The following is a 56907-nucleotide window of genomic DNA, read 5'->3' as shown; positions in this document are numbered from 1 at the left end:
TACATGGAAGCTCTGATGCATTGAGTCTGGACAGTTTTGTCGGCTGGATAAGGCGTTTACGCGGCATCTGGCAAGAACACATGGCTCGTTGTAAACAATCCCATCTTTGTACCTGGAATAATCGTTTATATCCCCTGGCATTACCTCTCTTTGTTTACATTCCAACATCATTTTATAAACATTCCGCTTGTATTTTTCTTTGCCGTAATGATAATCGCTATCACTGCGATTTACTTTTCTTTGCATAGATTGACTCAGAAAAACGTTTAAGGGTGGGTGGCATGTTTGTTCCATTTCTCATTATGTTGCGCGAAGGACTTGAAGCCGCGCTGATTGTCAGTTTGATCGCCAGCTATCTTAAGCGTACCCAGCGAGGCCGATGGATTGGTGTGATGTGGATTGGCGTGTTGCTTGCCGCTGCGTTGTGCCTGGGCTTGGGTATCTTCATTAACGAAACCACCGGCGAATTTCCGCAAAAAGAACAGGAACTGTTTGAAGGTATCGTGGCGGTGATCGCCGTGGTGATCCTTACCTGGATGGTTTTCTGGATGCGCAAAGTGTCGCGCAACGTCAAAGTACAACTGGAGCAGGCAGTCGATAGCGCATTGCAGCGTGGAAATCATCATGGCTGGGCGCTGGTGATGATGGTCTTTTTTGCCGTTGCAAGGGAGGGGCTGGAGTCGGTCTTTTTCCTGCTGGCGGCGTTTCAACAAGATGTCGGGATCTGGCCGCCGCTGGGTGCAATGCTCGGTCTTGCTACAGCCGTGGTGCTCGGCTTCCTGCTCTACTGGGGCGGTATTCGCCTCAATCTTGGTGCATTTTTTAAATGGACCAGCCTGTTTATTCTCTTCGTCGCCGCAGGGCTGGCGGCTGGTGCCATTCGCGCATTTCATGAAGCCGGATTGTGGAACCACTTTCAGGAAATCGCCTTCGATATGAGTGCGGTGCTCTCAACTCACTCGCTGTTTGGCACGCTGATGGAAGGGATTTTTGGCTATCAGGAAGCGCCAAGTGTCAGCGAAGTCGCCGTCTGGTTTATTTATCTCATCCCGGCGCTGGTGGCATTTGCTCTGCCACCACGCGCAGGGGCGACAGCGTCTCGCTCTGCGTAGCAAATACGACGCAAACTCTTGCTTAGTTACAACATACTTTAAAGGGATAGTCTCGTCATGACCATTAACTTCCGCCGTAACGCATTGCAGTTGAGCGTGGCTGCGCTGTTTTCTTCTGCTTTTATGGCTAACGCCGCTGATGTGCCGCAGGTCAAAGTGACCGTGACGGATAAGCAGTGCGAACCGATGACCATTACGGTTAACGCCGGGAAAACACAGTTCATTATTCAGAACCACAGCCAGAAGGCGCTGGAGTGGGAGATCCTCAAAGGCGTGATGGTGGTGGAAGAGCGGGAAAATATCGCCCCTGGTTTTAGCCAGAAAATGACGGCGAATTTACAGCCTGGCGAATACGATATGACCTGCGGTCTGCTGACTAACCCGAAAGGGAAGTTGATCGTCAAAGGTGAGGCAACGGCGGATGCGGCGCAAAGTGATGCGCTGTTAAGTCTTGGTGGTGCAATTACTGCATATAAAGCGTATGTCATGGCGGAAACCACGCAGCTGGTGACCGACACCAAAGCCTTTACCGACGCTATTAAAGCAGGCGATATCGAAAAAGCAAAAGCACTGTATGCGCCGACGCGCCAGCACTATGAGCGCATTGAACCGATTGCTGAACTGTTCTCCGATCTGGATGGTAGCATTGACGCCCGTGAAGATGATTACGAGCAAAAAGCCGCCGATCCAAAATTCACCGGTTTCCACCGTCTGGAAAAAGCATTGTTTGGCGATAACACCACTAAAGGGATGGATAAGTATGCCGACCAGCTTTATACCGATGTGGTCGATTTGCAAAAACGCATCAGTGAACTGGCTTTCCCACCTTCAAAAGTGGTCGGCGGTGCAGCCGGACTGATTGAGGAAGTGGCAGCCAGCAAAATCAGCGGTGAAGAAGATCGCTACAGCCACACCGATCTGTGGGATTTCCAGGCTAACGTTGAAGGCTCGCAGAAAATTGTCGATCTGCTGCGTCCACAACTGCAAAAGGCCAACCCGGAACTGCTGGCAAAAGTCGATGCCAATTTCAAAAAGGTCGATACCATTCTGGCGAAATACCGTACTAAAGACGGTTTTGAAACCTACGACAAATTGACCGATGCTGACCGTAATGCGCTGAAAGGGCCGATTACTGCGCTGGCGGAAGATCTGGCGCAACTTCGCGGTGTGCTGGGGCTGGATTAAACGTTATGCAGTATGAAGATGAAAACGGCGTGAATGAACCGTCACGCCGACGTTTACTGAAAGGGATTGGTGCGCTGGCGCTGGCGGGAAGTTGTCCGGTCGCTCATGCACAAAAAACGCAAAGTGCACCGGGCACGCTTTCACCGGATGCACGCAATGAGAAACAGCCGTTTTATGGTGAGCATCAGGCAGGGATCCTGACGCCACAACAGGCCGCAATGATGCTGGTGGCGTTTGATGTGCTTGCCAGCGATAAAGCCGATCTTGAAAGGTTGTTTCGCTTGTTGACTCAGCGTTTTGCTTTTCTGACTCAGGGCGGAGCGGCACCAGAAACGCCAAATCCGCGCCTGCCTCCACTCGATTCCGGCATTCTTGGCGGCTACATTGCGTCCGATAATCTCACCATAACGTTATCGGTGGGCCACTCATTGTTTGATGAGCGGTTTGGCCTTACACCGCAGATGCCGAAAAAGTTGCAGAAAATGACGCGTTTCCCCAACGACTCGCTGGATGCGGCGTTATGTCATGGTGATGTGTTGCTACAAATTTGCGCCAACACCCAGGACACGGTGATCCATGCGCTGCGCGATATCATCAAACACACGCCGGATTTGCTCAGCGTGCGCTGGAAGCGGGAAGGGTTTATTTCCGATCATGCAGCGCGTAGTAAAGGCAAAGAGACGCCGATTAATTTGCTGGGTTTCAAAGACGGCACTGCCAATCCCGATAGCCAGAATGATAAGTTGATGCAACAAGTGGTGTGGGTGACGGCAGATCAGCAGGAGCCTGCGTGGACAATCGGCGGCAGCTACCAGGCGGTGCGGTTGATTCAGTTTCGGGTGGAGTTTTGGGACAGAACGCCACTGAAAGAACAGCAGACGATTTTTGGTCGCGACAAACAAACCGGTGCGCCGCTGGGAATGCAGCATGAGCATGATGTTCCCGATTACGCCAGCGATCCGGAGGGGAAGGTGATTGCGCTGGACAGCCATATCCGGCTGGCGAATCCCCGCACGCCAGAGAGTGAGTCCAGCCTGATGCTGCGTCGTGGCTACAGTTATTCGTTGGGCGTCACCAACTCCGGACAACTGGATATGGGGCTACTGTTTGTCTGCTATCAACACGATCTGGAAAAAGGCTTCCTGACAGTACAAAAAAGGCTCAATGGCGAAGCGCTGGAGGAATACGTTAAACCTATCGGCGGCGGTTATTTTTTTTCGCTGCCGGGAGTGAAGGACGCGAACGATTATCTCGGAAGCGCGTTATTGCGGGTTTAATGTGTTTAGGCGGATAAGGCGTTCGTGCGCAGATGCCTGATGCGACGCTTGCGCGTCTTATCATGCCTACAATCGGTGCGGGTTTGGTAGGCTGGATCAGGCGTTCACGCCGCATCCGGCGTTCGTGCGCTGATGCCTGATGCGAATCCTGCTGAAAGCACACAGCTTTTTTCATCACTGTCATCACTCTGTCATCTTTCCAGTAGAAACTAATGTCACTGAAATGGTGTTTTGTAGTTAAATATAAGTGAATATATTGTTGCAATGAATGCGAGATCTGTTGTACTTATTAAGTAGCAGCGGAAGTTCCCGGCAGTGATAGTCAGTCACTATGGAGATCGCGGATGGTAACGTCCTGTTCTGGACAATGTTTTGTTAAGCAAGGCTCCACCACTCGCGGAGATTTCTCCTCCGGTAGCAACTTCGTCACTCTGTATTTTTCTCACTTCCTCTCTTTACTCGTGTTACCGACGCCGCAAACGGTGTGCGTAGCCGTTTTTCGGCATTTTATCCAAAAGCAAACTATGGCTTACAAGGAAGCCAACCCTCTGATGTTCGTGCGCATAATCGCGCTGCCAACGGCGCGTGTGATGAATACAAACAACTCAAGGTGCTCTCCATGGGAAGACAAAAAGCAGTGATCAAAGCTCGTCGCGAGGCAAAACGTGTGCTGAGACGGGATTCGCGCAGCCATAAGCAGCGTGAAGAAGAATCGGTCACCTCGCTTGTGCAGATGAGCGGCGTAGAAGCCATTGGTATGGCCCGCGACAGTCGCGATACCTCGCCCATCCTCGCGCGAAATGAAGCGCAATTGCACTATCTGAAGGCTATTGAGAGTAAGCAGCTGATATTCGCCACGGGCGAAGCCGGGTGCGGAAAAACCTGGATCAGCGCAGCAAAAGCGGCAGAGGCCCTGATACATAAGGATGTCGACAGGATTATCGTCACCCGTCCAGTTCTGCAAGCCGATGAAGATCTTGGCTTCTTACCTGGTGATATCGCAGAAAAGTTTGCTCCCTATTTTCGTCCGGTCTACGACGTGCTGGTCCGGCGCTTAGGGGCTTCCTTTATGCAGTACTGCCTGCGACCGGAAATAGGGAAGGTGGAAATTGCGCCGTTCGCCTATATGCGTGGACGTACCTTTGAAAATGCAGTCGTCATTCTTGACGAGGCGCAGAATGTGACTGCCGCGCAAATGAAAATGTTTTTAACCCGCCTCGGGGAGAACGTGACGGTTATCGTCAACGGTGATATCACGCAATGCGATTTGCCTCGCGGCGTGCGCTCCGGATTAAGTGACGCGCTGGAACGTTTCGAAGAAGATGAAATGGTCGGGATCGTCCGATTCGGTAAAGAGGATTGCGTACGTTCGGCACTTTGCCAACGTACGCTACATGCATACAGTTAAGTGTATTATCGGCGCAGAGCCCGGGCGAACCGGGCTTTGTTTTGGGTGTTTACGCCCGGACTAGCGCTTTTTCTGAAACCACCATTTTTATTTGCCCCTGGCTGGTGAAGTGTACGCTCATCCTGTGGCTTTTTTGTAGTTGCTGATAGAGCTCATCAGGTATTGCTAAGCTCTCAGCATATTCTTGCGGCGTATATTGGTAGGCTGCATGATGCTGCTGTTTTTGAAAACGTAGCTTATTGTACAGCGCCCAGACAATTAACACGACGGCATTCGCCACTGCCAGCAAAAAATAGAACTGAAGTCGGCTTCTGGCCTCGCTTTGCCAGTAATAACCCGTCAGCAGATCCATTGCGAATAAGAATATGAACAAAGCAAATAATGTCCATAAGATGGTTGTGGCAACATAATCAACCAGTAAACGTACTGGCGATTGTCGGGTCGTAATAATTAAATTGTTCATATTAACCTCTCAGAATCCCGCGATCGGGACTTACCCAACGGGCGCGTTGCTTTTTAGGCATCAACATGACTCGTGTAAATGATACCAATGTCGTTGCCAGACTCAGCATCCAGAAAATAACCGGGAACCAAATAATCCAGAAAAGCGATGAAGTCAGATTATGCTCATAGCGATTCTCGATCATCAGGCTGACAATAAATTGCAGTAAACATAACGTACACAATAATATTCCGGCAGTATGTGTCGCAGCGATATGTGTCAATTCAATATTTAACGGTACACCGGCAAGTTGGACTGCGTAAATAATGAAACCGACCAGGCAAGTGAAGGCCCATATTGTCGTCAGGCAGTATTCAAAAAACAGCGGCCACATTCGAAAGTTTTCTTTGCGCCACAACCTTGTCATATTTTTGAGGAATACTTCTGCACCGCCCTGAGCCCAGCGCAGGCGCTGTTTCCACAGCCCTTTTAACGTTTCAGGCATTAATATCCAGCACAGCGCCCGTGGCTCGTAAAAAATCGCCCACTGATTCAACTGCAGCTTCCAGCTAATATCAATATCTTCGGTGATCATATCGTCACTCCAGTAACCCACTTCTGCCAGGGCGCTGCGACGAAATGCGGCAATAACACCGGAAACGGTAAATACGTTTCCATAGATACGCTGGGTTCGCTTGATCAAACCAATAATTGAGGAATACTCGCCAACCTGAATTTTACCCACCAGGGTAGAACGTGTTCGAATACGAGGATTACCGGTTACGGCACCCACACGCGGGTTGTACAACATCGGTTCCACAATATATGCCGCCGCATCGCGGTCTAATAACGCATCGCCATCAATGCACACCAGATATTCACTTTTCGCCGCGGCAGCTCCGGTTTTAAGCGCAATGGCTTTCCCCTGGTTTTGCGCCAGATGAATGACCCGCAGGTGGGGAATTTGTGCAGCCATGCGATCCAGGATGGCACGGGTTTTGTCTGTTGAACCGTCATTTACGGCAATAACTTCAATGTTCTCATAACGCTGTGCTAAAGCGGCGTGTATGGTTTCCTCAACGTTTTTCTCCTCATTAAAACAGGGAATGATAATGGAGATAGACGGATTATCTTTCAACTGGGGAGCTGGTGCGTTTTCTCCCCACGGCCAGTGGCGTTCACGATAGACCCAGAAATAGACGCCGCCAACAATCCACATGATGGACATAAAAAACGGCCAGAAGAAAACGAACCTCATCATCAGTTCACCAGAGTGAAAGTACGCTACGCATAGGGGTATGCATAACACCAGACATAATATAAAAAACGATACGATGCGATTAATCATTTTTCGGATACCAGGCTGTTGAAAACTCAGGACGAATAACGTCTATTTCAGGTTGGTTATGCAGAAAATTGTCGGGATAATAACCATAGTTTTTCACTCCATTCAGTTGTAATAGGCTCATCCAGTGAGCGAGTTGTTGCGAAGAAATAGCCTGATGCTGACCATTTTTCTGCCAGTTTTGTGCCTGTAATTCTAAAATAGATTTGTCTTTAGCCTGAGGGATGTTTTTAATTTGATTGGTCAATTGTATTAACCATTGGTCAGCCGATTTTTCTGCGACACCTTCCATATAAGGCATAGCCATAATAGCGGTCCAGTCATAGCTTTTTAGGAAATCAGCATAATTCTGTGCAAACCAGGCTTCACTTTCAGGTTGTATTACCGGAAGTGCAAAAATATTTCGTGCAGTTTTAACATGTGGACCGCGAATGGCTTTTACGCGCGCACTAAGTTCTAAAGTGAAGTCAGTTAACGCACGACTTTTAAAGCGGGTCCACTGTTTAAATTGCTCCGGGTTTTGTCGAATTTCGCTCAGACTCCCGCTAAAGCCTGCTTGCTGATAAGCCGTGATAGCCGGTGCACTGGCATCTTCATAATCTGAAAGCAAAGCATCATCGTGGAACAATATGCCATCAAAAGCAGCATGTCCGGCAAGATCTTCATATAACATGCCAACTTGTGCTCTGACTCTGTCATCGAAAGGAGAGAGACGGCGATATTGTTCAGGATGAATTTGTGCTTTTTTCTCCCCAGTCGGTAAGTATTTTACTCGCGTTAATGTGGGATCTAAATCCCAGCTTAATACCGGCATCCACGCATAGATGTTTACACCTGAGCGGGTACGTAATTGCCAGGCAACCCGACTAAAAATATCTGCTTTCATTGGTAGCAAACGATTTGGAAACCAGACCTCTTTGACCAGCCCATCACCATCGGGATCAGCAAATGCCTGCAAATACACGGTTGATATTTGCATATCTTTCACCCGCTGAATTAGCACATCAATATTGCGATCCATTTGCTGGCGGTTTTCGTCATAAACGTAATCAAGATCGATATGCATTATCCGTTGTGGTGATTTTTCCTGTACGGTAATAATTTGCTGGGCAAACTCTTTTAATGAGGGATTATTGGCGATTAATACTCGCGGAATGGAATCCAATTGTGACGCATTTGCCAAACCTGATTCAAGGGTGAAGAACATGTCATAACCGAGTTTTTTTAATTCCTCTATCGCTATGCCATTCGCTTCGCCATAAGGCCAAACAAAAACGTGTGGATTTACCTTAGCCTTTGTACGCAGGTATTCCGTCATTTTTACAGCATCCAGACGAATTCTTTCCCGGTATTCTGCTGCGGTTTCATACCGTGCGTGGTCAGTAAAATATGCACGATTTACATATACAGGCAATAAGCTGCCGGTGGCATTAGCCTGAATACCGTAGTGAGAATTCCATGTATGAGAAGCGACCTCAACGAGCCGGGAACGCGCAACTTCTCGCACTTGTTGCCACGTGGCAAAATATTCTCGATCGACCATCTCATCGCCAAATTTTACTTGTTCATCCGCTGGCGTATCGACCCAACTGCCGACGGGGGCCCATACAGCAGGCCACTGGAAGGCCTGAAGAATTGGGAAGACGCGGGTATAAAAACTCTGGTAGCCGTCATCAAAAGTTAGCACTACTGCTTTTTCCGGTAGCGGCTTTCCTCCTTGATGTGCTTCACGAATTTGAGCAATACTGACCGGTTGATAACCGTTCTCGCGCAGCCAGGCAAATTGTTCACGCAGTGCTGATGTCCGCACTGACATAAAACGCTGGTCGGCAGCTTCGTCTTCAACGTTATGCCATGAAATCGCCACAAAACCATTATGCGGCCACGGTTGCTCGGCGAGTAAAGATTCGCGATCCTGTGGCGGTATAAATGATGTTCTTGACTGGCTAATGCACGCAGTGAGCATAATTATACTCACCAGCATCAGGAGATATTTATTTCCATTACGTAACATATTTATCCTTAAAATCTGAATGTCATATCGAATTCAACGTATAAGTTGTGTTCTCTGTCACCGTCATAAGGTCGTTTTTCCCAGCGTAGCGTTGCGCCAGCATCAATCACGTCATTCCAGCTAATGCGTTGCCCGTAGCCGAGTTGGGTGACGACATCCGTGCCATAATGTTTTTGCCAGGAGGCACCAACACCTGCGCTGAAGATTTGCTCCCAGCTATTTTCATAGCTACGCCATAACAAATGACTTGCCTCAAATGCCGGAACAATATCGAACGTTTTTATAGGGTTGTAGTATGGAGTGTCGTGTTCTGTATTTTGTTCGTAATACAGATTGGGTAGGAAATCGACAATCAAATATGGTGAAGACCAGATGCGTTCCTGACCCTCAAGTGAGACTTCATGACGCTGATTACTGTCAGAAAAATCAGTGAAAGCCCAGGAGACACCGTACTTACGCCGCTCATTTTGATACCAGCGAACATAAGCCTGTGCACTGTTGCCTGTAACACCATTTTTCATTGCCCGTAATGGAACGCGGTGAGAGAGGCGTTCCAGTTGCGAACCAATACGCCAGTTATCATTAAAATCATACCAGCCAGACAGGCGCGCGCCGGGTTTATGCTCATGATTGAAAAAGCGTTCGGTGTACTCCGCCTCAAGCCAGATATTACGTGACCGCCACTCAACACCCGCAAGCCAGTCGCGAATAATCCCTTTTCCTTCGCTAAATTGTCCATCGGCATAACCGAATCCAGCAAAACCGCGCCAGTTATCATTCAGCGGTGGTGAATAAACGATGGTGGTTAAGTCGACATCATGTTTGCCACTATCCGGACCTTCGGCATCAATTCCTGTTGAGCCAGCGATACGAAGCTCTGCAAGATTATGTACATCAACCGCACGTTTTAAACGTACAACGCCGGGATCTTGCGGTTCACGTTCGACAACATCGTGCGTTAAGACCGCTGCCTGCTGCCATTCTTGTAACGTTAATGCTGTCCAGGCTTGTTCAACCTCCAGATTAATATTACGTGGCTCGATCACTTCTGCTTTTTTTAATTCATTTTCTGCCGCACGAGGCCAACCGCGGGCTTGTAACACACTCGCGTAATCAATGCGCAGTCCCTGATTTCCTGGTGCGTTATAAGCAAGCTCTCTGGCTGTCATTTCAGCCTGAGGAAGATCATTACTATATTTTGCTACGGTTGAGAGAAACGAATGCCCCTGTAACCAGGTATCATTCGGGATGCTCGTAGGCGTGCCCATTAACCGAAGGAAAGGCGGCGAAGTATTAATGGTATGTTGGGTGACAGTTAGCGCGCCGGGATAATTTTCACTCTCCAGGTGGCTGTAAAAGAGATCCGCAAGTTCTTCATCGGATAAATCCGGGGCAATGGTCTCCTTGTGATAAAAGAGCTCTGTCATTATTGACTGTGCTTTTTTTGGCTGATGTTCTTTGAGATAAGCCGACGCAACCCAATATTGCGCCCAGGGCGGAATAATTTGCCCCGTCTTTTTTAAACGCTGATAGTGAGAAATAACGTCTTTATAACGATCGCGAGTTAATAACGCGCCAAGATGATCAACCTGAATACGCTGGTACTGGGCAGTGCGGTCAGGGTTATCATGCCACAGAATTTCTAATGCAGCGTATTGGGCGAGGGCCCGATCGGCAATGGCATAACGTTCACTTTCACTGCGCGTAGGCATAAATGACAGTCTGACCAGTTCGGCATGAATATCAGCGCGAATATCTGGCGTTAAATTGGCATCGTCAATCGCGGCAGCAAGTTGATTATTCCGTAATGCCTGCACGTATTCTGTGGGATATTGTTGCGTTAAGGCATTTTCAGGTAATGACCCTGTCATCGCCCGTAATTCATCCTCATGCCGCCCCGCCAGTTTATAGATATAGGCTTCTGCGAGTAAATTAGCTTTGTCCGGTGCTCCAGAGTTAAGCTGCTTAAGTTTAACCAGCGCAGAATCATAGTGACCCGCATCTGCCAGGGTTAAAATTTGTCCCCGTTGATAATCCTTATTTTGCGACTCCAGAGAGAGTGCCTTTTGCCACAGTGTAAGCGAGTTTTGCCATTGTTGCAGGTTACGATAAGCGACGGCGACAGCTGCATAACCACGCGCTGGTAATTGCTGATGACGGTAGCGGTTGTAAACGGTAATAACCTGTTTATCTTGCCCGGCCCATAAGGCAATCTGTAACCAGTCAGCAATTTGGTTATTACTGAGTGCTGATTTTTGTGCAAACCATAACAAAGCTGGCTGAGTATTTCCCTTGCGAGCTTCGATAATCAATGCATCATAGGCATTATTAGCAGCACTCTTCGCCGCGGGACTCGCTGCTAAAAATGCGGCAGTAAGAATTTTCAAAGCCCATTTGGTTTTCGGGCACCTTTTTCTGCTACTTGAATACATCCTGTATTACTCCATGTATTGCTAAAATCTCTCTCTGTATCTAATTACAGGTAACTGAAACGAAAGATATTTTTTTTGCACATCATAATCCGTTATTAAACGCGGAAGAGAGACGTGAATTGTTGATGATGAGAAGAAGAAATGATGAGTAGAGTATCCATATAAAATCCTTTTCTCGCCCGAAAATCCATTCCAATGATGAGGAACTTCAGGAATACGGCATAAATCCCAATGCCTTTTTCAAAATAAATTAGGATTAAAATAATTAAATCAGTAAATTCCGATGCATGATATCGGATTTTTCGAAAGTCCTGATGAAATGCAGCGTTACTGTACTCACGGATTCAATTGTTATTCCTAATATATCTATGAATTAATGTTTTATAAGGATTTCCTTATAACCATTTATATGTATTTGCAAGCCTGTCTTGTCGCGAAGAATGTATAAAGCACTAAGGTAATAATAATTGCAGTCTGCAACTATCATCATCGGTATTGTTTGTGGGCGGAATTTCATATTGACAACAGTACAGTTCTTATATCTATTAATAATAGAAAGGGATCTACAACCTACAGATTGGTGTAGCTTTATGGAAAAAGACTATTTGAGAATTAGTAGTACTGTATTAGTGAGCTTATTGTTTGGGCTTGCTTTGGTTTTGGTGAATAGTTGGTTTAATCAGCCAGGCGTTGAGGAAGTTGTTCCACGATCAACCTATCTGATGGTAATGATTGCTTTATTTTTTATCGATACTGTTGCATTTATTTTTATGCAGTTGTATTTCATTTATGACCGTAGGCAATTTTCAAACTGTATACTTAGTTTGGCTTTTCTGAGTTGTTTGATTTACTTTGTTAAAACCGTCATTATCATTCAGCAAATTATTGAGGGGCGTTTGACAAGCAGTGTTGTTCAAAATGACATTGCAATCTATTATTTGTTTCGTCAGATGAGTTTGTGCATATTAATATTTCTGGCATTGGTGAATAAAGTTAGTGAAAACACAAAACAGCGCAATTTATTTTCCAAAAAAATGACTTTGTGCATAAGTTTGTTTTTTGTTGTTGGGGGGCCGATAGTTGCTCACATACTTTCTAGTCATTATGAGAGCTACAATTTACACATTGCCGAGTTAACCAATGAAAATGATCAGGTGGTTTGGAAAACATCATATGTTACCATAATGATTTTCATGTGGTTAACCTTGCTTTCAGTTAATCTATACTTTAATGGTTTACGCTGTGATATCTGGAATGGAGTGACGGTGATTGCTTTTTGTGCCGTACTGTACAATGTCTCTCTTTTATTTATGAGCAGGTATAGCGTGTCCATTTGGTATATTAGTCGCACTATTGAAGTAGTCAGTAAGTTAACCGTTATGGTAATATTTATGTGCCATATATTCAGTGCGCTACGAGTAACAAAGGACATTGCACATCGCGATTCCTTAACCAATATATTTAACAGAAATTATTTTTTTAATGAACTGACAGTTCAATCAGCATCGGCCAAAAAAACGCCTTATTGCGTCATGATTATGGATATCGACCACTTCAAAAAAGTCAACGACACCTGGGGGCATCCGGTTGGCGATCAGGTGATAAAAACAGTGGTGAGTATCATTGGGAAAAGCATACGGCCAGATGACCTTTTTGCGCGCGTCGGCGGCGAAGAGTTTGGCGTCTTGCTGACGGACATCGATACTGAACGTGCGAAAGCTTTAGCGGAAAGGATTCGGGAAAATGTTGAGCGTTTAACTGGTGATAATCCTGAATACGCCATACCACAAAAAGTGACGATTAGTATTGGCGCTGTTGTAACGCAGAAAAATGAGTTAAACCCTAAGGAGATCTATCAACTGGCTGATAACGCACTTTACGAGGCGAAAGAGACCGGGCGTAATAAGGTGGTAGTAAAAGAGGCAGAAATTCTTATCAACCGCAAGGATGATGAATGAGTCTGTCGCTAGTTGTCGACCTCCGCCTGGGGCTTCTCATCCCCCCGGTCTATGCAATATACGAAAAAAAAGCTCGTACTTTCGTACGAGCTCTTCTTTAAATATGGCGGTGAGGGGGGGATTCGAACCCCCGATACGTTGCCGTATACACACTTTCCAGGCGTGCTCCTTCAGCCACTCGGACACCTCACCAAATTGTTGTTCCTGTCTTGCTGGAACGGGCGCTAATTTAGGGAAATCATGACCTGAGGTCAACAAACTTTTTTAAAAAATCGCGCGTTTATTCAAACTTCAATCAATATGCAGTTTTAATAAGCGAAATCTGCTTTTTTTGCCACCGACCACGGATTTGTTATGCTGGTGGCTTTTGTAGATCATAACGATAAGTGCGAATAAATTTCGCGCAACGCTTTTCGGGAGTCAGTATGGATATCATCTTTTATCACCCAACGTTCGATACCCAATGGTGGATTGAGGCACTGCGCAAAGCTATTCCTCAGGCAAGAGTCAGAGCATGGAAAAGCGGAGATAATGACTCTGCTGATTATGCTTTAGTCTGGCATCCTCCAGTTGAAATGCTGGCAGGGCGCGATCTTAAAGCGGTGTTCGCACTCGGGGCCGGTGTTGATTCTATTTTGAGCAAGCTACAGGCACACCCTGAAATGCTGAAGCCTTCTGTTCCACTTTTTCGCCTGGAAGATACCGGTATGGGCGAGCAAATGCAGGAATATGCTGTCAGTCAGGTGCTGCATTGGTTTCGACGTTTTGACGATTATCGCATCCAGCAAAATAGTTCGCATTGGCAACCGCTTCCTGAATATCATCGGGAAGATTTTACCATCGGCATTTTGGGCGCAGGCGTACTGGGCAGTAAAGTTGCACAGAGTCTGCAAACCTGGCGCTTCCCGCTGCGTTGCTGGAGTCGAACCCGTAAATCGTGGCCTGGCGTGCAAAGTTTTGCCGGACGGGAAGAACTTTCTGCATTTCTGAGCCAATGCCGGGTATTGATTAATCTGTTACCGAATACCCCTGAAACCGTCGGCATTATTAATCAACAATTACTCGAAAAATTACCGGATGGCGCGTATCTCCTCAACCTGGCGCGTGGTGTTCATGTCGTGGAAGATGACCTGCTCGCGGCGCTGGATAGCGGGAAAGTTAAAGGCGCAATGTTGGATGTTTTTAATCGCGAACCCTTACCGCCGGAAAGTCCGCTCTGGCTACATCCTCGCGTGGCGATAACACCACATGTCGCCGCGATTACCCGTCCCGCTGAAGCTGTGGAGTACATTTCTCGCACCATTGCCCAGCTCGAAAAAGGGGAGAGGGTCTGCGGGCAAGTCGACCGCGCACGCGGCTACTAATAAAGCATCAGGTTTCCTGCTATCCTTGGCGGGAATTGAATACAGGAGAGAGTTATGTATCCCGTCGACCTTCATATGCATACCGTTGCCAGCACGCATGCATATAGCACATTGAGTGATTACATTGCCCAGGCCAAACAAAAGGGCATTAAACTTTTTGCGATCACCGATCATGGCCCGGATATGGAAGATGCGCCGCATCACTGGCACTTCATTAACATGCGTATCTGGCCGCGAGTGGTTGATGGGGTTGGGATCCTGCGCGGCATCGAAGCTAACATTAAAAATGTTGACGGTGAAATCGACTGCAGTGGCAAAATGTTTGATTCGCTGGATCTGATTATTGCCGGTTTTCATGAGCCGGTGTTTGCGCCGCATGACAAAGCGACTAATACGCAAGCGATGATCGCCACTATCGCCAGCGGCAATGTGCATATAATAAGCCATCCCGGAAATCCGAAATATGAAATAGATGTTAAAGCCGTTGCTGAAGCAGCTGCGAAACATCAGGTGGCGCTGGAAATCAATAATTCCTCATTTTTACACTCACGTAAGGGCAGTGAAGACAACTGTCGGGCGGTAGCCGCAGCGGTACGTGACGCTGGAGGTTGGGTGGCATTAGGCTCGGATTCTCACACCGCGTTTACCATGGGTGAATTTGAAGAGTGTCTTAAAATCCTCGACGCGGTAGATTTTCCGCCAGAGCGCATTTTGAATGTTTCTCCGCGGCGCTTACTGAACTTCCTTGAATCTCGCGGTATGGCACCGATTGCGGAATTTGCAGACCTTTAATTACTAGTAATGGAAATATATTAATGAACGAGTTTTCTATCCTCTGTCGTGTGCTGGGTTCGCTCTATTACCGCCAACCGCAAGATCCTTTACTGGTGCCGCTGTTTACCCTGATTCGTGAGGGGAAACTGGCTGCGAACTGGCCACTGGAGCAGGATGAGTTACTGACGCGTTTACAGAAAAGCTGTGATATGGCGCAAGTCTCTGCCGATTACAATGCGTTGTTTATCGGCGATGAATGTGCTGTGCCGCCATATCGTAGCGCATGGGTTGAGGGCGCGACGGAAGCGGAAGTGCGCGCTTTTCTTTCCGAACGGGGGATGCCATTAGCGGATACGCCAGCCGATCACATCGGCACATTGCTGCTCGCGGCTTCCTGGCTGGAAGATCAGTCAACGGAAGATGAGAGCGAAGCACTGGAAACACTGTTCAGTGAGTATCTGTTACCCTGGTGTGGTGCGTTCCTTGGCAAAGTGGAGGCCCATGCAACTACGCCTTTCTGGCGCACCATGGCACCGCTAACCCGCGATGCTATTAGTGCAATGTGGGACGAGCTGGAAGAAGATTCTGAAGAGTAAATGTGATCTGCATCACTCATAACTGCAACAGATAATTTGTTGTTGCATAAAATGTGTGCTCGATCTCATTCATGGCCGCGTTTTCTGCTATCATGCGCGGCATGAACATACTTCTCTCTATTGCAATCACAACAGGCATTCTCTCCGGTATCTGGGGATGGGTGGCTGTTTCCCTGGGCTTACTAAGCTGGGCGGGCTTCCTGGGCTGTACGGCCTACTTTGCCTGCCCGCAAGGTGGGCTGAAAGGGCTGGCGATCTCCGCTGCAACCCTGCTTAGTGGCGTGGTGTGGGCGATGGTCATTATTTACGGTAGTGCACTGGCACCACATCTGGAAATTCTCGGTTATGTCATAACCGGTATTGTCGCGTTTCTGATGTGTATTCAGGCCAAACAGCTGCTGTTTTCATTTGTTCCGGGAACGTTTATAGGCGCATGCGCGACGTTTGCCGGGCAGGGTGACTGGAAACTGGTGTTACCTTCGCTGGCGCTCGGGTTGATATTTGGTTACGCAATGAAAAACAGCGGCCTTTGGCTGGCGGTGCGTAGTACGAAGACCGCTCACCGTGAGCAGGAAATCAAAAATAAAGCGTGAGGGGCACTCACGCTTTCGCTTAAACAGTAAAATGCCGGATGATAATTCCGGCATTTTTATCTATCAGGATTCCGGTGGAACCGACATATGGCGGTATTTCACCAGAATGTCATTCTGCCGTTCTGCTTTGTTCTGCAAATCCCAAAGACCGCGGTCGATACCATCATTAATCAGGAAAATGACGCCTGTTTCGATAGCCGACATCAGGCACAGCATAACGGGTTCGTTCGAGGTGTAACCTACTTCCCCTTCCAGCAAGCGCTGGTAGTCAATAAAGCGGAAGACCCCCGCCTGAACTTCATAGGAAAGTATCGTCTTACTGGTGTTCACCGAGGAGAGGATCTCACCGGTACTCACATTGACGACGCGCAGGTTCACGGCAATCTGATCGAGCTGGTATTGCGTGTCGGCACCGATCCCAAAATATCTTGCCCCAACACCGCCCGATTTAACGTTGCTTTCATAACCGATAATCGAACCTTCAACCATGATATTTGCCGCCGTTAAAGACTGCAGCGGGATTCGGTTATTAATGGCAACCGTACCGTTTTCTTGTGCCGCACGAATAATCTTGCGCTCGTTAAGCAGGTTTTGTAAGCCCTGGCGCTCCAGCGGTATAAACCAGCGAGAATCTTTCAATGCCGTGACCAGCATTGCCGTGGCGCTTTGCGGAACAGCAGTGGAGAAGTTACTTGCCGGGTAGGGTTTAAATTGCCCGGTTTCGTCCTGAATGTTGTATACCGAAACAAAGATCTTACCCGTCGGCGCTGGCAGATGGGTCAAATCTTTGTAGCTCTGAGCACGAGGCATTAATGTCGGTCTGGCGGCTTCTTTAGGCGGGGCGGTTAAGCATCCGCTCAGTAACATGACGGCAACCAAAAGAAATAAGCGCTGCATGATTATTTTCCTTATGAAGCTGGGGCTTAAAAATCGGTTGAGTTATTTTGTAAACCCGAAACCTGGATGGTCGAGGTTTGTCCGGTTTTACGATCTGTCACGTTCAACTGCAATTGACCATCGCGGTTAGCAATATCAACAATATAATCGTTGGTCACCATGCGGCCCGGTTTACCGGTATTAATATTCGACAGTAGCCCACCTAAAATTTGTGACTGGATGGCCTGAGTAAAGTTATCTAACGCTGAGGGTGTTTCAATACCATAGTCATCGTTATAGCTCGGATCTTTATACGAGTTTTGTGCCTGGGCGCTATTTAATAAAAAAGCGCCATTATTTGGGTTACCACCAAAGTTTGGATTACGGAACTGAAAAGTCATGGTTCCAGCCCAACTTAATGGCGAAATAAGCATGAGTAGAACTACTGCATGTTTGACACGCATTGCAGCCTCCGAACAATTTTTTATTTAGAATTCATCATGCGCCAAATCGCCCGTACTTAATAACGCCTGATTTATCTGGCGACGATTTAGTGCTTCTTCAGTTTGAATCAGTGCAAAGACGACAGTTTTTTCGAAGTCTCTTTTCAACGGGAATAAAAAAGTCTGGAAAATAACGTCCTGATTGACCGTTATAGTGATCCAGCTTCCCCATCGTGCACTGGGCCTTTCATTAATCGTTAAGTTACCCGTATAGTCACTTTCCCATTTATCACTAAAGGCTCGGTAAAAATCATGGCCAATAGATGAAACAGTATGGTCAGTTAACAATCCCGGGACTTCTACCTCAACGGCGTGAAGATTCCCTGCGGCGAACAGAAATTCTGCCGCCACAATCCAGCGTAAATAACGTTTCATGGCTTTATCGCCTGAGGTTATCGTTTGCCCAGGAAACCGCTTGTGTCCGGTTTTTTACGGCTATCTTCTTGAAAAGATTATAAAGATGCGTTTTAACCGTATTTTCGCTGATGAACAACGAACGAGCGATCTCGTTATTAGACGCGCCGATACGCAGCTTATTCAGGATCTCTTTTTCCCGATGAGTAAGGAGGGCTGATTCCGTGCTGTTATAACGATAGTTACCTGAATGCGTAATCAGGTAACTGGCAAGCTTTTGCGTAAAGTAGCATTCGCCGCGCAGGACGCCTTGCAACCCATTGACAACACGTTCTTGATCCTCCATGGCATAAAAAACGCCGTTGATATGAGGCCAGTTTTCAATGTCGCGGTACGGGTAATCTTCAGGCGTATTTAGCAACAATATTTTGATATTGTTGTTTTTCCTGCTCAAAGTATCCTGCCAATAATGGATAAGCTTTTTATCCGCTTCCATCATATCCAGAAGAATAATAGAGCCTGAAGATATATCGTCCAGAGAACGTTGAATATTATGTAATTTTCCTGTAATTGCCAGCGATTGTTTAAGGTGCTGCAAGAGAGCTGTCGCCTGCAAAGAAGGTTTGGTGATCAACAATAATGTATGACCATGAATACTATGGACTTCATTAAACATGATGAAACCCCGCTTTTTTTATTGATCGCACACCTGACAGCTGCCTCTAAAATAGAAGCACCAGAAGTACTGACAGATGTTGCACTGCTGTGTGTAGTAATAAATCAGCCCTAAATGGGTAAAATATAAAACTAATGGATTACATCTGATTTCAATCTAGCCATTACAAATCTTAAATCAAGTGTTAAACATGTAACTAAATGTAACTCGTTATATTAAAATGTTAAACTTAAGGTTTTATTAAGTTTAGAAATGATAGAAAAGTTGTACATTTGGTTTTTATTGCACAATTTTAAAAAATCATACAAATGGTGCTAACTTACTAATAATGCATATAAAAAATATTTCGGTGTAGTCCTTTCGTCATGTAAAACGTTCTTGTTTTTTCTTCACACCTCCGTGGACAATTTTTTACTGCAAAAAGACGAGGTTTGTCACGGCTTGTGCGCAAGACATATCGCAGCAATCAGCGACGGGCAAGAAGAATGGCTGTCTGGTGATTTTTGATTGCGGAAAACGGAGATTTAAAAGAAAACAAAATATTTTTTTGCGTAGATAACAGCGTATTTACGTGGGTTTTAATACTTTGGTATGAACAAAAAAAGAAAAATACAACGCGCGGGTGAGTTATTAAAAATATTTCCGCAGACATACTTTCCATCGTAACGCAGCGTTAACAAAATACAGGTTGCGTTAACAACCAAGTTGAAATGATTTAATTTCTTAAGTGTACGACCAGGTCCAGGGTGACAACATGAAAAACAAATTGTTATTTATGATGTTAACAATACTGGGTGCGCCTGGGATTGCAGCCGCAGCAGGTTATGATTTAGCTAATTCAGAATATAACTTCGCGGTAAATGAATTGAGTAAGTCTTCATTTAATCAGGCAGCCATAATTGGTCAAGCTGGGACTAATAATAGTGCTCAGTTACGGCAGGGAGGCTCAAAACTTTTGGCGGTTGTTGCGCAAGAAGGTAGTAGCAATCGGGCAAAGATTGACCAGACAGGAGATTATAACCTTGCATATATTGATCAGGCGGGCAGTGCCAACGATGCCAGTATTTCGCAAGGTGCTTATGGTAATACTGCGATGATTATCCAGAAAGGTTCTGGTAATAAAGCAAATATTACACAGTATGGTACTCAAAAAACGGCAATTGTAGTGCAGAGACAGTCGCAAATGGCAATTCGCGTGACACAACGTTAATTACTATTCGACTTTTAAATCAATCCGATGGGGGTTTTACATGAAACTTTTAAAAGTAGCAGCAATTGCAGCAATCGTATTCTCCGGTAGCGCTCTGGCAGGTGTTGTTCCTCAGTACGGCGGCGGCGGTAACCACGGTGGTGGCGGTAATAATAGCGGCCCAAATTCAGAGCTGAACATTTACCAGTACGGTGGTGGTAACTCTGCACTTGCTCTGCAAGCTGACGCCCGTAACTCTGATCTGACCATTACCCAGCACGGCGGCGGTAACGGCGCAGATGTTGGCCAAGGTTCTGATGACAGCTCAATCGATCTGACTCAGCGTGGTTTCGGCAACAGCGCTACTCTTGATCAGTGGAATGGTAAAGATTCTACTATGACTGTTAAACAGTTCGGTGGCGGTAACGGTGCTGCTGTTGACCAGACTGCATCTAACTCCAGCGTTAACGTCACTCAGGTTGGCTTTGGTAACAACGCGACCGCTCATCAGTACTAATACACATCTGTATTAAAGAAACAGGGCGCAAGCCCTGTTTTTTTTCGGGAGAAGAATATGAATGCGTTATTACTCCTTGCGGCACTTTCCAGTCAGATAACCTTTAATACGACCCAGCAAGGGGATATGTACACCATTATTCCTGAAGTCACTCTTACTCAATCTTGTCTGTGCAGAGTACAAATATTGTCCCTGCGCGAAGGCAGTTCAGGGCAAAGTCAGACGAAGCAAGAAAAGACCCTCTCATTGCCTGCTAATCAACCCATTGCTTTGACGAAGTTGAGTTTAAATATTTCCCCGGACGATCGGGTGAAAATAGTTGTTACTGTTTCTGATGGACAGTCACTTCATTTATCACAACAATGGCCGCCCTCTTCAGAAAAGTCTTAATTTGTTGAAATATCGAGCATAAGATGAATCTGGAGAGAATGGTCTGCTGCGGATCAGCCAACCTGAAAGTATGGATAACACAACCCTCAAGGATGACTAATCATTGAGGAAATAGAATAAATGTTCAGACCTTTTTTAAACTCTCTTATGCTCGGCAGTTTGTTTTTTCCTTTTATTGCCATCGCAGGAAGCAGCGCGCAAGGGGGCGTGATCCATTTTTATGGCCAAATTGTGGAACCAGCATGTGACGTCAGCACCCAGTCATCACCCGTAGAAATGAACTGCCCACAGAATGGCTCTGTTCCGGGCAGAACCTATTCCAGCAAAGCGTTAATGAGCGGCAATGTCAAAAACGCGCAAATAGCCTCAGTAAAAGTGCAGTATCTTGATAAACAGAAAAAGCTGGCTGTAATGAACATCGAATATAACTAAGTTTCTGAACAACTCACCTTGCTGAGCAGAAAAATGCGATTTAACCAAAAAGCCTGCTGTACACTTAAGAAACAAGAAGGTGTAAGGAGGCGTTATGAAAACGCGTATTCATGTTGTGCAGGGTGATATTACCAAACTGGCCGTTGATGTGATTGTGAATGCGGCTAATCCGTCATTAATGGGAGGCGGCGGCGTCGATGGGGCCATTCATCGCGCAGCGGGTCCGGCTCTGCTGGATGCCTGTTTAAAAGTCAGGCAACAGCAGGGCGATTGCCCTACGGGGCATGCCGTTATTACGCTTGCAGGCGATCTTCCCGCTAAAGCCGTAGTGCACACCGTCGGGCCAGTCTGGCGTGGTGGTGAACAAAACGAAGACCAGCTTTTGCAGGATGCCTATCTCAATAGTCTGCGACTGGTGGCGGCAAACAGCTATACGTCAGTGGCATTTCCTGCAATCAGTACTGGGGTTTATGGTTACCCTCGTGCGGCAGCGGCTGAAATCGCAGTAAAAACCGTTTCAGAATTTATTACCCGTCACGCTTTACCCGAACAGGTATATTTTGTCTGTTATGATGAAGAAAACACCCACCTCTACGAAAGACTCCTTACCCAACAAGGAGATGAATGATTTGCCCCGGCTGGCGAGCGCGGTGCTGCCACTGTGTTCGCAACATCCCGGTCAGTGTGGCCTTTTCCCTCTGGAGAAAAGTCTGGATGCGTTTGCCGCCCGGTATCGTCTGGCCGAAATGGCAGAGCATACGCTGGATGTTCAGTATTACATCTGGCAGGACGATATGTCGGGTCGGTTACTCTTTTCCGCCCTGTTAGCCGCAGCAAAGCGTGGCGTTCGCGTCCGTTTGTTGCTGGACGACAACAATACACCCGGACTTGACGACATTTTACGCTTGCTTGACAGTCATCCCCGCATTGAAGTCCGGCTTTTTAATCCTTTCTCGTTTCGCTTGCTACGTCCGCTTGGTTATATCACCGACTTTTCCCGTCTCAATCGCCGTATGCACAATAAAAGTTTCACTGTTGATGGCGTGGTGACGCTGGTAGGGGGGCGAAATATTGGTGATGCCTATTTTGGTGCAGGGGAAGAGCCACTTTTTTCGGATTTAGATGTCATGGCAATAGGACCAGTTGTAGAGGACGTTGCCGATGATTTCGCCCGCTACTGGTATTGCAAATCGGTTTCACCCCTACAGCAGGTGCTGGATGTCCCGGAAGGTGAAATGGCGGATCGCATCGAGTTACCAGCATCCTGGCACAACGATGCCATGACGCATCGTTATTTACGCAAAATGGAATCCAGCCCGTTTATAAATCATCTGGTTGATGGAACGTTGCCGCTTATCTGGGCGAAAACACGTTTATTAAGTGATGATCCGGCGAAAGGGGAGGGCAAGGCAAAACGGCATTCACTGTTACCGCAGCGCCTGTTCGATATCATGGGCTCACCCAGTGAACGCATCGATATTATCTCTTCCTATTTTGTACCGACACGCGCAGGTGTGGCGCAACTCTTACGGATGGTGAGAAAAGGGGTAAAGATTGCGATCCTAACCAATTCTCTTGCCGCTAACGATGTTGCTGTCGTCCATGCCGGATACGCGCGCTGGCGCAAAAAATTGCTCCGCTACGGCGTGGAATTATATGAACTCAAGCCGACGCGTGAACAAAGTAGTACGTTACACGATCGCGGCATAACCGGTAATTCCGGTGCCAGCCTGCATGCTAAAACCTTTAGCATCGATGGTAAAACGGTGTTTATCGGCTCTTTCAATTTCGATCCGCGTTCGACATTGCTCAATACTGAAATGGGGTTCGTGATAGAGAGCGAAACGCTGGCACAGTTAATTGATAAACGCTTTATTCAGAGCCAGTATGATGCGGCCTGGCAGCTCCGTCTGGACAGGTGGGGACGGATCAACTGGGTTGATCGTCATGCAAAGAAAGAAATTGTTCTCAAAAAAGAACCCGCCACCAGTTTCTGGAAGCGGGTTATGGTCAGACTGGCGTCGATATTGCCTGTGGAATGGTTATTATAAACGCGGCTTAACGGGCTGGTGCTTTATCGTTCTCACGCTTAACAACCGGTTTACCAGAGAACAAAAACTTCAGTAACGGGATGCGTAAATGAATTTCATACAGAATTATCGCAATCCCTACTACGAATATCAGGCCACAGAGAAAACCAAGCCAGTTGGATGTGATGTGCGGTGTAATGTACGCGCCGAAAAACAGCGTTAACGGGTGGTGAACCAGATAGATAAACAGCGATGCATTAACAAAGTAAGTCACCCGCGCTGACTGGAAGTTAAGCAAACGGTGGCCGAAGGAGAAGACCACATTCACCATCCACAGACCGAGGACCATGGTGATCACCGACTCGGTTTCGTACATCCAGGCATCGCCACTGCCATAGCGCTGGTTGAGTAAATAAGCGACAAATGCCAATGCTGCTGCGAAGGTACAGCCACGAGACGGCGTGGTAAACAAGGCTTTAAGATGAGGGAAAATGAAAGCCAGTGCGCCGAGGATAAAGAACGGCAAATAAAATAGCGTTTGCATGACAATAAAATTGAACATGCCGTTACTCAGAATGGGCGGATACACAATAAAAATTGTTCTTCTTATTACCGCATAACCGATGCCGAGGCACAAAAAAATCACCGATAGTTTTACCATCGAGAATTTTTTATTCGTTTTATCAGAATTTTCTAAATTATTTCTGATACGTTTGAATATCCAGACGCACAGCGTCGTCATGACCACTAACACCAGTAAAAACCACAGGTGTGATATTAATTCCCAGGCCAACGTATTATATTTGTCATACAATGACAGTCCAGGCCAACTTTCCGCTTTCCCTTTGACGTATTGCAGCATAATAAATTGCGGCAATGTCAGTAGGGGGATGGCTGTTAACATCGGGATACCTACACGTTCGACACGTACTTTCCACCATTTTTTCAAGGGATAGCGTAAAAAAAGCATGTAGGAAAAGTACCCGGATATAACGAAAAATACCTGCATGCGGAACGAGTGGATGAAGTCATTAAAAAGGGTCAGCCATAATGACGGTTCGGCGCTATTCACATGCCATGTATGGCTCGAATAGATTAAAGAAATATGAAAAGGGATCCCTAACAACATCAGCCAGGCGCGGATGGAGTCGAGGAAATATTCACGTTGCGCGGGTACTGGATTCATATATGGTTAACTAATCTCGGATTTTTCGTCTTATCCCTGTCGGGTTATGCCTTTAGGCTTGTTGCCATAGCGACACCGACCTGACCGCGCCAGGCGCAGGCTTCAAGGTTTTTATGCATAGCATCATCGCTACCACTAACCAGAATGGAAGCGTCTGTAAGACGGTTGATAAATAAATTTGCTGGCAAACCCTACACGAAGTCGATGCTTCTGTCTTTAGGAGAAGCACGGAAAGTGAAAACGGTTGCAATCAGGTGCTTAATCCATGAGCCAGCGTGCTGAACGATACCGGGATTCTGTTGTCGGAATGGCTGGTTATCCATTAAAATAGATCGGATCGATATAAGCACACAAAGGGGGAAGTGCTTACTAATTATGAAACATAAACTACAAATGATGAAAATGCGTTGGTTGAGTGCTGCAGTAATGTTAACCCTGTATACATCTTCAAGCTGGGCTTTCAGTATTGATGATGTCGCAAAGCAAGCTCAATCCTTAGCCGGGAAAGGCTATGATGCGCCCAAAAGCAACTTGCCCTCCGTTTTCCGCGACATGAAATACGCGGACTATCAGCAGATCCAGTTTAATCATGACAAAGCGTACTGGAACAATCTGAAGACCCCATTCAAACTCGAGTTCTACCATCAGGGTATGTACTTCGATACCCCGGTCAAAATAAATGAAGTGACTGCCACCGCAGTCAAACGAATCAAATACAGCCCGGATTATTTCACTTTCGGCGATGTTCAGCATGACAAAGACACGGTAAAAGACCTTGGTTTTGCCGGTTTTAAAGTGCTTTACCCGATCAACAGCAAAGATAAAAACGATGAAATCGTCAGCATGCTCGGGGCCAGCTATTTCCGCGTGATTGGTGCAGGTCAGGTTTATGGCCTTTCTGCACGCGGCCTGGCAATTGATACCGCCTTGCCATCGGGTGAAGAATTTCCACGCTTCAAAGAGTTCTGGATCGAGCGTCCAAAACCGACTGATAAACGTTTAACCATTTATGCATTGCTTGACTCGCCGCGCGCGACAGGTGCTTACAAATTCGTAGTTATGCCAGGGCGTGACACGGTTGTGGATGTGCAGTCGAAAATCTATCTGCGCGATAAAGTCGGCAAACTGGGGGTTGCACCGTTAACCAGTATGTTCCTGTTTGGGCCGAACCAACCGTCGCCTGCAAATAACTATCGTCCGGAGTTGCACGACTCTAACGGTCTCTCTATCCATGCTGGTAATGGCGAATGGATCTGGCGTCCGTTGAATAACCCGAAACATTTAGCGGTCAGCAGCTTCTCCATGGAAAACCCGCAAGGCTTCGGTCTGTTGCAGCGCGGTCGTGATTTCTCCCGCTTTGAAGATCTCGATGATCGTTACGATCTTCGTCCAAGCGCATGGGTGACTCCGAAAGGGGAGTGGGGCAAAGGCAGCGTTGAGCTGGTGGAAATTCCAACCAACGATGAAACCAACGATAACATCGTCGCTTACTGGACGCCGGATCAGCTGCCGGAGCCGGGTAAAGAGATGAACTTTAAATACACCATCACCTTCAGCCGTGATGAAGACAAACTGCATGCGCCAGATAACGCATGGGTGCAACAAACGCGTCGTTCAACGGGGGATGTGAAGCAGTCGAACCTGATTCGCCAGCCTGACGGTACTATCGCCTTTGTGGTCGATTTTACCGGCGCAGAGATGAAAAAACTGCCAGAGGATACCCCGGTCACAGCGCAAACCAGCATTGGTGATAATGGTGAGATAGTTGAAAGCACGGTGCGCTATAACCCGGTTACCAAAGGCTGGCGTCTGGTGATGCGTGTGAAAGTGAAAGATGCCAAGAAAACCACTGAAATGCGTGCTGCGCTGGTGAATGCCGATCAGACGTTGAGTGAAACCTGGAGCTACCAGTTACCTGCCAATGAATAAGACAACTGAGTACATTGACGCAATGCCCATCGCCGCAAGCGAGAAAGCGGCATTGCCGAAGACTGATATCCGCGCCGTTCATCAGGCGCTGGATGCCGACCACCGTACCTGGGCGCGGGAGGATGACTCCCCGCAAGGCTCGGTAAAGGCGCGTCTGGAACAAGCCTGGCCAGATTCACTTGCTGATGGACAGTTAATTAAAGACGACGAAGGGCGCGATCAGCTTAAGGCGATGCCAGAAGCAAAACGCTCCTCGATGTTTCCCGACCCGTGGCGTACCAACCCGGTAGGCCGTTTCTGGGATCGCCTGCGTGGACGCGATGTAACGCCGCGCTATCTGGCTCGTTTGACCAAAGAAGAGCAGGAGAGCGAGCAAAAGTGGCGTACCGTCGGTACCATCCGCCGTTACATTCTGTTGATCCTGACGCTCGCGCAAACTGTCGTCGCGACCTGGTATATGAAGACCATTCTTCCTTATCAGGGTTGGGCGCTGATTAATCCTATGGATATGGTTGGTCAGGATTTGTGGGTTTCCTTTATGCAGCTTCTGCCTTATATGCTGCAAACCGGTATCCTGATCCTCTTTGCGGTACTGTTCTGTTGGGTGTCCGCCGGATTCTGGACGGCGTTGATGGGGTTCCTGCAACTGCTTATTGGTCGCGATAAATACAGTATATCTGCGTCAACAGTTGGCGATGAACCATTAAACCCGGAGCATCGCACGGCGTTGATCATGCCTATCTGTAACGAAGACGTGAACCGTGTTTTTGCTGGCTTGCGTGCAACGTGGGAATCAGTAAAAGCCACCGGGAATGCCAAACACTTTGATGTCTACATTCTGAGTGACAGTTATAACCCGGATATCTGCGTCGCAGAGCAAAAAGCCTGGATGGAGCTTATCGCTGAAGTCGGTGGCGAAGGTCAGATTTTCTATCGCCGCCGCCGTCGCCGCGTGAAGCGTAAAAGCGGTAATATCGATGACTTCTGCCGTCGCTGGGGCAGCCAGTACAGCTACATGGTGGTGCTGGATGCTGACTCGGTAATGACCGGTGATTGTTTATGCGGCCTGGTGCGTTTGATGGAAGCCAACCCGAACGCCGGGATCATTCAGTCGTCGCCGAAAGCGTCCGGTATGGATACGCTGTATGCACGCTGTCAGCAGTTCGCGACTCGCGTGTATGGGCCACTGTTTACAGCCGGTTTGCACTTCTGGCAACTTGGCGAGTCGCACTACTGGGGACATAACGCGATTATCCGCGTGAAACCGTTTATCGAGCACTGCGCACTGGCTCCGCTGCCGGGCGAAGGTTCCTTTGCCGGTTCAATCCTGTCACATGACTTCGTGGAAGCTGCGTTGATGCGCCGTGCAGGTTGGGGAGTCTGGATTGCTTACGATCTCCCGGGTTCTTATGAAGAATTACCGCCTAACTTGCTTGATGAGCTAAAACGTGACCGCCGCTGGTGCCACGGTAACCTGATGAACTTCCGTCTGTTCCTGGTGAAGGGTATGCACCCGGTTCACCGTGCGGTATTTCTGACGGGCGTGATGTCTTATCTCTCCGCTCCGCTGTGGTTTATGTTCCTCGCGCTCTCTACTGCATTGCAGGTAGTGCATGCGTTGACCGAACCGCAATACTTCCTGCAACCACGGCAGTTGTTCCCGGTGTGGCCGCAGTGGCGTCCTGAGCTGGCGATTGCACTTTTTGCTTCGACCATGGTGCTGTTGTTCCTGCCAAAGCTATTGAGCATTTTGCTTATTTGGTGCAAAGGAACGAAAGAATATGGCGGCTTCTGGCGCGTTACATTATCGTTGCTGCTGGAAGTGCTGTTTTCCGTGCTGCTGGCTCCGGTACGCATGCTGTTCCATACGGTCTTCGTCGTCAGCGCGTTCCTTGGCTGGGAAGTGGTGTGGAATTCACCGCAGCGTGATGATGACTCCACTTCCTGGGGTGAAGCGTTCAAACGCCACGGCTCACAGCTGCTGTTAGGGTTAGTGTGGGCTGTTGGGATGGCGTGGTTGGATCTGCGTTTCCTGTTCTGGCTGGCACCGATTGTCTTCTCGTTGATCCTGTCACCGTTTGTTTCGGTGATTTCCAGCCGTGCCACCGTTGGTCTGCGCACCAAAAGCTGGAAACTGTTCCTGATCCCGGAAGAGTATTCACCGCCGCAGGTGCTGGTTGATACCGATCGGTTCCTTGAGATGAATCGCCAACGCTCCCTTGACGATGGCTTTATGCACGCAGTGTTTAACCCGTCATTTAACGCTCTGGCAACCGCAATGGCGACCGCGCGTCACCGCGCCAGTAAGGTGCTGGAAATCGCCCGTGACCGCCACGTTGAACAGGCGCTGAACGAGACGCCAGAGAAGCTGAATCGCGATCGTCGCCTGGTGCTGCTAAGCGATCCGGTGACGATGGCCCGTCTGCATTTCCGCGTCTGGAATTCCCCTGAGAGATATTCTTCATGGGTGAGTTATTACGAAGGGATAAAGCTCAATCCACTGGCATTGCGTAAACCGGATGCGGCTTCGCAATAAAAACGTAGTTGCCTGATGCGCTACGCTTATCAGGCCTACATCGCTCCTGCAATGTGTTGATTTTGCAAGATTTTGTAGGTCGGATAAGGCGTTCACGCCACATCTGGCAAAAACAACGAGCCAATAAAAATACCGGCGTTATGCCGGTATTTTTTTACGGAAGAGGTATCAAATGCGTTTAATTGTGGTGAGCATCATGGTGACCTTGCTGAGTGGCTGTGGCAGCATCATTAGCCGCACTATACCGGGGCAGGGGCATGGCAACCAATATTATCCCGGTGTGCAATGGGATGTGCGTGACTCCGCCTGGCGTTATGTCACAATCCTTGATCTGCCATTCTCCCTGGTTTTTGATACTTTACTGCTGCCGATCGACATTCATCATGGCCCGTATGAGTAATTAACGTTCATCCCACTCATCAGCTGCTGCGCGTCCTTCCTCGGTATCCAGCGGTGGCTCAAGCTGAAATTCCCCCTCGCCCCATTCATGTAATGTATTCTCTTCCTGCCACTCCTGGCGGATCTCTATCTCATCATAGTCGCCATCAAAGACACTTTGCGCGGCTTCACCGCTAAGCATAGGTAAACATTCACCTTCTTCCCCTTCGTCGGCAAAAAACTCAACTTGCCACATGATGTCGCCGTCCTGCAAAACGTATTTTTGGGCATTGAACTGTTGCACATTCGCATCTTCGGCGTCGATGCCGGGGTTGTCTGCAAGAAATTCTTCGCGTGCAGCGTCAATGGCTTCTTCAAGCGTTGCGTACATGGTCATCACGATTCTCCCTTTGAGTTGATGAGGTTTCAGGGAAAAGGATAGCTGATTCTCCGCTTTTACAAGTATGAAAGGCGAAAAATCAGTTCGATACCTGGGGTATTCGACGACGACGTAGACTGTTCCATGAATAGACTGCGTTGAATAACACTACGCCAGCGGTGACGAGAAATACCGCTCTGAAACCGTAGTTCGCTGAAATCGCGGCTCCCATCAATGGTCCGGTAACGTTTCCAATATCACGAAACGACTGGTTATAGCTGAAGATACGCCCGGCGATTTGGTTGCTCGAGTTGTAAACCAACAGTGTCTGTACGGCGGGGAGTAGTGCACCATCGGCGGCACCGAGCAAAAAACGTAAAATCCCAAGTTGTAATGGCGTCTGAACGTAAGACATTGGGATCAACAGCAGTACAGAAAAGATCAGCGCCGTAATCAGGATCTTTTCGGGTCCGATTCGATCGCCAAGTTTGCCGAGTCGTGGTGCACTTAGCAGAGCCGCCACGCCTGGCACCGAGGCGATCATGCCACTGATAAAGGCGACGTTACTGACGTTACCCGCCAGTTCGCGGACATACAGCGTCAGAATGGGGGCAATTGAGCCCGTTGCCACCTGGATGATTAACGTAGTGACAAACAGGCTGAGTACCAGTTTCGGGTTTTTAAGTGATGTCACCACTTCACGCATGTGCAGCATCTCTTTTTTGCTGACCGGCTGGAATTTTTCTCTGATGCAAAACAGGGTGACGAAAAAGCAGAGTATGAGCACACTGGCGGTAATAAAGAATACCGGACGTAAGCCGTAGCTATCGGCGAGCAGGCCGCCAGCCATTGGGCCGAGCAACGCACCACTAACGCCGCCTGTGGAGAGCGTACCCAGCGCCCAGCCGCTTTTATTACGCGGTACTTGTGTGGCGATAAGAGCATTAGCGTTGGGGACAAATCCGCCAAGTAACCCAAGAAGCGCCCGTAGGATCAAAAACTGCCAGATATTTTGTGCCAGCCCCATCAACACCATCACGATGCCCATGCCGAGGGCAGAGCGTAATAGCATGAGTTTGCGGCCTTTACGGTCGGCGAGTCCACCCCAAAACGGTGAGGCGATGGCAGAAAATAAAAATGTAATGCTGAAGACAATACCGGACCACATATTCAAGGCGGAGTGGCCCGTAACGCCAAGCTGCTCAACGTAGAGGGGTAAGAAGGGCATTACCAGGCTGAAGGCGGCACCCGTAAGAAAACAGCCTAGCCAGGCGACGATCAGGTTTCGTTTCCAGTTTATAGGGGTGTCATTTTCACAGGGTGACATAGCAATCCGCTGTTGGTGCGCCAGGCGCGGTGAACATAAGAAGAAAAGATAAGCACACTAATTATGCGCCCGACTTCCAGGGGGCGCAATCCAGAGAGCTTTTATCGCTAAATCAGGGGGATTTGCTGTGGTAATGCCGGATACCCTTCTGAAGCATCCGGCATGGGAGATTTAATAGCGTGAAGGAACGCCTTCCGGGCGTGTTTTAAAGCGACGGTGTAACCACATATACTGCTCTGGTGCCATCATGATGCATTTTTCGACCACTTTGTTCATCCACGCGGCGGTGGTTTCGGCATCATCCAGCGGCGGAGAACACTCTGGCGGCAGCATAATCAACTGATACCCTTTGCCATCTGGCTTACGGCGTGGAACGAAGGGCACCAGACATGCGCCGGACATCCGTGCCAGCATCCAGGTTCCGGTCGTGGTCGCAGCCTGCTCAACGGCAAACAACGGGACGAAAACGCTTGAGCGCGGGCCGTAATCATGATCCGGTGCGTACCAGACCACTTCGCCTTTTTTCAGGGCTTTAATCATGCCTTTTAAATCTTTGCGGTCGAGCATCGATTTATTTGAGCGCAAACGGCCCCAGGTTTGTAGCCAGTCAATCAGTGGATTATCGTTCGGGCGGTAAACGCCAATCCCCGGTTCCTGCATACCAAACTGCCGCGCACCCAGCTCCAGTGTCAGAAAATGGATGCCAACTAACAGGATGCCGCGTTTTTGCGCCTGCACGTCACGAATGTGTTCCATGCCGATCACTTCCGTCCAGCGGGCGATTCTGCGGTCCGGCCAGAACCACGCCATGCCAGTTTCCATCAGTCCCATGCCAACGGATTCGAAATTCTTCACCACCATTTTACGGCGTTCTTGTTCGCTCATTTCCGGGAAGCACAGTTCCAGGTTGCGATGCACAATTTTTGCGCGTCGTTTCATAAAACGTAACGCAAGTTTTCCTAATCCACAACCGAGGCGGTAGATAACCGGGTAGGGCAATTGCACGACTAACCAAAGTACGCCAATACCCAACCAGGTTAACCAATAACGCGGATGAAGCAGTGCGGTGGAGAACTTGGGTAGATTCGTCATATCAATCCTGTTTTTCAACCTATACGGGCAATTGTATGTATTGTCGCATTTTTTCGCCCGCAACCAAAATTTGTGGCTGAAGACTGGGCGAAATTGCCGCGCTTGTAAATAACAAATAATTTTTAATGCGCAAATGTAGCGTAAAATGTGTGGATGATAATTATCGATAATTGCTATATCATGCCGCGGATTTTTACTTTCCCATCTCGCAGGAACCGTACACCATGCCAGTGTTACACAACCGCATTTCCAACGACGCGTTAAAAGCCAAAATGTTGGCTGAGAGCGAACCGCGAACCACCATTTCGTTTTACAAGTATTTCCACATCGCCGATCCTAAGGCGACCCGTGACGCTTTATATCAGCTGTTTACCGCGCTGGATGTTTTTGGGCGAGTGTATCTGGCGCATGAGGGCATTAACGCGCAAATCAGCGTACCTGCGAGCAATGTTGAAACATTTCGCGCGCAGCTTTATGCCTTCGACCCGGCTTTAGAGGGCTTACGCCTGAATATCGCGTTGGATGATGACGGGAAATCCTTCTGGGTACTGCGCATGAAGGTCCGCGATCGTATCGTTGCCGACGGTATTGACGATCCTCACTTTGATGCCAGCAATGTGGGTGAGTATCTGCAAGCGGCGGAAGTGAACGCCATGCTTGACGATCCCGATGCATTGTTTATCGACATGCGTAACCACTATGAGTATGAAGTGGGGCACTTTGAAAACGCGCTGGAAATTCCGGCAGATACCTTCCGTGAGCAGCTGCCAAAAGCAGTCGAGATGATGCAGGCACATAAAGATAAAAAAATCGTTATGTACTGCACCGGCGGCATTCGTTGTGAAAAGGCCAGTGCCTGGATGAAACATAACGGATTCAATAAAGTCTGGCATATCGAGGGCGGAATTATTGAATACGCCCGCAAGGCGCGCGAGCAGGGTTTACCGGTACGTTTTATTGGCAAAAATTTTGTTTTTGACGAGCGGATGGGCGAACGTATATCGGATGAGATTATCGCGCATTGCCACCAGTGCGGTGCGCCGTGCGACAGCCATACCAACTGTAAAAATGATGGCTGCCACCTGCTTTTTATTCAGTGTCCAGTATGTGCGGAAAAATACAAAGGTTGTTGTAGTGAGATTTGCTGCGAAGAAAGCGCGTTACCGCCTGAAGAACAGCGACGCCGTCGGGCAGGACGTGAAAATGGCAATAAGATCTTTAATAAGTCTCGTGGACGTCTGAATACAACACTGGGCATTCCTGATCCAACAGAATAAATATCATTGCCGGATGCGTGCCATCCGGCAACATTTCACGCTTACTTCTGCTGTACGCCTTCCACTGAAATAATCAGATCCACTTCCTGAGAAGCTGGACCTAAATCTGTTTTGATATTGAAGTCCTTGAGCTTAATTTTGCCTTCGGCCTCGAAGCCTGCACGTTTACCACCCCACGGGTCGTCGCCTTGACCAATTAATTTCGCTTCCAGCGTGACGGGTTTGGTTACGCCATTCAGCGTCAGATCGCCGGTAATATCCAGGTCGTCACCGTCTTTCTTCACGCTGGTGGAGGTGAATGTTGCCAGTGGATATTTTGCAGTATTGAGGAAATCTGCACTGCGAAGATGTTTATCGCGTTCGGCGTGATTAGTATCGACGCTGGTGGTGTTAATTGTCACATTCACTTTATCGGCAGCCGGATTTTTTTCATCAAAGGTAAAAGTACCGTCGAAATCTTTAAAGGTGCCATATAACCAGCTATAGCCAAGATGCTGGATGCGGAAGTTAACAAAGGCGTGCTGACCTTCTTTGTCAATTTTGTAATCGGCGGCAACCGCTGAACCGGCAGAGAACATCAGGGAAGCGAAGGTTAAACCAAGCAGGCTTTTTTTCATTTTTTATACTCCATAGTCAGATGACGACTTTCCCAGCATGCGCTTCAGAGTGTCGTCTTTATCGATGAAATGATGCTTCAGGGCCATAAATCCATGCATAACGGATAGTACTACGACGCTCCACGCGAGCCAAAAATGCAGGGCACCGGCGAAGTCAGCCTGTGCGCCAGCGTCGGCGAGGGTCGCGGGGACGTCAAACCAGCCAAAAACGCTGATCGGTTTACCATCGGCAGTTGAGATCAGATAGCCGCTGATGCCGATGGCGAACAGCAATAAGTACAATGCGAGATGTCCAGCCTTTGCGCCAAGACGAGTCATGGGCGAATAACTCTGCAGCGGACCCGGCGGTGGAGATATGACGCGCCACAGAACGCGAATAACCAGCCCCATCATTAACAAAATACCGATGCTTTTATGCAGTTCGGGTGCTTTGTGATACCAGCCATCGTAATAACTGAGCGTGACCATCCACAGACCTAAAGCAAACATGCCGTAGACAATAATTGCGCTTAGCCAATGGAAGGCCGCAGATATAACACCATAGCGTTCAGGGGTATTTGTGAATGACATAAGTGCATCCAAAACGAATTTGCGAGAGAAAGAAAATGGCGTGTCGGAGAATGAATTGCAACACAAAAATAACAAATTGAATGATATTTATTTTTATTTCAATAATTTTGAATTAATAATGAAAGAATCTTCATAAGTTTAGTGGGTTCAGCATCAGAGATGTCTGGTGAGTGCTGTAGAAGCAGGAATAATCTCATTCAATTTTTCACGCTAAATGAAAGGGAGATTAAATATTTGTCAGTTTATGTCAGTGCGGAAAACTAAAAATAAAACACATAGATCAGATCCATAATTGCCAACAATCCCCAGAGAAAAAGATAAAGCATCAGATGCTCGCGAATATTATTGATGAGATAGTGCAACAGCCGACGCATTAAATACTCCTGTAAAAACGGCCTCATTCTGGAGGCCGTAATGATGATTATTGGAAGCGGGAAAGCCTGAATGGCGTCAAATCAAAATCGCTTTTTTTGTCTTGCGCAAAATCGGCAGCTATTTCCCCTAAAACTGACGCAAATTTAAAACCGTGCCCGCTCAGACCGGTAATGAGCAGTGTATTATCGTGGCCGGGTAGAGTATCGATAATAAAATCTTCGTCAGGCGAATTATCATAGGTGCAGGCAGCGCCGTACAGGCAGCAACCGATACCCGGCAAGACATTGCGCAAGAACGGGAAGGCTTCCGAACCATCGCTGACCACTTCCGCAAACGGAACACGTTCATCCGCTGAATGGATAACCTGGCCTCCGTTATGTTTGCCAATCTTCAACGCGTCGTTTTCTGCCGGAAAACCATAATATTGATCGCCATTGGGCAGTTCACCGGTAAACGCCGGGAATTTATTCTTCACGCTATAGCGACCATCGGCCTGATACCAGGCAAATACTTTGCGTACGGGCTGGACAGGCAGCTCCGGGAGCAGGTCTTTTACCCATGTTCCCGCGCAGACAATCGCTTTTTTCGCCTGATACTCACCGTCAGCCGTTTCAATAGTTACGCCATCATCGTCATGACGAATTGCGGTGACCGGGCAGTTGAACAGCTGCGCACAGCCCGCTTCCTTCGCCAGTTGGATCCAGGTTTTAATCGCCAGTTCGCTGCGCAAAAAACCGGAATCAGTCTCAAATAAGCCGATGTAGTTGTCCGGGACGCGTATTTCCGGCCAGCGGGCCATAATCCCTTGCGCATCGAGCTTTTCAACGTTGAGTTGCCATTGTTCGGCGCTGTGGGCGACGTTGGCGAGAAATGTGGAATCAGCCGGGCCAAGGTTAATGACGCCAGAGCGTACAAAAATGGGATCTTCTTCGTTGTGGCGGGAGAGTTCATCCCACAGCGTTTGCGCGCGGAGAACCAGCGGGACATACTTTTCGCCTTCACCATAAGCATGGCGAATTAATCGCGTATCGCCGTGGTGGCTGCCGTGTTGATGCGGTGGCATATGGGCGTCGGTCATTAGCACGTTTAAACCGGCGCGGGTTGCATAATACCCGGCGGCAGCGCCTACGGAACCGCTGCCAATAATGATGAGATCGTATTTCATTTTTTTCTCTCTGCTCTCATGGTTTAAGCAGAGTAATTAACTGAATGCAGATATACAACCCAGAAATGGTAAAGGCACCGGTGAGGTGCCTTTTGGGTGGATGGTCATGTCATGTTAATGACGCCGATACTCGTTTACCGGGAAATCACCGGATTCAATTTTGGCGATTCCTGCTTCTAATATCGAAATAAATTGTCTGGCAACATCAGTGGTTAACCAGAGCGTCTGACCAACTTCAGTCCCTTCCTGCTCGGACTTATTTGGGGTCTGGTAGTGCAAACGCAACATCAGCGCATCATAGCTATCAACGGTGCTGATGTCCCACCCTACGAGCGGATGAGTCTGAATGACTTCATTATTTTTTTCCATCATGGCCCCCTAATTCGTGTTACTAGACAACGTTATTCGAGGTTCAATGCGTTTTTATCTGAAGCAACTTCAGTATACCAATAAGTAAGGGTATTCACCGAATTTTTAAAGGGGGGAACAGATAAATTTTTGCTTTTAAGATTTATATGAACAATAAAACAGCATGTCATTCATATTTTTTTAGCATATTGTGCAATTATTTTGAGGAAGTGTAGAAATTTTGTACTCGAAATTTGTAAGTAAAATAAAAAAGCCGGGGCGACCCGGCAAAAACAAAAATCACTGCATATTATTCGCTGACAAACCAGTCATCGGCGCTTTCCCACGTTTCCTGGAGAATTTCGCTAATGCGCTGTTTATCTTCTTTTGTTGCGCCAATAACCGATAAATTATTCGCTGCGGCATAACGTACCGATACGTGGCCTTCATTATCAGGAAACGCATACTGAATACGGCGGGAAAGTTCGCCAGCCAGGGCGTCAATAGCCCCAGCTGGCAATGGAGAAGTTTTCGCTATGGTGACTTCAATTCGCATAATAGCCCCCTGTTGAATATACTGGTTATTTATACAGGTAAAATAACCTAATGACAACAGGAAGCTAGGATTTTTATTGTTTAACGGACCAGCGTACCGTTTCCCCGGCGAGGAATGGCACCAGTGTGTCATCAGTCAATGCGATGCTTTCAGCAACCTGTTGCTCTTCGCGGACCAGTTCGATGAATGTGTCGTTGACCGGCAAGCCATAGAACTGTGGGCCGTTTACAGAACAGAATGCTTCAAAGTGCTGCAGAGCATTCATCTCTTCAAAGACGGTAGCGTAACTGCCCAGCGCGGTTGGGGCATTGAAGCAGCCCGCGCAGCCGCAGCTACTCTCTTTGCGATGACGTGCATGCGGCGCAGAATCCGTACCGAGGAATACGCGATTAAAACCGCTGGCGACCAGTTCACGCAATGCCTGTTGGTGAATATTGCGTTTGAGGATGGGTAGACAATACAGATGTGGACGCACGCCACCAACCAGCATATGGTTGCGGTTAAACATCAGATGCTGCGGAGTGATGGTGGCAGCCAGCCGTTCATTTCCGTTACGGACATAGTCGGCAGCATCTTTGGTGGTGATGTGCTCAAAAACGACTTTCAGCGCAGTCAGGCGCTGGCGCAGCGGTTCCATCACGCTTTCAATAAAGCGCGCTTCACGATCAAAAATGTCGATATCTGCATGTGTCACTTCACCATGCACCAGTAACGGCATACCGATTTTTTCCATGCGCTCAAGTACCGGCATGATTGCGTCAACTGACGTCACGCCGTGACTGGAGTTAGTGGTTGCGTTTGCCGGGTAAAGTTTGGCAGCGGTGAACACGCCTTCGTTAAATCCACGCTCAAGCTCATTAGGGTCTAGTGAATCTGTCAAATAACAGGTCATCAGCGGGGTGAAATCGTGCCCGGCAGGTACGGCGTCAAGAATACGCTGGCGATAAGCCACGGCAGCCTCAACGGTGGTCACGGGCGGAGCCAGATTGGGCATTACGATAGCCCGTCCATAAATTTCGCTGGTATACGGCACGACAGTTTTTAACATGCCGCCATCGCGGAGGTGAAGGTGCCAGTCGTCTGGTCGGCGGATCTTTAATACCTGGGATGGTGCAGTCATTAATCTCTATGCTCCGGCTGAAGGGATGTTTTTGCCGGACACAAAGGATAAGCGGAAACGTTTTCCTTTGCACGAAAAATAAAGGGCGCGAATGCGCCCTCGTGATTAATCAGTAAACGGAATGACAATTTCGCCTGGCTTCACTTCAATGCCTTTCGCCAGTTTCTTCGCCATTGCTTCGCCCTGGCTGCCATCTTCGCGCAGGACGTAAGCAGGTTGCTGGTTAAAGTAATTGCGTAATGCCTGGTTCAAATAGGGGAGCAACGTTTGCATCACCGTTTGCATTTTTTCCGGTTGTACCGTCGCATCGACCACTTCCATCTCTTTCAGGAAGATCGCACCTTTTTCTTTATCAAACACGGGCAGCGCTTTCAGCTTCAGTTTCATGGTCGCTTTCTGGCTACCGAACAGGGAGTTCATGTCCAGATTGGCGTCTCCGGTTAGGGTAACCTTATTCGGCTCTTCGCGACCAATTTGGCTGGTCAGGTTTGTCAGAACAATATGGGCGTCAGCCACGCCGGGTAAACCGATATCTTTTGAGAAATTATTATGTTTCGCAAGCGACTGGTTAATTTCTTGTTCGGTGATGGTGTATTGGGTGAGTTGATTACAGCCAACGAGCAGGCCACTGACGATCAATGCAGCGGCAAATAAAAACTTGTTCATGGTAGTCCTCGACATGAAATCTGCGTCAATATCCTGACACAACGCAGCATGTGTCACCAGCGATAAACGCGCCAGCAGAAAAAACTGAAAACGGCGGCAACCCGCGAATACAGGCTGCCGCGGCGGGTCAGGATTAAATCGCCATTGATGATAACAAATTGATTTGTGTCTGTTTCGCCATATTATCGCGGTAATCAGCAACGCGGCTTGGCCAGTTGATTCCGGCTACCAGCGTCAGATTACGCAGTAGCGGAAATAGCTGAATATCATCTTCCGAAAGTTCGCCATTCACGGCGTTCGGTTTGACGATCAGTTTGTCCAGCGCACGTAAATCATCGCTGATATTCTTAATCAGACCGTCAGAGTGGGCCAGCAGGTCGGCAAAATTACCCGCGCTGGCCTCTTTCTTGTCGACGAAATATTTGCGCGCGGCAGGAGTAGAAAACTCATCAAATGCCGATTTGGCAAAACGCGGCAACAGCAGTTTGTTGGCGTAGCCATTGACCTTGCGCAGCCACTCTTCAATGGCAGGGGAACGTTTGCCGGTCAGTAACGGTTTGCCGTCGAGTTTATCGACATAGTGAACGATGTCCATGCTTTCTGGCATATAGCGGCTGTCATCTTTTTGCAGAATGGGAACCTGTTTTTGACCGACCATCCGGGTGGGTGTTTCTGCGTCGTCGTTGAGCAGAACATGTAATTCGACGGGGATATTTTTCAGGCCGAAAATCATGCGGGCTTTGAGGCAGTAAGGGCAGTGATCGTAAATGTATAGCTTCACGTGACTCCTCCATTTGGCTGTCAGTTCACTTTCAGTATGGAGGAGTCAGGGGGGAGTATCAAATCAGGCGTCGCGTTCCAGCAAACGACGCGCGGCGCGTTTCTGACTAAACTGCCAACCCAGCGCAAGGAAAGTGAAGATGCCAATAATGCCCAGCATCATCCACGGAAGCTCTGGCTGGTGCGCCGATTTGCCCAGGTCAAACAGCCAGCCGCCACCGATATAACCAATAGCGCCGCCAATCGCCAGACCCAGACGGCTAAATCCCATATAGCTGCCGCGAGCTCTTGCGTCTGCCAGCGAAGCACTTAAGGTTTCACGCGCAGGCTCGGCAATGATCGACCCGATATAAAACAGACAAATCAGGGTGAAAAGTTGTTGCAGGCCGCTGACCATGCCCACTGGCATCATGCTTAATGACATTATCAACAGCCCAGCCATCAACCGATGTTCCAGACGAAAATGCTTTTCACTCCAGCGGGCGATAGGATAGAGCAACGTTAACGACAGACACGCTTCAATGGCATACATCCATTTAACGGCAGAGGGCGCGCCCGCCACGTCGTTGACCATAATTGGCAGCATCAGCATCACTTGTACAGCCAGCATGTAGTAACCCGCCAGCGTCAGGACATAGGTGACAAAACGCTTGTCACGCATCACGCGGGTCATGCCTTCGCGAACGGGCGTGCGTACAGTGGAGAGTTTCCATGCCGGTAACAACCACGCATTGAACGCTGCACACAGCACAAACAAAACTGCCCCTGTGGCGCAGACCAGGCGAAAGTCGTATTGCAACAGCCAGCTCCCCAACAATGCGCCAATGACCGCACCGGCACTGTCCTGCATCATCAACAGCGAGAAAAAACGACCACGCTGTTGTGGACGGATTAGTTTCACCACCAGCGCCGAACGCGGCGGATCAAACAACGTGCCGCCGAGTCCCGAGAGCAGGCATGAAAACCACAGTAGCCACGGTTCGTGGGCGATACCCATTGTGGCGAATCCGGCGGCACGCATCAGCATACCGGTAACAATCATCGGTTTGGCACCAAAGCGGTCGGCAATTGCTCCGCCGAAAATACCCAGACCTTGCTGAATAAACTGGCGTAGGCCGAGGGCAATACCGACCATTACGGCGGCCCAGCCCATTTGATCAACGAAGCGGATAGAGATCAGCGGGAAGACAACAAAGAACCCCAGCACGACCAGCATATTATCGATGAGCAGGAAATATTTACCCAGGTTCCTGGCCTGCGACACGCGGGACATTTCCCCTCCCGGGAAATAAAAGATGAGCACTTTCTATTCTGCATTGCCGCTAAGACTTTTCCCATCACTTCGGGGACAATATTTTTTTATCAAAACGTCGCTTTGATAGAGAGTTTTTATCAAATATGTGAATAATGCAGAAAATGGCATTCTGGACTTTTCACAGGGTCTGGTTGCGCAGGTATAGTAATACTTACAGCGTATTAAAGACGTTACGGGAAGGAGTAGGTATAGAATGTTTGGCTATCGCAGTAACGTGCCAAAAGTGCGCTTAACCACAGACCGACTGGTCGTGCGTCTGGTGCATGATCGTGATGCCTGGCGTCTTGCGGATTATTACGCAGAGAATCGCCATTTCCTCAAGCCCTGGGAGCCAGTGCGCGACGAAAGCCACTGTTATCCATCAGGCTGGCAGGCCAGGCTAGGGATGATTAACGAATTTCATAAACAAGGTTCAGCTTTCTACTTTGGCTTATTCGACCCGGACGAAAAAGAGATTATTGGCGTTGCCAATTTTTCCAATGTTGTTCGTGGCTCTTTTCATGCCTGCTATCTCGGTTATTCGATTGGGCAAAAATGGCAGGGCAAAGGACTCATGTTTGAAGCCCTGACCGCAGCCATTCGTTATATGCAGCGCACCCAACATATTCATCGCATTATGGCTAATTATATGCCGCACAATAAACGCAGCGGTGATTTACTGGCGCGACTGGGTTTTGAAAAAGAAGGCTATGCGAAAGACTATCTGTTGATTGATGGACAATGGCGCGATCACGTACTGACGGCATTAACTACCCCAGACTGGACGCCCGGCCGCTAAGGAGAATCTCATGAAATATCAACTTACTGCCCTTGAAGCTCGCGTGATTGGTTGCTTGCTGGAAAAGCAGGTGACCACGCCGGAGCAATACCCGCTCTCAGTCAATGGTGTAGTCACGGCCTGTAATCAGAAAACGAACCGTGAACCGGTCATGAATCTGAGTGAATCTGAAGTGCAGGAACAGCTGGATAATCTGGTCAAACGTCATTATCTACGCACGGTGAGCGGTTTTGGTAATCGGGTCACCAAATATGAGCAACGTTTTTGTAATTCAGAATTTGGCGATCTGAAACTGAGCGCCGCAGAAGTGGCGTTAATCACCACGTTGTTATTGCGTGGTGCCCAGACGCCGGGTGAACTGCGCAGCCGCGCCGCGCGAATGTATGAATTCAGCGATATGGCGGAAGTTGAGTCGACGCTGGAACAACTGGCGAATCGCGAAGATGGTCCTTTTGTGGTGCGTCTGGCCCGCGAACCGGGTAAACGCGAAAGCCGCTACATGCATCTTTTCAGTGGTGAGGTTGAAGATCAGCCGGTGGTAACGGCTATGTCGAACGCGGTTGACGGTGATTTACAGGCCCGCGTCGAAGCTCTGGAAATCGAAGTGGCAGAACTGAAACAGCGTCTTGATTCGTTGCTGGCCCATCTGGGAGATTAAAGTGAAAAAATTACGTATCGGCGTAGTGGGGTTAGGCGGCATCGCGCAAAAGGCGTGGTTACCGGTGCTGGCGGCAGCGTCTGACTGGACGTTACAAGGTGCGTGGTCGCCTACGCGCGCGAAAGCCCTGCCAATTTGTGACAGCTGGCGCATTCCTTATGCCGATTCGTTATCCAGCCTTGCCGCCAGTTGCGATGCGGTTTTTGTGCATTCCAGCACCGCCAGCCACTTTGACGTGGTCAGTACGTTACTCAATGCGGGGGTACATGTCTGTGTCGATAAACCGCTGGCAGAAAATCTGCGCGATGCTGAACGGCTGGTGGAACTGGCGGCGCGGAAAAAACTGACGTTGATGGTCGGTTTTAACCGTCGTTTCGCACCACTCTACGGTGAGTTAAAAAAGCAACTCGCCACCGCAGCCTCGCTAAGAATGGATAAACATCGTAGCAATAGCGTCGGGCCACACGATCTTTATTTCACGTTGCTGGATGATTATCTGCATGTGGTGGATACCGCGCTGTGGTTGTCGGGCGGTAAAGCCTCTCTGGATGGCGGTACGCTACTGACTAATGACGCTGGCGAAATGCTGTTTGCCGAGCACCATTTTTCGGCCGGTCCTTTGCAGATCACCACCTGTATGCATCGCCGTGCCGGAAGCCAGCGTGAAACCGTGCAGGCCGTGACTGACGGTGCGCTCATCGACATTACGGATATGCGCGAATGGCGTGAGGAGCGTGGGCAGGGTGTAGTGAATAAACCGATTCCTGGTTGGCAGAGTACGCTTGAGCAACGTGGATTTGTCGGCTGTGCGCGGCACTTCATTGAATGCGTGCAAAATCAGACAGTTCCGCAAACCGCCGGCGAACAGGCAGTGCTGGCGCAACGTATCGTTGACAAGATCTGGCGCGATGCGATGAGTGAATAAACCCTGTAACATCTGGCGGTAGCAATTCACCATAATCCAGGTAGACTATTCGCCTCTTTCAGCGCCTGCCTTGCAGGCGTTTTGCCCGTGGGTCTGGATTAGAACACCGATGAATTTATTAAAATCGCTGGCCGCCGTCAGCTCGATGACCATGTTTTCGCGTGTGCTTGGCTTCGCACGTGACGCAATTGTCGCCAGAATCTTTGGCGCAGGGATGGCAACCGACGCCTTTTTCGTCGCTTTTAAACTTCCTAACTTGTTACGCCGTATCTTTGCCGAAGGGGCATTTTCCCAGGCATTTGTACCGATTCTGGCGGAATACAAAAGCAAGCAGGGTGAAGACGCCACGCGGGTCTTTGTCTCGTATGTTTCTGGTCTGTTGACACTCGCGCTGGCGGTTGTGACGGTCGCAGGCATGCTCGCTGCACCTTGGGTGATCATGGTGACCGCGCCAGGCTTCGCTGACACAGCTGACAAATTTGCCCTGACCAGCCAGCTACTAAAGATTACCTTTCCCTATATCTTGCTGATCTCCCTGGCGTCGCTGGTGGGAGCGATTCTGAATACGTGGAACCGCTTCTCGATTCCGGCGTTTGCTCCAACACTGCTTAACATCAGCATGATTGGTTTCGCGCTGTTTGCCGCACCGTACTTTAACCCACCGGTGCTGGCGCTGGCGTGGGCTGTTACGGTCGGCGGCGTCCTGCAGCTGGTGTATCAGCTACCGCACCTGAAGAAGATCGGCATGCTGGTCCTGCCGCGCATTAACTTCCACGATGCCGGAGCAATGCGCGTGGTGAAACAGATGGGACCGGCGATCCTTGGCGTCTCTGTGAGTCAGATCTCCTTAATCATCAACACCATTTTTGCCTCGTTTCTTGCTTCCGGTTCGGTGTCTTGGATGTATTACGCCGACCGCTTAATGGAGTTTCCGTCCGGTGTACTGGGCGTGGCGCTTGGCACGATTTTGCTGCCGTCGCTGTCGAAAAGTTTTGCCAGTGGCAATCATGATGAATACAACCGTTTGATGGACTGGGGGCTGCGTCTTTGTTTCCTGTTGGCGCTGCCGAGTGCGGTTGCGTTGGGCATTCTTTCAGGTCCGTTAACCGTTTCGCTGTTCCAGTACGGTAAATTTACCGCCTTTGATGCGCTGATGACCCAGCGGGCGTTAATTGCCTACTCGGTGGGTTTGATTGGCCTGATTGTAGTGAAAGTGTTGGCTCCTGGCTTTTATTCCCGCCAGGACATTAAAACGCCAGTGAAAATTGCCATCGTTACGCTGATTTTAACGCAATTGATGAACCTTGCGTTTATCGGTCCGTTGAAACATGCCGGGCTGTCACTTTCTATTGGTCTGGCGGCGTGTCTGAATGCTTCGCTGCTTTACTGGCAGTTGCGTAAGCAGAAAATCTTTACCCCGCAACCTGGCTGGATGGCGTTTCTGTTGCGTCTGGTGGTGGCGGTACTGGTGATGTCGGGCGTGCTTTTAGGTATGTTACATATCATGCCGGAGTGGTCATTGGGTACCATGCCCTGGCGCTTACTGCGTTTAATGGCGGTCGTGCTGGCGGGGATTGCTGCGTACTTTGCTGCACTGGCGGTACTGGGCTTCAAAGTTAAAGAGTTTGCCCGCCGGACGGTGTAACAATGTATTCCGGCCTGCAGTGCAGGCCGGAGATAATCTTCAGATCGAAATCTTTTTACTGCCGCGATGGGTTGTTGAGGTCTGACCGTTCGCTCCATATAGCGTCGGTTCCTGATGCGGTTTCAACATTTCCAGCGCCTGTTGATTGCGCTCAATCTGTCCTTCCAGTAACCAGCCGTTATGTTGATTCATTTGGCGTAGTTGCTGCGTTTTCACAGTAATTTCCTGCCAGCGTTGACTAATATCAACGCTATTTGCTGCATTGGGTTCTTTCCTGCGTAACTGTTCGAGGTAATCCAGCGTCGCCAGCAGAGAGCTTTTTTGTTCTGTAATCCATTGCAACTGGCTGCCGTTGATCTGCCCCATAGAGAGATGTTGCTGCTCTTGATCCATTACCGTTTTGAGATCGTTAAGCACAGCGGACATCTGGTCGAGGATCTCTGCAAGACGCGTCATACGATCAGTTACTCTGCAAGTCTTGCTGCGCTTCGTTGATCAGCGCATCGGCAATTTTGCCGGTGTCCATTTTTAGTTCACCGTTACGAATCGCCAGTTTTAACGCTTCGACACGTTCAAGATTGATATCACTGCTGCCGGGTTGCATCAGTTTTGCTTGCGCGTCGCTTAACGTCACACTGGTGCTGGTGGAGGCGGTTGTTTTTGCCGCCCGGGTGTTCGTTACCGGCGCGTCAGTGTTTTCGCGCGGTTGAACGGTGCTTACGGGCTTCAGAGGCGAAGTGCGATCAATACTCATGGTTTATTCCTCATTGAGGGCGCTTTTATCATGTGTTGCTTATTTATCGGCAAGGGACGGGTAATCTTTAACAGCTTACAGGTTTATAAGAATATTCCCATCTGCATCAACAACGCCGCTGACCACCTGTCCCGATACCATGCGCACCCGCGCATTCTGTGCGACGGCTGCATTGTTCAGCGCCTGACCTTCTGCGTTGGCGCTAAACCCATCACCACTGGCGATCACGTTGACGCGTTGTCCCGCTTTTACCCGCCATGCCTGGCGAAACTGGGTTAACTGGATAGGTTGATCGGGTGATAGATCGCGCAGGCTAACGGCATCAACAAGTTGATTGATATCCAGCACCGTACGCGGTGGCAAGGTGTCCAGCCGTCCGCGTTTCAGTTTGACATTGCCAGCTTCCAGCTTTCCTCCCCGCACAATGGGCATTGCGGCAACCACATAATTTCCTGTGGCCTGCACATTAACCTGTAAATATCGTTTGTCGTTACCGCAGCGTGCCAACACATTCACATTGCCCCACAGGCGGGAATTATTGCTCATCGAAAGCAATGGCTGCTCGCACGGCGGTAGTAGATTGGGCGCTGTACGAATAGAAACACGAACCTCATCACTTACCCCCGCGAGCTGGGCGCTAAAAAAGGTGTGCAATTGCGATGTGAGATTGCTCGCCGCACTTAACGGACTGAACAGTATCGCGATGATCGCCACGCTACGTTTTATTGCCAGCATTTTCGCCCCCCAGCCATATCTACAACGTGAATTGTACCTGTCCGCAATGACCATCAACGGCATAAATAGCGACCCATTTTGCGTTTATTCCGCCGATAACGCGCGCGTAAAGGCATTTAAGCTGATGGCAGAATTTTGATACCTGCGGAGGAGATATGCTCGATAAGCTCGACGCCGCCTTACGTTTTCAACAAGAGGCGCTCAATCTGCGCGCCCAGCGTCAGGAAGTGCTGGCAGCAAACATCGCCAATGCCGATACCCCTGGTTATCAGGCGCGCGATATCGATTTTGCCAGTGAACTTAAAAAAGTCATGCAACGTGGACGGGATGCAACAAGCGTGGTTGCACTGACGATGACCTCAACGCAACACATTCCGGCGCAGGCGCTGACACCTCCTACCGCAGAACTGCAATACCGTATTCCGGACCAGCCTTCGCTTGACGGTAATACCGTCGATATGGATCGCGAACGCACCCAGTTTGCCGATAACAGCCTGCAATACCAGATGAGCCTTAGCGCGTTGAGCGGGCAAATCAAAGGCATGATGAACGTTTTACAGAGCGGAAATTAACGGATGGCACTGCTGAATATTTTTGATATCGCCGGGTCGGCGTTAACTGCTCAGTCCCAGCGCCTGAACGTGGCGGCCAGTAATCTGGCGAATGCTGATAGCGTGACCGGTCCCGATGGACAGCCATATCGGGCAAAACAGGTGGTATTTCAGGTTAACGCTGCGCCAGGTGCTGCGACAGGCGGCGTAAAAGTTGCCGATGTTATAGAAAGTCAGGCCCCGGACAAACTGGTTTATGAACCGGGTAATCCGCTGGCGGATGCAAAGGGCTACGTGAAAATGCCAAACGTTGATGTCGTCGGGGAGATGGTTAACACCATGTCGGCGTCACGCAGCTATCAGGCCAATGTTGAAGTGCTCAACACGGTGAAAAGCATGATGCTGAAAACCCTTACGCTCGGTCAATAAAGGAGAAAGCTATGTCCATTGCGGTAACCACCACCGATCCGACAAATACCGGCGTCAGCACCACCAGTAGTAGTTCGCTCACGGGCAGCAACGCCGCAGATTTACAAAGCAGTTTTCTGACTTTGTTGGTGGCGCAGCTGAAAAACCAGGACCCGACCAATCCAATGGAAAACAACGAGCTGACGTCGCAACTGGCACAAATCAGCACGGTCAGCGGGATTGAAAAACTCAATACCACGCTCGGATCTATTTCCGGACAGATTGATAACAGCCAGTCGTTACAGGCCAGTAACCTGATCGGTCACGGCGTGATGATCCCCGGCACCACTGTTCTTGCGGGAACAGGCAGTGAAGAAGGGGCTGTGACCACGACCACGCCGTTTGGTGTTGAGCTGCAACAGGCGGCAGACAAAGTTACGGCCACCATCACCGATAAAAACGGTGCGGTTGTCCGTACCATTGATATCGGTGAACTGACTGCCGGAGTCCACAGTTTCACCTGGGACGGTACGTTGACTGACGGCAGCACTGCGCCGAACGGTTCTTACAATGTAGCGATTAGCGCCAGTAACGGTGGTACACAACTGGTTGCCCAGCCGCTGCAGTTTGCTCTGGTGCAGGGTGTGATCCGCGGCAACAACGGTAATACGCTGGATCTCGGCACTTACGGCACCACCACCCTCGACGAAGTACGGCAGATAATTTAAGCCTTCACATTTCAGGAGTCAGTCATGGCCTTTTCTCAAGCGGTTAGCGGATTAAACGCTGCCGCCACCAACCTCGATGTTATTGGCAACAATATCGCCAACTCCGCCACCTACGGCTTTAAATCAGGCACGGCCTCTTTTGCCGATATGTTTGCCGGTTCGAAAGTGGGACTGGGGGTAAAAGTTGCCGGTATCACTCAGGACTTTACCGATGGCACGACCACCAACACCGGGCGAGGTCTGGACGTTGCTATCAGCCAGAACGGTTTTTTCCGTCTGGTGGACAGCAACGGTTCGGTGTTCTACAGCCGTAACGGACAATTTAAGCTGGATGAAAACCGTAACCTGGTGAATATGCAAGGTTTACAGCTGACGGGTTACCCGGCAACCGGTACGCCGCCGACTATTCAGCAAGGGGCGAATCCGACCAATATTTCGATTCCGAATACCCTGATGGCAGCGAAAACTACCACCACGGCGTCGATGCAGATCAACCTGAATTCCAGTGATCCGCTTCCCTCTGTTAACGCATTTGATGCCAGCAATGCGGATAGCTATAACAAAAAAGGTTCGGTGACTGTTTTCGATAGTCAGGGTAATGCTCATGACATGAGCGTCTACTTTGTGAAGACCGGGGATAATAACTGGCAGGTCTACACCCAGGATAGTAGTGATCCAAACAGCATTGCGAAGACAGCGACAACATTGGTGTTTAATGCCAATGGCGTTCTGACCTCAGATCCAACAGCGAATATTTCCACTGGCGCAATTAACGGCGCAGATCCCGCCACGTTTAGCCTGAGTTTCCTCAACTCCATGCAGCAAAATACCGGTGCTAACAACATTGTGGCAACCACCCAGAACGGCTACAAACCGGGCGATCTGGTGAGTTATCAAATCAATGATGACGGTACGGTTGTCGGCAACTATTCCAACGAACAAACCCAACTGCTGGGGCAGATTGTACTGGCGAACTTTGCCAACAACGAAGGTCTGGCATCCGAAGGCGACAACGTCTGGTCTGCGACGCAATCTTCTGGCGTGGCGCTGTTGGGGACAGCCGGGACGGGCAACTTTGGCACCCTGACCAACGGTGCGCTGGAAGCGTCCAACGTCGATCTCAGTAAAGAACTGGTCAATATGATCGTTGCCCAGCGTAACTATCAGTCTAACGCCCAGACCATCAAAACCCAGGACCAGATCCTCAACACGCTGGTTAACTTACGCTAATCGCTGACGGGATAGCTCAATGGATCACGCAATTTATACCGCGATGGGAGCAGCCAGCCAGACGTTGAATCAACAGGCGGTAACCGCCAGTAATCTGGCCAATGCCTCTACGCCCGGTTTTCGCGCGCAGTTAAACGCCTTGCGCGCAGTGCCGGTGGAAGGGCTTTCACTGCCCACGCGCACGCTGGTAACGGCGTCAACGCCGGGTGCAGACATGACGCCCGGCAAGATGGATTACACCTCGCGCCCGCTGGACGTTGCGTTGCAGCAGGATGGCTGGCTGGCCGTGCAGACCGCTGACGGCAGCGAAGGGTATACGCGTAATGGCAGCATTCAGGTTGATCCCACCGGGCAACTGACAATTCAGGGGCATCCGGTGATAGGCGAGGCGGGGCCAATTGCTGTGCCGGAAGGGGCGGAAATCACTATTGCTGCCGATGGCACAATCTCGGCGCTGAATCCGGGCGATCCGGCAAATACGGTTGCGCCAGTGGGGCGTCTGAAACTGGTGAAAGCCACGGGCAGCGAAGTGCAGCGCGGTGACGACGGCATTTTTCGTTTAAGCGCGGAAAGCCAGGCCACGCGTGGGCCGGTACTGCAGGCAGATCCAACCTTGCGTGTGATGTCGGGAGTTCTGGAAGGCAGTAACGTCAATGCCGTTGCGGCAATGAGCGACATGATTGCCAGCGCGCGGCGTTTTGAAATGCAGATGAAGGTGATCAGCAGCGTCGATGATAACGCAGGCCGTGCCAACCAACTGTTGTCGATGAGTTAATTAAACGATTGATGACATTGCAATAAAAGCGCGCGGACTATTCTCTCGCCCATTTTGGGAGAGGTTAGGGTGAGGGGAAATTCGCACCGTCGCGTGCTTCTGCTCTGCTTGTCACTAATCCACTACAGGACATTTTATGATCAGTTCATTATGGATCGCCAAAACGGGCCTGGATGCCCAGCAAACCAATATGGACGTCATTGCCAACAACCTGGCAAACGTTAGTACCAACGGTTTTAAGCGTCAGCGCGCGGTGTTTGAAGATCTGCTTTATCAAACCATTCGCCAGCCGGGGGCACAGTCTTCCGAACAAACCACCTTACCATCCGGATTACAAATCGGTACGGGGGTACGCCCGGTCGCCACTGAACGCTTACACAGCCAGGGCAACCTGTCGCAAACCAATAACAGCAAAGATGTCGCGATTAAAGGGCAGGGCTTTTTCCAGGTGATGTTGCCAGATGGCTCATCAGCCTATACCCGTGACGGCTCTTTCCAGGTGGATCAGAACGGGCAGCTGGTGACGGCTGGTGGTTTTCAGGTGCAGCCAGCGATCACCATTCCGGCGAATGCGTTAAGTATCACCATCGGTCGTGATGGCGTGGTCAGCGTAACCCAACAAGGCCAGGCAGCTCCGGTTCAGGTTGGGCAGCTCAATCTCACCACCTTTATGAATGATACCGGACTGGAGAGTATTGGCGAAAACCTCTACACCGAAACGCAATCCTCCGGTGCACCGAACGAAAGCACGCCGGGCCTGAACGGCGCGGGACTGCTGTATCAAGGGTATGTTGAAACGTCTAACGTCAACGTGGCGGAAGAACTGGTCAATATGATTCAGGTGCAACGCGCTTACGAAATCAACAGTAAAGCGGTATCCACCACCGATCAGATGCTGCAAAAACTGACGCAACTCTAAGGCATAACCGGTGGCAGATTCACCGGTTTACTGATTTTTGAAGATGATAGCCATGCAAAAAAACGCTGCGCATACTTATGCCATTTCCAGCTTGTTGGTGCTTTCACTAACCGGCTGCGCCTGGATACCCTCCACGCCGCTGGTACAGGGGGCGACCAGTGCACAACCGGTTCCCGGTCCGACGCCCGTCGCCAACGGTTCTATTTTCCAGTCTGCTCAGCCGATTAACTATGGCTATCAACCGCTGTTTGAAGATCGTCGACCACGCAATATTGGCGATACGCTGACCATCGTGTTGCAGGAGAACGTCAGCGCCAGCAAAAGCTCCTCTGCGAATGCCAGCCGTGACGGTAAATCTAATTTTGGCTTTGATACTGTGCCGCGCTATTTGCAGGGGCTGTTTGGTAACGCTCGTGCCGATGTCGAAGCCTCCGGTGGTAACACGTTCAACGGAAAAGGCGGGGCCAATGCCAGCAATACCTTTAGCGGCACGTTGACGGTGACGGTTGACCAGGTACTGGTCAACGGCAACCTGCATGTGGTGGGTGAAAAACAGATCGCCATTAATCAGGGTACCGAATTTATTCGCTTCTCTGGTGTAGTTAATCCACGCACTATCAGCGGCAGCAATACCGTACCGTCTACTCAGGTGGCGGATGCGCGCATTGAATACGTAGGCAATGGCTACATTAACGAAGCGCAAAATATGGGCTGGTTGCAACGTTTCTTCCTTAATCTGTCGCCAATGTAAGTGAGGCTGTGGTGATTAAATTTCTCTCTGCATTAATTCTTCTACTGGTTACGACGGCGGTTCAGGCTGAGCGTATTCGCGATCTCACCAGTGTTCAGGGGGTAAGGCAAAACTCACTGATTGGCTATGGCCTGGTGGTGGGGCTTGATGGTACAGGTGACCAGACAACTCAGACGCCGTTTACCACACAAACGCTTAATAACATGCTCTCACAACTGGGAATTACCGTTCCGACGGGCACCAATATGCAGCTAAAAAACGTCGCTGCGGTAATGGTGACGGCGTCACTTCCACCGTTTGGACGTCAGGGGCAAACCATTGACGTGGTGGTTTCTTCCATGGGAAATGCCAAAAGTCTGCGTGGCGGTACGTTATTGATGACACCGCTTAAGGGCGTTGACAGTCAGGTGTATGCGCTGGCGCAGGGCAATATTCTGGTTGGCGGCGCAGGGGCCTCCGCTGGCGGTAGCAGTGTTCAGGTGAACCAACTGAACGGTGGACGGATCACCAATGGTGCGGTTATTGAACGTGAATTGCCCAGCCAGTTTGGCGTCGGGAATACCCTTAATTTGCAACTTAACGACGAAGATTTCAGTATGGCGCAGCAAATCGCTGACACCATCAACCGCGTGCGTGGATATGGCAGCGCCACCGCGTTAGATGCGCGGACTATTCAGGTGCGCGTACCGAGTGGCAACAGTTCCCAGGTCCGTTTCCTTGCCGATATCCAGAATATGCAGGTTAATGTTACCCCGCAGGACGCTAAAGTAGTGATTAACTCGCGCACTGGTTCGGTGGTGATGAATCGCGAAGTGACCCTCGACAGCTGCGCGGTAGCGCAGGGGAATCTCTCAGTAACAGTTAATCGTCAGGCCAATGTCAGCCAGCCAGATACACCGTTTGGTGGTGGGCAGACTGTGGTTACTCCACAAACGCAGATCGATTTACGCCAGAGCGGCGGTTCGCTGCAAAGCGTACGTTCTAGCGCCAGCCTCAATAACGTGGTGCGTGCGCTCAATGCGCTGGGCGCTACGCCGATGGATCTGATGTCCATACTGCAATCAATGCAAAGTGCGGGATGTCTGCGGGCAAAACTGGAAATCATCTGATGATCAGCGACAGCAAACTACTGGCAAGTGCGGCCTGGGATGCACAATCGCTCAACGAACTTAAGGCGAAAGCGGGCGAAGATCCGGCGGCAAATATCCGTCCGGTGGCCCGCCAGGTGGAAGGGATGTTCGTGCAGATGATGTTGAAAAGCATGCGCGACGCTTTACCAAAAGATGGCCTGTTCAGCAGCGAGCACACTCGCCTGTATACCAGTATGTATGACCAGCAGATTGCCCAACAGATGACGGCGGGCAAAGGTCTGGGGCTGGCAGAGATGATGGTTAAACAGATGACGCCAGAACAACCATTGCCAGAGGAGCCCACGGCAGCAGCACCGATGAAATTCCCGCTCGAAACCGTGGTGCGTTATCAAAATCAGACGCTTTCGCAGCTGGTGCAAAAGGCCGTACCACGTAACTACGATGATTCGCTGCCGGGTGACAGTAAAGCATTCCTCGCGCAACTCTCGTTGCCCGCCCAACTGGCAAGCCAGCAAAGCGGTGTGCCACATCATTTGATCCTCGCTCAGGCGGCGCTGGAATCTGGCTGGGGACAACGGCAAATCCGCCGTGAAAACGGCGAGCCGAGCTATAACCTGTTTGGCGTCAAAGCCTCTGGCAACTGGAAAGGGCCAGTCACTGAAATCACCACGACTGAATATGAAAATGGCGAAGCGAAGAAAGTAAAAGCGAAGTTTCGGGTCTACAGCTCGTATCTGGAAGCATTGTCGGATTACGTTGGGCTGTTAACGCGTAACCCGCGCTACGCCGCCGTGACGACCGCCGCGAGTGCGGAGCAGGGGGCGCAGGCCCTACAGGACGCGGGCTATGCCACCGATCCTCACTATGCCCGCAAACTCACCAACATGATTCAGCAGATGAAATCGATAAGCGACAAGGTGAGCAAAACCTACAGCATGAACATTGATAATCTGTTCTGAATAACTCAAGTCCGGCGGGGCGCTGCCGATAATACTCTGTAATTGAAGGCTTATAAGGAACCTCCATGTCCAGCTTGATCAATAACGCCATGAGCGGACTGAACGCGGCCCAGGCGGCGTTAAATACGGCAAGTAATAATATCTCCAGCTATAACGTTGCCGGATATACCCGCCAAACCACTATTATGGCGCAGGCCAATAGCACGTTGGGCGCTGGCGGCTGGGTTGGCAATGGCGTCTACGTTTCTGGTGTGCAGCGTGAGTATGATGCGTTTATTACCAACCAGTTACGTGCTGCGCAGACGCAAAGTAGCGGCCTGACCGCCCGCTATGAGCAGATGTCGAAAATCGACAATATGCTCTCCACCAGTACCTCTTCGCTGGCAACACAGATGCAGGATTTCTTCACCAGCCTGCAAACGCTGGTGAGTAACGCGGAAGATCCGGCAGCGCGCCAGGCGCTGATTGGGAAATCAGAAGGATTGGTGAATCAGTTTAAAACCACCGATCAATATCTGCGCGACCAGGACAAACAGGTCAATATCGCGATAGGTGCCAGCGTTGATCAGATCAACAATTACGCTAAACAAATCGCCAGCCTGAACGATCAGATCTCCCGCCTGACAGGCGTGGGGGCAGGGGCGTCACCTAACAATCTGCTGGATCAACGCGATCAACTGGTGAGCGAATTAAACCAGATTGTTGGCGTAGAAGTCAGCGTTCAGGATGGTGGCACTTATAACATCACGATGGCCAATGGCTACTCACTGGTTCAGGGAAGTACGGCGCGGCAACTTGCGGCAGTTCCTTCCAGCGCCGACCCTTCTCGTACGACTGTCGCTTATGTTGATGGGACGGCAGGCAATATTGAGATCCCGGAGAAATTACTGAATACCGGGTCGCTGGGCGGCATTCTGACATTCCGTTCTCAGGATCTTGACCAGACGCGTAATACGCTTGGACAACTGGCGCTGGCATTTGCCGAGGCTTTCAACACCCAACACAAAGCCGGATTTGATGCTAACGGCGATGCCGGTGAAGATTTCTTTGCTATCGGTAAGCCCGCGGTTCTGCAAAACACGAAAAACAAAGGTGACGTTGCGATCGGTGCAACGGTAACTGATGCCTCCGCGGTACTGGCGACAGATTACAAAATCTCGTTCGATAATAATCAGTGGCAGGTCACCCGCCTTGCCAGCAATACCACTTTTACGGTGACGCCGGATGCCAACGGTAAAGTGGCATTTGATGGTCTGGAGTTGACGTTTACAGGAACGCCTGCCGTTAACGACAGCTTCACGCTGAAACCGGTAAGTGACGCCATCGTCAACATGGATGTATTAATCACCGACGAAGCGAAAATCGCCATGGCGAGCGCAGAAGATGCGGGTGATAGCGACAACCGCAACGGTCAGGCCCTGCTCGATCTGCAAAGCAACAGTAAAACGGTGGGCGGTGCGAAATCCTTTAACGACGCTTATGCCTCGTTAGTGAGTGATATCGGTAATAAAACCGCGACGTTGAAAACCAGTAGCACCACTCAAGGTAATGTGGTGACGCAGCTTTCCAATCAGCAGCAGTCGATTTCCGGTGTCAATCTCGATGAGGAGTACGGAAATCTGCAACGTTTTCAGCAGTATTACCTCGCGAATGCGCAGGTTCTGCAGACGGCAAACGCGATTTTTGATGCGCTGATTAACATTCGCTAAGGGGAGATAAAATGCGTTTCAGTACCCAGATGATGTACCAGCAAAACATGCGCGGCATCACCAATTCTCAGGCAGAATGGATGAAGTACGGCGAACAGATGTCGACGGGTAAGCGAGTCGTTAACCCTTCAGATGATCCCATTGCTGCATCACAAGCTGTTGTTCTCTCCCAGGCACAGGCGCAAAACAGCCAGTACACGCTGGCGCGTACTTTCGCCACTCAAAAAGTGTCACTGGAAGAGAGTGTACTTAGCCAGGTCACCACCGCTATCCAGAATGCTCAGGAAAAAATTGTCTACGCCAGCAATGGCACCTTGAGTGACGATGACCGTGCCTCGCTGGCTACGGATATTCAGGGGCTTCGTGACCAGTTGCTGAATCTGGCGAACACCACTGACGGTAACGGGCGCTACATTTTTGCCGGTTATAAAACAGAAACTGCGCCGTTTAGTGAGGCGGATGGCAAATACGAAGGCGGAGCAGAAAGTATTAAACAACAGGTCGATGCTTCGCGTTCGATGGTGATAGGGCACACGGGTGACAAAATTTTCGACAGTATTACCAGCAACGCGGTAGCGGAACCAGACGGTAGCGCTTCTGAAACCAATCTTTTTGCCATGCTGGATAGCGCCATCGCAGCCCTAAAAACGCCGGTCGCGGATAGCGAAGCGGATAAAGAAACCGCCGCTGCGGCACTGGATAAAACCAACCGCGGACTGAAAAACTCGCTGAACAATGTGCTGACTGTTCGCGCGGAATTAGGCACGCAGCTGAACGAACTGGAGTCGCTGGATTCATTAGGTAGCGATCGCGCTTTAGGGCAAACGCAGCAGATGAGCGATCTGGTTGATGTGGACTGGAATGCAACTATTTCATCTTACATCATGCAGCAAACGGCATTGCAGGCATCGTATAAAGCATTTACCGATATGCAGGGATTGTCGCTGTTCCAGCTCAACAAATAAGCTCGCTTTAAAACATATCATGAAACTGGGTATGTTTTCTCTGCCTGCTCTGGGATCGCCGGGGCGGGCATTTTTTTGCATGAGACATAACGAACTATTTAAGACATTCCTGCAAATCAGCCAATGTTGCCATCAGTATCATAGAATCGACAGGCGATGGTTCAAACCCCACTCGCAGATAAAACTCACGGGCCTGGTCTGATAACGCATGGACCAACATTCCGCGAATACCAATGACTTCAG

At 49.4% G+C, this 56907-nt stretch carries 60 protein-coding genes and 1 tRNA gene (1 of these 61 cut by a window edge); 34 read left to right on the top strand and 27 right to left on the bottom strand.

Features of this window, described 5'->3' with window-relative positions; translation table 11 throughout:
• The first annotated feature begins 281 nt into the window (after positions 1 to 281).
• From efeU to phoH, 4 genes are all read left to right on the top strand, one after another.
• Complete coding sequence (efeU, locus tag ACJHYD_RS11665) at positions 282 to 1112, top strand: iron uptake transporter permease EfeU (RefSeq protein ID WP_000497942.1); 831 nt, start codon at positions 282 to 284, stop codon at positions 1110 to 1112.
• A 57-nt stretch (positions 1113 to 1169) separates the two neighbouring features.
• The gene (efeO, locus tag ACJHYD_RS11660) at positions 1170 to 2297 is read left to right on the top strand and encodes an iron uptake system protein EfeO (protein WP_000154395.1); all 1128 of its coding nucleotides are present in this window, start codon (positions 1170 to 1172) and stop codon (positions 2295 to 2297) included.
• A gap of 5 nt (positions 2298 to 2302) precedes the next feature.
• Positions 2303 to 3574, top strand: coding sequence for an iron uptake transporter deferrochelatase/peroxidase subunit (gene efeB / locus ACJHYD_RS11655; protein ID WP_001522834.1), 1272 nt, complete (start codon positions 2303 to 2305; stop codon positions 3572 to 3574).
• Positions 3575 to 4193: 619 nt separating this feature from the next.
• On the top strand, positions 4194 to 4982 hold the full coding sequence (gene phoH / locus ACJHYD_RS11650; RefSeq protein WP_000533536.1) for a phosphate starvation-inducible protein PhoH: 789 nt from the start codon (positions 4194 to 4196) through the stop codon (positions 4980 to 4982).
• Between the two features lie 49 nt (positions 4983 to 5031).
• Here the strand turns inward: phoH and pgaD are convergent, their stop codons facing one another.
• Genes pgaD through pgaA form a run of 4 tightly spaced genes read right to left on the bottom strand, consistent with a single transcriptional unit; the run spans position 5032 to position 11215 of the window.
• Complete coding sequence (pgaD, locus tag ACJHYD_RS11645; protein WP_001061095.1) at positions 5032 to 5445, bottom strand: poly-beta-1,6-N-acetyl-D-glucosamine biosynthesis protein PgaD; 414 nt, start codon at positions 5443 to 5445, stop codon at positions 5032 to 5034.
• Between the two features lies 1 nt (position 5446).
• Positions 5447 to 6772 (bottom strand): poly-beta-1,6-N-acetyl-D-glucosamine synthase, encoded by a 1326-nt coding sequence (gene pgaC / locus ACJHYD_RS11640; RefSeq protein WP_000610446.1) that lies wholly within the window; start codon positions 6770 to 6772, stop codon positions 5447 to 5449.
• Positions 6765 to 8783, bottom strand: coding sequence for a poly-beta-1,6-N-acetyl-D-glucosamine N-deacetylase PgaB (pgaB, locus tag ACJHYD_RS11635; protein WP_001522835.1), 2019 nt, complete (start codon positions 8781 to 8783; stop codon positions 6765 to 6767). The genes pgaC and pgaB overlap by 8 nt, the downstream gene beginning before the upstream one ends.
• 8 nt (positions 8784 to 8791) lie before the next feature.
• Positions 8792 to 11215 (bottom strand): poly-beta-1,6 N-acetyl-D-glucosamine export porin PgaA, encoded by a 2424-nt coding sequence (pgaA, locus tag ACJHYD_RS11630; protein WP_001522836.1) that lies wholly within the window; start codon positions 11213 to 11215, stop codon positions 8792 to 8794.
• Positions 11216 to 11805: 590 nt separating this feature from the next.
• Between pgaA and ACJHYD_RS11625 the strand changes: the two genes are divergently transcribed.
• Positions 11806 to 13173, top strand: coding sequence for a GGDEF domain-containing protein (locus ACJHYD_RS11625; protein WP_000409854.1), 1368 nt, complete (start codon positions 11806 to 11808; stop codon positions 13171 to 13173).
• Positions 13174 to 13277: 104 nt separating this feature from the next.
• Here the strand turns inward: ACJHYD_RS11625 and ACJHYD_RS11620 are convergent.
• Positions 13278 to 13365, bottom strand: a tRNA-Ser gene (locus tag ACJHYD_RS11620).
• A gap of 233 nt (positions 13366 to 13598) precedes the next feature.
• Between ACJHYD_RS11620 and ghrA the strand changes: the two genes are divergently transcribed.
• From ghrA to ACJHYD_RS11600, 4 genes are all read left to right on the top strand, one after another.
• Positions 13599 to 14537, top strand: coding sequence for a glyoxylate/hydroxypyruvate reductase GhrA (gene ghrA, locus ACJHYD_RS11615; protein ID WP_001550942.1), 939 nt, complete (start codon positions 13599 to 13601; stop codon positions 14535 to 14537).
• 54 nt (positions 14538 to 14591) lie between these two features.
• On the top strand, positions 14592 to 15329 hold the full coding sequence (gene ycdX / locus ACJHYD_RS11610) for a zinc-binding phosphatase (RefSeq protein ID WP_000283664.1): 738 nt from the start codon (positions 14592 to 14594) through the stop codon (positions 15327 to 15329).
• Positions 15330 to 15352: 23 nt separating this feature from the next.
• Positions 15353 to 15907, top strand: a complete 555-nt coding sequence (gene ycdY, locus ACJHYD_RS11605; RefSeq protein ID WP_001001909.1) for a molecular chaperone YcdY — start codon at positions 15353 to 15355, stop codon at positions 15905 to 15907.
• Positions 15908 to 16008: 101 nt separating this feature from the next.
• Positions 16009 to 16500 (top strand): DUF1097 domain-containing protein, encoded by a 492-nt coding sequence (locus ACJHYD_RS11600; protein WP_032145787.1) that lies wholly within the window; start codon positions 16009 to 16011, stop codon positions 16498 to 16500.
• A gap of 63 nt (positions 16501 to 16563) precedes the next feature.
• On the opposite strand, the gene csgG is transcribed toward ACJHYD_RS11600, so the two are convergent.
• The 4 genes from csgG to csgD are packed head-to-tail and all read right to left on the bottom strand — an operon-like array spanning position 16564 to position 18909.
• Positions 16564 to 17397, bottom strand: a complete 834-nt coding sequence (gene csgG / locus ACJHYD_RS11595) for a curli production assembly/transport protein CsgG (RefSeq protein WP_001189321.1) — start codon at positions 17395 to 17397, stop codon at positions 16564 to 16566.
• A 26-nt stretch (positions 17398 to 17423) separates the two neighbouring features.
• Positions 17424 to 17840, bottom strand: a complete 417-nt coding sequence (csgF, locus tag ACJHYD_RS11590; RefSeq protein ID WP_001264096.1) for a curli production assembly/transport protein CsgF — start codon at positions 17838 to 17840, stop codon at positions 17424 to 17426.
• A gap of 24 nt (positions 17841 to 17864) precedes the next feature.
• On the bottom strand, positions 17865 to 18254 hold the full coding sequence (gene csgE / locus ACJHYD_RS11585; protein WP_000833288.1) for a curli production assembly/transport protein CsgE: 390 nt from the start codon (positions 18252 to 18254) through the stop codon (positions 17865 to 17867).
• A 4-nt stretch (positions 18255 to 18258) separates the two neighbouring features.
• Positions 18259 to 18909, bottom strand: coding sequence for a biofilm master transcriptional regulator CsgD (csgD, locus tag ACJHYD_RS11580; protein WP_000481500.1), 651 nt, complete (start codon positions 18907 to 18909; stop codon positions 18259 to 18261).
• 754 nt (positions 18910 to 19663) lie between these two features.
• Between csgD and csgB the strand changes: the two genes are divergently transcribed.
• From csgB to clsC, 6 genes are all read left to right on the top strand, one after another.
• Positions 19664 to 20119 carry a curli minor subunit CsgB gene (csgB, locus tag ACJHYD_RS11575; protein WP_000791650.1) on the top strand — a complete coding sequence of 152 codons (456 nt, stop codon included), beginning with the start codon at positions 19664 to 19666 and terminating at the stop codon, positions 20117 to 20119.
• 40 nt (positions 20120 to 20159) lie between these two features.
• Complete coding sequence (gene csgA / locus ACJHYD_RS11570) at positions 20160 to 20615, top strand: curli major subunit CsgA (RefSeq protein WP_000771435.1); 456 nt, start codon at positions 20160 to 20162, stop codon at positions 20613 to 20615.
• A 57-nt stretch (positions 20616 to 20672) separates the two neighbouring features.
• Positions 20673 to 21005, top strand: coding sequence for a curli assembly chaperone CsgC (csgC, locus tag ACJHYD_RS11565; protein ID WP_000992818.1), 333 nt, complete (start codon positions 20673 to 20675; stop codon positions 21003 to 21005).
• A gap of 120 nt (positions 21006 to 21125) precedes the next feature.
• Entirely contained in the window at positions 21126 to 21437 is a 312-nt protein-coding gene (ymdA, locus tag ACJHYD_RS11560; RefSeq protein WP_001550945.1) for a protein YmdA, read from the top strand.
• Positions 21438 to 21531: 94 nt separating this feature from the next.
• The gene (gene ymdB, locus ACJHYD_RS11555) at positions 21532 to 22065 is read left to right on the top strand and encodes an O-acetyl-ADP-ribose deacetylase (RefSeq protein WP_000857406.1); all 534 of its coding nucleotides are present in this window, start codon (positions 21532 to 21534) and stop codon (positions 22063 to 22065) included.
• Entirely contained in the window at positions 22007 to 23488 is a 1482-nt protein-coding gene (clsC, locus tag ACJHYD_RS11550; protein ID WP_001305893.1) for a cardiolipin synthase ClsC, read from the top strand. Before ymdB ends, clsC begins: the two co-directional genes overlap by 59 nt.
• A 7-nt stretch (positions 23489 to 23495) precedes the next feature.
• Here clsC and mdoC read toward each other — a convergent pair whose 3' ends face one another.
• Positions 23496 to 24653, bottom strand: a complete 1158-nt coding sequence (gene mdoC, locus ACJHYD_RS11545) for a glucans biosynthesis protein MdoC (protein WP_001070346.1) — start codon at positions 24651 to 24653, stop codon at positions 23496 to 23498.
• Between the two features lie 393 nt (positions 24654 to 25046).
• On the opposite strand from mdoC, the gene mdoG reads away from it, so the two are divergent.
• From mdoG to ACJHYD_RS11530, 3 genes are all read left to right on the top strand, one after another.
• Positions 25047 to 26582: a glucans biosynthesis protein MdoG gene (mdoG, locus tag ACJHYD_RS11540; RefSeq protein ID WP_001467865.1), complete on the top strand. Its 1536-nt coding sequence runs from the start codon at positions 25047 to 25049 to the stop codon at positions 26580 to 26582.
• Complete coding sequence (gene mdoH / locus ACJHYD_RS11535) at positions 26575 to 29118, top strand: glucans biosynthesis glucosyltransferase MdoH (protein ID WP_019842294.1); 2544 nt, start codon at positions 26575 to 26577, stop codon at positions 29116 to 29118. Before mdoG ends, mdoH begins: the two co-directional genes overlap by 8 nt.
• A gap of 172 nt (positions 29119 to 29290) precedes the next feature.
• A complete protein-coding gene (locus tag ACJHYD_RS11530) occupies positions 29291 to 29518 on the top strand; it encodes a YceK/YidQ family lipoprotein (RefSeq protein WP_001237205.1) in 228 nt (75 codons plus the stop codon).
• Here ACJHYD_RS11530 and ACJHYD_RS11525 read toward each other — a convergent pair whose 3' ends face one another.
• The 3 genes from ACJHYD_RS11525 to lpxL all read right to left on the bottom strand — a co-directional run bounded on the left by ACJHYD_RS11525 (position 29519) and on the right by lpxL (position 32294).
• Positions 29519 to 29893: a MysB family protein gene (locus ACJHYD_RS11525; RefSeq protein WP_001550947.1), complete on the bottom strand. Its 375-nt coding sequence runs from the start codon at positions 29891 to 29893 to the stop codon at positions 29519 to 29521.
• 82 nt (positions 29894 to 29975) lie between these two features.
• Positions 29976 to 31202: a multidrug efflux MFS transporter MdtG gene (gene mdtG / locus ACJHYD_RS11520; RefSeq protein WP_000074172.1), complete on the bottom strand. Its 1227-nt coding sequence runs from the start codon at positions 31200 to 31202 to the stop codon at positions 29976 to 29978.
• A gap of 171 nt (positions 31203 to 31373) precedes the next feature.
• Positions 31374 to 32294: a kdo(2)-lipid IV(A) lauroyltransferase gene (gene lpxL, locus ACJHYD_RS11515; protein WP_000183364.1), complete on the bottom strand. Its 921-nt coding sequence runs from the start codon at positions 32292 to 32294 to the stop codon at positions 31374 to 31376.
• 224 nt (positions 32295 to 32518) lie between these two features.
• Here lpxL and ACJHYD_RS11510 point away from each other — a divergent pair, with 224 nt between their 5' ends.
• A complete protein-coding gene (locus ACJHYD_RS11510) occupies positions 32519 to 33571 on the top strand; it encodes a rhodanese-related sulfurtransferase (RefSeq protein ID WP_001305889.1) in 1053 nt (350 codons plus the stop codon).
• A gap of 41 nt (positions 33572 to 33612) precedes the next feature.
• Here ACJHYD_RS11510 and ACJHYD_RS11505 read toward each other — a convergent pair whose 3' ends face one another.
• The 10 genes from ACJHYD_RS11505 to mdtH form a co-directional block, all read right to left on the bottom strand.
• Entirely contained in the window at positions 33613 to 34188 is a 576-nt protein-coding gene (locus tag ACJHYD_RS11505) for a YceI family protein (RefSeq protein WP_000749254.1), read from the bottom strand.
• 3 nt (positions 34189 to 34191) lie between these two features.
• Positions 34192 to 34758, bottom strand: a complete 567-nt coding sequence (locus tag ACJHYD_RS11500; protein WP_000011118.1) for a cytochrome b — start codon at positions 34756 to 34758, stop codon at positions 34192 to 34194.
• A 260-nt stretch (positions 34759 to 35018) separates the two neighbouring features.
• A complete protein-coding gene (locus tag ACJHYD_RS11495) occupies positions 35019 to 35132 on the bottom strand; it encodes a YceO family protein (protein WP_001253418.1) in 114 nt (37 codons plus the stop codon).
• 47 nt (positions 35133 to 35179) lie between these two features.
• Positions 35180 to 36298 carry an N-methyl-L-tryptophan oxidase gene (solA, locus tag ACJHYD_RS11490; protein WP_000872836.1) on the bottom strand — a complete coding sequence of 373 codons (1119 nt, stop codon included), beginning with the start codon at positions 36296 to 36298 and terminating at the stop codon, positions 35180 to 35182.
• 114 nt (positions 36299 to 36412) lie between these two features.
• Positions 36413 to 36667, bottom strand: coding sequence for a biofilm formation regulator BssS (bssS, locus tag ACJHYD_RS11485; protein WP_000414437.1), 255 nt, complete (start codon positions 36665 to 36667; stop codon positions 36413 to 36415).
• Between the two features lie 289 nt (positions 36668 to 36956).
• Positions 36957 to 37202, bottom strand: a complete 246-nt coding sequence (gene dinI / locus ACJHYD_RS11480; protein ID WP_001217754.1) for a DNA damage-inducible protein I — start codon at positions 37200 to 37202, stop codon at positions 36957 to 36959.
• Positions 37203 to 37275: 73 nt separating this feature from the next.
• Positions 37276 to 38322 (bottom strand): dihydroorotase, encoded by a 1047-nt coding sequence (pyrC, locus tag ACJHYD_RS11475; RefSeq protein WP_001550948.1) that lies wholly within the window; start codon positions 38320 to 38322, stop codon positions 37276 to 37278.
• A 105-nt stretch (positions 38323 to 38427) separates the two neighbouring features.
• Positions 38428 to 38988: a lipoprotein gene (locus ACJHYD_RS11470; protein WP_001295443.1), complete on the bottom strand. Its 561-nt coding sequence runs from the start codon at positions 38986 to 38988 to the stop codon at positions 38428 to 38430.
• 133 nt (positions 38989 to 39121) lie between these two features.
• On the bottom strand, positions 39122 to 39769 hold the full coding sequence (grxB, locus tag ACJHYD_RS11465; RefSeq protein WP_000780912.1) for a glutaredoxin 2: 648 nt from the start codon (positions 39767 to 39769) through the stop codon (positions 39122 to 39124).
• A gap of 63 nt (positions 39770 to 39832) precedes the next feature.
• On the bottom strand, positions 39833 to 41041 hold the full coding sequence (gene mdtH, locus ACJHYD_RS11460) for a multidrug efflux MFS transporter MdtH (RefSeq protein WP_000092206.1): 1209 nt from the start codon (positions 41039 to 41041) through the stop codon (positions 39833 to 39835).
• A 235-nt stretch (positions 41042 to 41276) separates the two neighbouring features.
• Here mdtH and rimJ point away from each other — a divergent pair, with 235 nt between their 5' ends.
• The 4 genes from rimJ (at position 41277) to murJ (ending at position 45089) form a co-directional block, all read left to right on the top strand.
• On the top strand, positions 41277 to 41861 hold the full coding sequence (rimJ, locus tag ACJHYD_RS11455; protein ID WP_000468186.1) for a ribosomal protein S5-alanine N-acetyltransferase: 585 nt from the start codon (positions 41277 to 41279) through the stop codon (positions 41859 to 41861).
• Between the two features lie 10 nt (positions 41862 to 41871).
• Positions 41872 to 42519, top strand: coding sequence for a YceH family protein (locus tag ACJHYD_RS11450; protein ID WP_001550949.1), 648 nt, complete (start codon positions 41872 to 41874; stop codon positions 42517 to 42519).
• Between the two features lies 1 nt (position 42520).
• Entirely contained in the window at positions 42521 to 43444 is a 924-nt protein-coding gene (locus ACJHYD_RS11445) for a Gfo/Idh/MocA family protein (protein ID WP_001563792.1), read from the top strand.
• A 109-nt stretch (positions 43445 to 43553) separates the two neighbouring features.
• Positions 43554 to 45089, top strand: coding sequence for a murein biosynthesis integral membrane protein MurJ (murJ, locus tag ACJHYD_RS11440; RefSeq protein ID WP_001050683.1), 1536 nt, complete (start codon positions 43554 to 43556; stop codon positions 45087 to 45089).
• A 39-nt stretch (positions 45090 to 45128) separates the two neighbouring features.
• Here the strand turns inward: murJ and flgN are convergent, their stop codons facing one another.
• The 3 genes from flgN to flgA form a co-directional block, all read right to left on the bottom strand.
• Entirely contained in the window at positions 45129 to 45545 is a 417-nt protein-coding gene (flgN, locus tag ACJHYD_RS11435; protein ID WP_000197346.1) for a flagella biosynthesis chaperone FlgN, read from the bottom strand.
• Positions 45546 to 45549: 4 nt separating this feature from the next.
• The gene (flgM, locus tag ACJHYD_RS11430; protein ID WP_000020872.1) at positions 45550 to 45843 is read right to left on the bottom strand and encodes a flagellar biosynthesis anti-sigma factor FlgM; all 294 of its coding nucleotides are present in this window, start codon (positions 45841 to 45843) and stop codon (positions 45550 to 45552) included.
• A gap of 75 nt (positions 45844 to 45918) precedes the next feature.
• A complete protein-coding gene (gene flgA / locus ACJHYD_RS11425) occupies positions 45919 to 46578 on the bottom strand; it encodes a flagellar basal body P-ring formation chaperone FlgA (RefSeq protein ID WP_000879689.1) in 660 nt (219 codons plus the stop codon).
• Positions 46579 to 46733: 155 nt separating this feature from the next.
• Here flgA and flgB point away from each other — a divergent pair, with 155 nt between their 5' ends.
• From flgB to flgL, 11 genes are all read left to right on the top strand, one after another.
• Positions 46734 to 47150 (top strand): flagellar basal body rod protein FlgB, encoded by a 417-nt coding sequence (gene flgB, locus ACJHYD_RS11420; protein WP_000884702.1) that lies wholly within the window; start codon positions 46734 to 46736, stop codon positions 47148 to 47150.
• 3 nt (positions 47151 to 47153) lie between these two features.
• A complete protein-coding gene (flgC, locus tag ACJHYD_RS11415) occupies positions 47154 to 47558 on the top strand; it encodes a flagellar basal body rod protein FlgC (protein WP_001196460.1) in 405 nt (134 codons plus the stop codon).
• An 11-nt stretch (positions 47559 to 47569) separates the two neighbouring features.
• Entirely contained in the window at positions 47570 to 48265 is a 696-nt protein-coding gene (flgD, locus tag ACJHYD_RS11410; RefSeq protein ID WP_000020484.1) for a flagellar hook assembly protein FlgD, read from the top strand.
• 24 nt (positions 48266 to 48289) lie between these two features.
• Positions 48290 to 49495: a flagellar hook protein FlgE gene (flgE, locus tag ACJHYD_RS11405; protein ID WP_000885855.1), complete on the top strand. Its 1206-nt coding sequence runs from the start codon at positions 48290 to 48292 to the stop codon at positions 49493 to 49495.
• Positions 49496 to 49514: 19 nt separating this feature from the next.
• Positions 49515 to 50270 (top strand): flagellar basal-body rod protein FlgF, encoded by a 756-nt coding sequence (gene flgF / locus ACJHYD_RS11400; RefSeq protein ID WP_000349311.1) that lies wholly within the window; start codon positions 49515 to 49517, stop codon positions 50268 to 50270.
• Between the two features lie 136 nt (positions 50271 to 50406).
• Entirely contained in the window at positions 50407 to 51189 is a 783-nt protein-coding gene (gene flgG / locus ACJHYD_RS11395; RefSeq protein WP_000625837.1) for a flagellar basal-body rod protein FlgG, read from the top strand.
• Positions 51190 to 51241: 52 nt separating this feature from the next.
• Positions 51242 to 51940, top strand: a complete 699-nt coding sequence (flgH, locus tag ACJHYD_RS11390; RefSeq protein ID WP_001305886.1) for a flagellar basal body L-ring protein FlgH — start codon at positions 51242 to 51244, stop codon at positions 51938 to 51940.
• Positions 51941 to 51951: 11 nt separating this feature from the next.
• Positions 51952 to 53049: a flagellar basal body P-ring protein FlgI gene (flgI, locus tag ACJHYD_RS11385; RefSeq protein ID WP_001441925.1), complete on the top strand. Its 1098-nt coding sequence runs from the start codon at positions 51952 to 51954 to the stop codon at positions 53047 to 53049.
• A complete protein-coding gene (flgJ, locus tag ACJHYD_RS11380) occupies positions 53049 to 53990 on the top strand; it encodes a flagellar assembly peptidoglycan hydrolase FlgJ (protein WP_001366226.1) in 942 nt (313 codons plus the stop codon). Before flgI ends, flgJ begins: the two co-directional genes overlap by 1 nt.
• 65 nt (positions 53991 to 54055) lie before the next feature.
• On the top strand, positions 54056 to 55699 hold the full coding sequence (flgK, locus tag ACJHYD_RS11375) for a flagellar hook-associated protein FlgK (RefSeq protein WP_000096478.1): 1644 nt from the start codon (positions 54056 to 54058) through the stop codon (positions 55697 to 55699).
• Positions 55700 to 55710: 11 nt separating this feature from the next.
• Positions 55711 to 56664, top strand: a complete 954-nt coding sequence (gene flgL, locus ACJHYD_RS11370; RefSeq protein WP_001212768.1) for a flagellar hook-associated protein FlgL — start codon at positions 55711 to 55713, stop codon at positions 56662 to 56664.
• A gap of 94 nt (positions 56665 to 56758) precedes the next feature.
• On the opposite strand, the gene ACJHYD_RS11365 is transcribed toward flgL, so the two are convergent.
• Positions 56759 to 56907, bottom strand: the end of a protein-coding gene (locus ACJHYD_RS11365) for a GNAT family N-acetyltransferase (protein ID WP_000613626.1). It continues 346 nt past the right edge of the window; the window shows 149 of its 495 coding nt (coding positions 347-495); its start codon lies beyond the right edge, outside the window; its stop codon occupies positions 56759 to 56761.

Source organism: Escherichia sp. WS1368 (genome assembly GCF_046487485.1).
Lineage (GTDB): Bacteria > Pseudomonadota > Gammaproteobacteria > Enterobacterales > Enterobacteriaceae > Escherichia > Escherichia coli.
Note: the sequence above shows the minus strand (reverse complement) of the source record. Positions and strands in the feature narration are given on the sequence as shown.

Excerpts from the sequence above, each read along its gene's own strand:
- efeU (WP_000497942.1), top strand. The coding sequence starts at position 282 with ATGTTTGTTCCATTTCTCATTATGTTGCGCGAAGGACTTGAAGCCGCG.
- efeO (WP_000154395.1), top strand. The coding sequence starts at position 1,170 with ATGACCATTAACTTCCGCCGTAACGCATTGCAGTTGAGCGTGGCTGCG.
- efeB (WP_001522834.1), top strand. The coding sequence starts at position 2,303 with ATGCAGTATGAAGATGAAAACGGCGTGAATGAACCGTCACGCCGACGT.
- phoH (WP_000533536.1), top strand. The coding sequence starts at position 4,194 with ATGGGAAGACAAAAAGCAGTGATCAAAGCTCGTCGCGAGGCAAAACGT.
- pgaD (WP_001061095.1), bottom strand. The coding sequence starts at position 5,445 with ATGAACAATTTAATTATTACGACCCGACAATCGCCAGTACGTTTACTG.
- pgaC (WP_000610446.1), bottom strand. The coding sequence starts at position 6,772 with ATGATTAATCGCATCGTATCGTTTTTTATATTATGTCTGGTGTTATGC.
- pgaB (WP_001522835.1), bottom strand. The coding sequence starts at position 8,783 with ATGTTACGTAATGGAAATAAATATCTCCTGATGCTGGTGAGTATAATT.
- pgaA (WP_001522836.1), bottom strand. The coding sequence starts at position 11,215 with ATGTATTCAAGTAGCAGAAAAAGGTGCCCGAAAACCAAATGGGCTTTG.
- ACJHYD_RS11625 (WP_000409854.1), top strand. The coding sequence starts at position 11,806 with ATGGAAAAAGACTATTTGAGAATTAGTAGTACTGTATTAGTGAGCTTA.
- ghrA (WP_001550942.1), top strand. The coding sequence starts at position 13,599 with ATGGATATCATCTTTTATCACCCAACGTTCGATACCCAATGGTGGATT.
- ycdX (WP_000283664.1), top strand. The coding sequence starts at position 14,592 with ATGTATCCCGTCGACCTTCATATGCATACCGTTGCCAGCACGCATGCA.
- ycdY (WP_001001909.1), top strand. The coding sequence starts at position 15,353 with ATGAACGAGTTTTCTATCCTCTGTCGTGTGCTGGGTTCGCTCTATTAC.
- ACJHYD_RS11600 (WP_032145787.1), top strand. The coding sequence starts at position 16,009 with ATGAACATACTTCTCTCTATTGCAATCACAACAGGCATTCTCTCCGGT.
- csgG (WP_001189321.1), bottom strand. The coding sequence starts at position 17,397 with ATGCAGCGCTTATTTCTTTTGGTTGCCGTCATGTTACTGAGCGGATGC.
- csgF (WP_001264096.1), bottom strand. The coding sequence starts at position 17,840 with ATGCGTGTCAAACATGCAGTAGTTCTACTCATGCTTATTTCGCCATTA.
- csgE (WP_000833288.1), bottom strand. The coding sequence starts at position 18,254 with ATGAAACGTTATTTACGCTGGATTGTGGCGGCAGAATTTCTGTTCGCC.
- csgD (WP_000481500.1), bottom strand. The coding sequence starts at position 18,909 with ATGTTTAATGAAGTCCATAGTATTCATGGTCATACATTATTGTTGATC.
- csgB (WP_000791650.1), top strand. The coding sequence starts at position 19,664 with ATGAAAAACAAATTGTTATTTATGATGTTAACAATACTGGGTGCGCCT.
- csgA (WP_000771435.1), top strand. The coding sequence starts at position 20,160 with ATGAAACTTTTAAAAGTAGCAGCAATTGCAGCAATCGTATTCTCCGGT.
- csgC (WP_000992818.1), top strand. The coding sequence starts at position 20,673 with ATGAATGCGTTATTACTCCTTGCGGCACTTTCCAGTCAGATAACCTTT.
- ymdA (WP_001550945.1), top strand. The coding sequence starts at position 21,126 with ATGTTCAGACCTTTTTTAAACTCTCTTATGCTCGGCAGTTTGTTTTTT.
- ymdB (WP_000857406.1), top strand. The coding sequence starts at position 21,532 with ATGAAAACGCGTATTCATGTTGTGCAGGGTGATATTACCAAACTGGCC.
- clsC (WP_001305893.1), top strand. The coding sequence starts at position 22,007 with ATGATGAAGAAAACACCCACCTCTACGAAAGACTCCTTACCCAACAAG.
- mdoC (WP_001070346.1), bottom strand. The coding sequence starts at position 24,653 with ATGAATCCAGTACCCGCGCAACGTGAATATTTCCTCGACTCCATCCGC.
- mdoG (WP_001467865.1), top strand. The coding sequence starts at position 25,047 with ATGATGAAAATGCGTTGGTTGAGTGCTGCAGTAATGTTAACCCTGTAT.
- mdoH (WP_019842294.1), top strand. The coding sequence starts at position 26,575 with ATGAATAAGACAACTGAGTACATTGACGCAATGCCCATCGCCGCAAGC.
- ACJHYD_RS11530 (WP_001237205.1), top strand. The coding sequence starts at position 29,291 with ATGCGTTTAATTGTGGTGAGCATCATGGTGACCTTGCTGAGTGGCTGT.
- ACJHYD_RS11525 (WP_001550947.1), bottom strand. The coding sequence starts at position 29,893 with ATGACCATGTACGCAACGCTTGAAGAAGCCATTGACGCTGCACGCGAA.
- mdtG (WP_000074172.1), bottom strand. The coding sequence starts at position 31,202 with ATGTCACCCTGTGAAAATGACACCCCTATAAACTGGAAACGAAACCTG.
- lpxL (WP_000183364.1), bottom strand. The coding sequence starts at position 32,294 with ATGACGAATCTACCCAAGTTCTCCACCGCACTGCTTCATCCGCGTTAT.
- ACJHYD_RS11510 (WP_001305889.1), top strand. The coding sequence starts at position 32,519 with ATGCCAGTGTTACACAACCGCATTTCCAACGACGCGTTAAAAGCCAAA.
- ACJHYD_RS11505 (WP_000749254.1), bottom strand. The coding sequence starts at position 34,188 with ATGAAAAAAAGCCTGCTTGGTTTAACCTTCGCTTCCCTGATGTTCTCT.
- ACJHYD_RS11500 (WP_000011118.1), bottom strand. The coding sequence starts at position 34,758 with ATGTCATTCACAAATACCCCTGAACGCTATGGTGTTATATCTGCGGCC.
- ACJHYD_RS11495 (WP_001253418.1), bottom strand. The coding sequence starts at position 35,132 with ATGCGTCGGCTGTTGCACTATCTCATCAATAATATTCGCGAGCATCTG.
- solA (WP_000872836.1), bottom strand. The coding sequence starts at position 36,298 with ATGAAATACGATCTCATCATTATTGGCAGCGGTTCCGTAGGCGCTGCC.
- bssS (WP_000414437.1), bottom strand. The coding sequence starts at position 36,667 with ATGGAAAAAAATAATGAAGTCATTCAGACTCATCCGCTCGTAGGGTGG.
- dinI (WP_001217754.1), bottom strand. The coding sequence starts at position 37,202 with ATGCGAATTGAAGTCACCATAGCGAAAACTTCTCCATTGCCAGCTGGG.
- pyrC (WP_001550948.1), bottom strand. The coding sequence starts at position 38,322 with ATGACTGCACCATCCCAGGTATTAAAGATCCGCCGACCAGACGACTGG.
- ACJHYD_RS11470 (WP_001295443.1), bottom strand. The coding sequence starts at position 38,988 with ATGAACAAGTTTTTATTTGCCGCTGCATTGATCGTCAGTGGCCTGCTC.
- mdtH (WP_000092206.1), bottom strand. The coding sequence starts at position 41,041 with ATGTCCCGCGTGTCGCAGGCCAGGAACCTGGGTAAATATTTCCTGCTC.
- rimJ (WP_000468186.1), top strand. The coding sequence starts at position 41,277 with ATGTTTGGCTATCGCAGTAACGTGCCAAAAGTGCGCTTAACCACAGAC.
- ACJHYD_RS11450 (WP_001550949.1), top strand. The coding sequence starts at position 41,872 with ATGAAATATCAACTTACTGCCCTTGAAGCTCGCGTGATTGGTTGCTTG.
- murJ (WP_001050683.1), top strand. The coding sequence starts at position 43,554 with ATGAATTTATTAAAATCGCTGGCCGCCGTCAGCTCGATGACCATGTTT.
- flgN (WP_000197346.1), bottom strand. The coding sequence starts at position 45,545 with ATGACGCGTCTTGCAGAGATCCTCGACCAGATGTCCGCTGTGCTTAAC.
- flgM (WP_000020872.1), bottom strand. The coding sequence starts at position 45,843 with ATGAGTATTGATCGCACTTCGCCTCTGAAGCCCGTAAGCACCGTTCAA.
- flgA (WP_000879689.1), bottom strand. The coding sequence starts at position 46,578 with ATGCTGGCAATAAAACGTAGCGTGGCGATCATCGCGATACTGTTCAGT.
- flgB (WP_000884702.1), top strand. The coding sequence starts at position 46,734 with ATGCTCGATAAGCTCGACGCCGCCTTACGTTTTCAACAAGAGGCGCTC.
- flgC (WP_001196460.1), top strand. The coding sequence starts at position 47,154 with ATGGCACTGCTGAATATTTTTGATATCGCCGGGTCGGCGTTAACTGCT.
- flgD (WP_000020484.1), top strand. The coding sequence starts at position 47,570 with ATGTCCATTGCGGTAACCACCACCGATCCGACAAATACCGGCGTCAGC.
- flgE (WP_000885855.1), top strand. The coding sequence starts at position 48,290 with ATGGCCTTTTCTCAAGCGGTTAGCGGATTAAACGCTGCCGCCACCAAC.
- flgF (WP_000349311.1), top strand. The coding sequence starts at position 49,515 with ATGGATCACGCAATTTATACCGCGATGGGAGCAGCCAGCCAGACGTTG.
- flgG (WP_000625837.1), top strand. The coding sequence starts at position 50,407 with ATGATCAGTTCATTATGGATCGCCAAAACGGGCCTGGATGCCCAGCAA.
- flgH (WP_001305886.1), top strand. The coding sequence starts at position 51,242 with ATGCAAAAAAACGCTGCGCATACTTATGCCATTTCCAGCTTGTTGGTG.
- flgJ (WP_001366226.1), top strand. The coding sequence starts at position 53,049 with ATGATCAGCGACAGCAAACTACTGGCAAGTGCGGCCTGGGATGCACAA.
- flgK (WP_000096478.1), top strand. The coding sequence starts at position 54,056 with ATGTCCAGCTTGATCAATAACGCCATGAGCGGACTGAACGCGGCCCAG.
- flgL (WP_001212768.1), top strand. The coding sequence starts at position 55,711 with ATGCGTTTCAGTACCCAGATGATGTACCAGCAAAACATGCGCGGCATC.